At 62.5% G+C, this 55,674-nt stretch carries 59 protein-coding genes, 4 tRNA genes and 2 rRNA genes (1 of these 65 only partly in view); 4 read left to right on the top strand and 61 right to left on the bottom strand.

Going from position 1 to position 55,674, the window contains the following annotated elements; genetic code table 11:
• The 4 genes in view from CFB40_RS01735 to CFB40_RS01720 are tightly spaced (each overlapping or abutting the next) and all read right to left on the bottom strand, a layout consistent with a single transcriptional unit that may run on beyond the window.
• Positions 1-856 carry the 5' portion of a type IV pilus secretin PilQ gene (locus tag CFB40_RS01735; protein ID WP_089430496.1) on the bottom strand. Its footprint begins 776 nt before the window's first position, so the window shows 856 of its 1,632 coding nt (coding positions 1-856); its start codon is at positions 854-856; its stop codon lies off the left edge, out of view.
• Entirely contained in the window at positions 853-1,722 is an 870-nt protein-coding gene (locus CFB40_RS01730; RefSeq protein ID WP_089430495.1) for a pilus assembly protein, read from the bottom strand. The genes CFB40_RS01735 and CFB40_RS01730 overlap by 4 nt, the downstream gene beginning before the upstream one ends.
• Positions 1,719-2,327 (bottom strand): fimbrial protein, encoded by a 609-nt coding sequence (locus CFB40_RS01725; RefSeq protein WP_089430494.1) that lies wholly within the window; start codon positions 2,325-2,327, stop codon positions 1,719-1,721. Before CFB40_RS01725 ends, CFB40_RS01730 begins: the two co-directional genes overlap by 4 nt.
• Positions 2,324-3,250: a competence protein ComA gene (locus CFB40_RS01720; RefSeq protein WP_089430493.1), complete on the bottom strand. Its 927-nt coding sequence runs from the start codon at positions 3,248-3,250 to the stop codon at positions 2,324-2,326. The genes CFB40_RS01725 and CFB40_RS01720 overlap by 4 nt, the downstream gene beginning before the upstream one ends.
• Before the next feature lie 226 nt (positions 3,251-3,476).
• On the opposite strand from CFB40_RS01720, the gene CFB40_RS01715 reads away from it, so the two are divergent.
• Positions 3,477-5,861: a penicillin-binding protein 1A gene (locus CFB40_RS01715; RefSeq protein ID WP_089424308.1), complete on the top strand. Its 2,385-nt coding sequence runs from the start codon at positions 3,477-3,479 to the stop codon at positions 5,859-5,861.
• A gap of 92 nt (positions 5,862-5,953) precedes the next feature.
• Here the strand turns inward: CFB40_RS01715 and cyaY are convergent, their stop codons facing one another.
• Positions 5,954-6,283 carry an iron donor protein CyaY gene (gene cyaY, locus CFB40_RS01710; protein WP_069246934.1) on the bottom strand — a complete coding sequence of 110 codons (330 nt, stop codon included), beginning with the start codon at positions 6,281-6,283 and terminating at the stop codon, positions 5,954-5,956.
• A 36-nt stretch (positions 6,284-6,319) separates the two neighbouring features.
• Between cyaY and lptM the strand changes: the two genes are divergently transcribed.
• The gene (lptM, locus tag CFB40_RS01705) at positions 6,320-6,598 is read left to right on the top strand and encodes an LPS translocon maturation chaperone LptM (protein WP_081421163.1); all 279 of its coding nucleotides are present in this window, start codon (positions 6,320-6,322) and stop codon (positions 6,596-6,598) included.
• A gap of 77 nt (positions 6,599-6,675) precedes the next feature.
• Here lptM and msrQ read toward each other — a convergent pair whose 3' ends face one another.
• From msrQ to CFB40_RS01680, 5 genes are all read right to left on the bottom strand, one after another.
• The gene (gene msrQ / locus CFB40_RS01700; protein ID WP_089430492.1) at positions 6,676-7,362 is read right to left on the bottom strand and encodes a protein-methionine-sulfoxide reductase heme-binding subunit MsrQ; all 687 of its coding nucleotides are present in this window, start codon (positions 7,360-7,362) and stop codon (positions 6,676-6,678) included.
• A gap of 20 nt (positions 7,363-7,382) precedes the next feature.
• Positions 7,383-8,378, bottom strand: coding sequence for a protein-methionine-sulfoxide reductase catalytic subunit MsrP (gene msrP / locus CFB40_RS01695; protein ID WP_089424306.1), 996 nt, complete (start codon positions 8,376-8,378; stop codon positions 7,383-7,385).
• A gap of 159 nt (positions 8,379-8,537) precedes the next feature.
• On the bottom strand, positions 8,538-9,728 hold the full coding sequence (gene ccsB, locus CFB40_RS01690) for a c-type cytochrome biogenesis protein CcsB (RefSeq protein ID WP_071335435.1): 1,191 nt from the start codon (positions 9,726-9,728) through the stop codon (positions 8,538-8,540).
• Positions 9,729-9,732: 4 nt separating this feature from the next.
• Positions 9,733-11,949 (bottom strand): cytochrome c biogenesis protein ResB, encoded by a 2,217-nt coding sequence (locus CFB40_RS01685; RefSeq protein ID WP_089424305.1) that lies wholly within the window; start codon positions 11,947-11,949, stop codon positions 9,733-9,735.
• 204 nt (positions 11,950-12,153) lie between these two features.
• The gene (locus CFB40_RS01680; protein WP_089424304.1) at positions 12,154-12,807 is read right to left on the bottom strand and encodes a c-type cytochrome; all 654 of its coding nucleotides are present in this window, start codon (positions 12,805-12,807) and stop codon (positions 12,154-12,156) included.
• Between the two features lie 214 nt (positions 12,808-13,021).
• Here CFB40_RS01680 and yihA point away from each other — a divergent pair, with 214 nt between their 5' ends.
• Together yihA and hemB are read left to right on the top strand one after the other, a co-directional pair.
• The gene (gene yihA, locus CFB40_RS01675) at positions 13,022-13,681 is read left to right on the top strand and encodes a ribosome biogenesis GTP-binding protein YihA/YsxC (protein ID WP_089424303.1); all 660 of its coding nucleotides are present in this window, start codon (positions 13,022-13,024) and stop codon (positions 13,679-13,681) included.
• Between the two features lie 252 nt (positions 13,682-13,933).
• Positions 13,934-14,932: a porphobilinogen synthase gene (gene hemB, locus CFB40_RS01670; protein WP_089424302.1), complete on the top strand. Its 999-nt coding sequence runs from the start codon at positions 13,934-13,936 to the stop codon at positions 14,930-14,932.
• A 154-nt stretch (positions 14,933-15,086) separates the two neighbouring features.
• On the opposite strand, the gene dsbD is transcribed toward hemB, so the two are convergent.
• The 51 genes from dsbD to CFB40_RS01410 form a co-directional block, all read right to left on the bottom strand.
• The gene (dsbD, locus tag CFB40_RS01665; RefSeq protein WP_089430491.1) at positions 15,087-16,943 is read right to left on the bottom strand and encodes a protein-disulfide reductase DsbD; all 1,857 of its coding nucleotides are present in this window, start codon (positions 16,941-16,943) and stop codon (positions 15,087-15,089) included.
• Positions 16,936-17,262: a divalent-cation tolerance protein CutA gene (cutA, locus tag CFB40_RS01660; protein ID WP_089430490.1), complete on the bottom strand. Its 327-nt coding sequence runs from the start codon at positions 17,260-17,262 to the stop codon at positions 16,936-16,938. The genes dsbD and cutA overlap by 8 nt, the downstream gene beginning before the upstream one ends.
• 202 nt (positions 17,263-17,464) lie before the next feature.
• Positions 17,465-17,860, bottom strand: a complete 396-nt coding sequence (gene rplQ / locus CFB40_RS01655; RefSeq protein WP_006477175.1) for a 50S ribosomal protein L17 — start codon at positions 17,858-17,860, stop codon at positions 17,465-17,467.
• A 137-nt stretch (positions 17,861-17,997) separates the two neighbouring features.
• A complete protein-coding gene (locus tag CFB40_RS01650) occupies positions 17,998-18,975 on the bottom strand; it encodes a DNA-directed RNA polymerase subunit alpha (protein ID WP_006477176.1) in 978 nt (325 codons plus the stop codon).
• 124 nt (positions 18,976-19,099) lie between these two features.
• The gene (gene rpsD / locus CFB40_RS01645; protein ID WP_021161733.1) at positions 19,100-19,723 is read right to left on the bottom strand and encodes a 30S ribosomal protein S4; all 624 of its coding nucleotides are present in this window, start codon (positions 19,721-19,723) and stop codon (positions 19,100-19,102) included.
• Between the two features lie 154 nt (positions 19,724-19,877).
• Positions 19,878-20,279, bottom strand: coding sequence for a 30S ribosomal protein S11 (rpsK, locus tag CFB40_RS01640; RefSeq protein ID WP_004197937.1), 402 nt, complete (start codon positions 20,277-20,279; stop codon positions 19,878-19,880).
• A gap of 28 nt (positions 20,280-20,307) precedes the next feature.
• Entirely contained in the window at positions 20,308-20,673 is a 366-nt protein-coding gene (gene rpsM, locus CFB40_RS01635) for a 30S ribosomal protein S13 (protein ID WP_006477178.1), read from the bottom strand.
• Between the two features lie 38 nt (positions 20,674-20,711).
• Positions 20,712-20,828, bottom strand: a complete 117-nt coding sequence (gene rpmJ / locus CFB40_RS01630) for a 50S ribosomal protein L36 (RefSeq protein WP_004199844.1) — start codon at positions 20,826-20,828, stop codon at positions 20,712-20,714.
• A 20-nt stretch (positions 20,829-20,848) separates the two neighbouring features.
• Positions 20,849-21,067, bottom strand: a complete 219-nt coding sequence (gene infA, locus CFB40_RS01625; RefSeq protein WP_004521905.1) for a translation initiation factor IF-1 — start codon at positions 21,065-21,067, stop codon at positions 20,849-20,851.
• Positions 21,068-21,074: 7 nt separating this feature from the next.
• Positions 21,075-22,424, bottom strand: a complete 1,350-nt coding sequence (gene secY, locus CFB40_RS01620) for a preprotein translocase subunit SecY (protein WP_006482915.1) — start codon at positions 22,422-22,424, stop codon at positions 21,075-21,077.
• A 42-nt stretch (positions 22,425-22,466) separates the two neighbouring features.
• Positions 22,467-22,901 carry a 50S ribosomal protein L15 gene (rplO, locus tag CFB40_RS01615; protein ID WP_006477180.1) on the bottom strand — a complete coding sequence of 145 codons (435 nt, stop codon included), beginning with the start codon at positions 22,899-22,901 and terminating at the stop codon, positions 22,467-22,469.
• A gap of 26 nt (positions 22,902-22,927) precedes the next feature.
• Positions 22,928-23,110, bottom strand: a complete 183-nt coding sequence (rpmD, locus tag CFB40_RS01610; protein WP_006400644.1) for a 50S ribosomal protein L30 — start codon at positions 23,108-23,110, stop codon at positions 22,928-22,930.
• 15 nt (positions 23,111-23,125) lie between these two features.
• Positions 23,126-23,644, bottom strand: coding sequence for a 30S ribosomal protein S5 (rpsE, locus tag CFB40_RS01605; RefSeq protein ID WP_006482895.1), 519 nt, complete (start codon positions 23,642-23,644; stop codon positions 23,126-23,128).
• 14 nt (positions 23,645-23,658) lie between these two features.
• Positions 23,659-24,024 (bottom strand): 50S ribosomal protein L18, encoded by a 366-nt coding sequence (rplR, locus tag CFB40_RS01600; protein ID WP_006477183.1) that lies wholly within the window; start codon positions 24,022-24,024, stop codon positions 23,659-23,661.
• A 12-nt stretch (positions 24,025-24,036) separates the two neighbouring features.
• Positions 24,037-24,567, bottom strand: a complete 531-nt coding sequence (gene rplF, locus CFB40_RS01595) for a 50S ribosomal protein L6 (protein WP_006758786.1) — start codon at positions 24,565-24,567, stop codon at positions 24,037-24,039.
• Between the two features lie 18 nt (positions 24,568-24,585).
• Positions 24,586-24,981, bottom strand: coding sequence for a 30S ribosomal protein S8 (gene rpsH / locus CFB40_RS01590; protein ID WP_011350677.1), 396 nt, complete (start codon positions 24,979-24,981; stop codon positions 24,586-24,588).
• 14 nt (positions 24,982-24,995) lie between these two features.
• A complete protein-coding gene (gene rpsN, locus CFB40_RS01585; RefSeq protein WP_011350676.1) occupies positions 24,996-25,301 on the bottom strand; it encodes a 30S ribosomal protein S14 in 306 nt (101 codons plus the stop codon).
• A 7-nt stretch (positions 25,302-25,308) separates the two neighbouring features.
• On the bottom strand, positions 25,309-25,848 hold the full coding sequence (rplE, locus tag CFB40_RS01580; RefSeq protein ID WP_006477186.1) for a 50S ribosomal protein L5: 540 nt from the start codon (positions 25,846-25,848) through the stop codon (positions 25,309-25,311).
• A 16-nt stretch (positions 25,849-25,864) separates the two neighbouring features.
• Positions 25,865-26,173 (bottom strand): 50S ribosomal protein L24, encoded by a 309-nt coding sequence (rplX, locus tag CFB40_RS01575; protein WP_006477187.1) that lies wholly within the window; start codon positions 26,171-26,173, stop codon positions 25,865-25,867.
• Positions 26,174-26,182: 9 nt separating this feature from the next.
• A complete protein-coding gene (gene rplN, locus CFB40_RS01570; RefSeq protein ID WP_006482918.1) occupies positions 26,183-26,551 on the bottom strand; it encodes a 50S ribosomal protein L14 in 369 nt (122 codons plus the stop codon).
• A gap of 309 nt (positions 26,552-26,860) precedes the next feature.
• A complete protein-coding gene (rpsQ, locus tag CFB40_RS01565; RefSeq protein WP_006477189.1) occupies positions 26,861-27,133 on the bottom strand; it encodes a 30S ribosomal protein S17 in 273 nt (90 codons plus the stop codon).
• On the bottom strand, positions 27,130-27,324 hold the full coding sequence (gene rpmC, locus CFB40_RS01560) for a 50S ribosomal protein L29 (RefSeq protein WP_006400652.1): 195 nt from the start codon (positions 27,322-27,324) through the stop codon (positions 27,130-27,132). The genes rpsQ and rpmC overlap by 4 nt, the downstream gene beginning before the upstream one ends.
• Positions 27,325-27,333: 9 nt before the next feature.
• Positions 27,334-27,750 carry a 50S ribosomal protein L16 gene (gene rplP / locus CFB40_RS01555; RefSeq protein WP_006482873.1) on the bottom strand — a complete coding sequence of 139 codons (417 nt, stop codon included), beginning with the start codon at positions 27,748-27,750 and terminating at the stop codon, positions 27,334-27,336.
• Between the two features lie 2 nt (positions 27,751-27,752).
• Entirely contained in the window at positions 27,753-28,553 is an 801-nt protein-coding gene (gene rpsC / locus CFB40_RS01550; protein ID WP_006482899.1) for a 30S ribosomal protein S3, read from the bottom strand.
• Between the two features lie 11 nt (positions 28,554-28,564).
• Positions 28,565-28,894, bottom strand: coding sequence for a 50S ribosomal protein L22 (rplV, locus tag CFB40_RS01545; RefSeq protein WP_004199272.1), 330 nt, complete (start codon positions 28,892-28,894; stop codon positions 28,565-28,567).
• Between the two features lie 12 nt (positions 28,895-28,906).
• Positions 28,907-29,182, bottom strand: coding sequence for a 30S ribosomal protein S19 (rpsS, locus tag CFB40_RS01540; protein WP_004199273.1), 276 nt, complete (start codon positions 29,180-29,182; stop codon positions 28,907-28,909).
• Between the two features lie 10 nt (positions 29,183-29,192).
• On the bottom strand, positions 29,193-30,020 hold the full coding sequence (gene rplB / locus CFB40_RS01535; RefSeq protein WP_006482900.1) for a 50S ribosomal protein L2: 828 nt from the start codon (positions 30,018-30,020) through the stop codon (positions 29,193-29,195).
• A 2-nt stretch (positions 30,021-30,022) separates the two neighbouring features.
• A complete protein-coding gene (rplW, locus tag CFB40_RS01530; RefSeq protein ID WP_004199275.1) occupies positions 30,023-30,337 on the bottom strand; it encodes a 50S ribosomal protein L23 in 315 nt (104 codons plus the stop codon).
• The gene (gene rplD, locus CFB40_RS01525) at positions 30,334-30,954 is read right to left on the bottom strand and encodes a 50S ribosomal protein L4 (RefSeq protein ID WP_011350675.1); all 621 of its coding nucleotides are present in this window, start codon (positions 30,952-30,954) and stop codon (positions 30,334-30,336) included. The genes rplW and rplD overlap by 4 nt, the downstream gene beginning before the upstream one ends.
• Complete coding sequence (gene rplC / locus CFB40_RS01520) at positions 30,954-31,604, bottom strand: 50S ribosomal protein L3 (RefSeq protein ID WP_006482922.1); 651 nt, start codon at positions 31,602-31,604, stop codon at positions 30,954-30,956. The genes rplD and rplC overlap by 1 nt, the downstream gene beginning before the upstream one ends.
• A gap of 177 nt (positions 31,605-31,781) precedes the next feature.
• Positions 31,782-32,093, bottom strand: coding sequence for a 30S ribosomal protein S10 (gene rpsJ / locus CFB40_RS01515; protein WP_004199280.1), 312 nt, complete (start codon positions 32,091-32,093; stop codon positions 31,782-31,784).
• Positions 32,094-32,380: 287 nt separating this feature from the next.
• A complete protein-coding gene (gene tuf, locus CFB40_RS01510) occupies positions 32,381-33,571 on the bottom strand; it encodes an elongation factor Tu (RefSeq protein WP_011350666.1) in 1,191 nt (396 codons plus the stop codon).
• A 39-nt stretch (positions 33,572-33,610) separates the two neighbouring features.
• On the bottom strand, positions 33,611-35,713 hold the full coding sequence (fusA, locus tag CFB40_RS01505; protein ID WP_089430489.1) for an elongation factor G: 2,103 nt from the start codon (positions 35,711-35,713) through the stop codon (positions 33,611-33,613).
• Between the two features lie 122 nt (positions 35,714-35,835).
• The gene (gene rpsG / locus CFB40_RS01500; RefSeq protein ID WP_006477195.1) at positions 35,836-36,306 is read right to left on the bottom strand and encodes a 30S ribosomal protein S7; all 471 of its coding nucleotides are present in this window, start codon (positions 36,304-36,306) and stop codon (positions 35,836-35,838) included.
• A gap of 172 nt (positions 36,307-36,478) precedes the next feature.
• Positions 36,479-36,859 carry a 30S ribosomal protein S12 gene (rpsL, locus tag CFB40_RS01495; RefSeq protein WP_006400662.1) on the bottom strand — a complete coding sequence of 127 codons (381 nt, stop codon included), beginning with the start codon at positions 36,857-36,859 and terminating at the stop codon, positions 36,479-36,481.
• Positions 36,860-37,086: 227 nt separating this feature from the next.
• Complete coding sequence (recQ, locus tag CFB40_RS01485; RefSeq protein WP_089424299.1) at positions 37,087-38,934, bottom strand: DNA helicase RecQ; 1,848 nt, start codon at positions 38,932-38,934, stop codon at positions 37,087-37,089.
• Positions 38,935-39,173: 239 nt separating this feature from the next.
• A complete protein-coding gene (gene rpoC / locus CFB40_RS01480) occupies positions 39,174-43,418 on the bottom strand; it encodes a DNA-directed RNA polymerase subunit beta' (protein WP_046544763.1) in 4,245 nt (1,414 codons plus the stop codon).
• Between the two features lie 21 nt (positions 43,419-43,439).
• Positions 43,440-47,546: a DNA-directed RNA polymerase subunit beta gene (rpoB, locus tag CFB40_RS01475; protein ID WP_039339224.1), complete on the bottom strand. Its 4,107-nt coding sequence runs from the start codon at positions 47,544-47,546 to the stop codon at positions 43,440-43,442.
• A 377-nt stretch (positions 47,547-47,923) separates the two neighbouring features.
• Entirely contained in the window at positions 47,924-48,298 is a 375-nt protein-coding gene (gene rplL, locus CFB40_RS01470; RefSeq protein ID WP_021161757.1) for a 50S ribosomal protein L7/L12, read from the bottom strand.
• Between the two features lie 63 nt (positions 48,299-48,361).
• Positions 48,362-48,859: a 50S ribosomal protein L10 gene (gene rplJ, locus CFB40_RS01465; RefSeq protein WP_021161756.1), complete on the bottom strand. Its 498-nt coding sequence runs from the start codon at positions 48,857-48,859 to the stop codon at positions 48,362-48,364.
• Between the two features lie 308 nt (positions 48,860-49,167).
• A complete protein-coding gene (rplA, locus tag CFB40_RS01460) occupies positions 49,168-49,866 on the bottom strand; it encodes a 50S ribosomal protein L1 (RefSeq protein WP_006482906.1) in 699 nt (232 codons plus the stop codon).
• Positions 49,867-50,298, bottom strand: coding sequence for a 50S ribosomal protein L11 (gene rplK / locus CFB40_RS01455; protein WP_006477201.1), 432 nt, complete (start codon positions 50,296-50,298; stop codon positions 49,867-49,869). It abuts the gene before it with no gap.
• A gap of 142 nt (positions 50,299-50,440) precedes the next feature.
• Positions 50,441-50,998 (bottom strand): transcription termination/antitermination protein NusG, encoded by a 558-nt coding sequence (gene nusG / locus CFB40_RS01450; RefSeq protein ID WP_006400672.1) that lies wholly within the window; start codon positions 50,996-50,998, stop codon positions 50,441-50,443.
• A 1-nt stretch (position 50,999) separates the two neighbouring features.
• On the bottom strand, positions 51,000-51,380 hold the full coding sequence (gene secE / locus CFB40_RS01445) for a preprotein translocase subunit SecE (RefSeq protein WP_006482892.1): 381 nt from the start codon (positions 51,378-51,380) through the stop codon (positions 51,000-51,002).
• A 43-nt stretch (positions 51,381-51,423) separates the two neighbouring features.
• Positions 51,424-51,499: transfer RNA gene (locus CFB40_RS01440), tRNA-Trp, on the bottom strand.
• Positions 51,500-51,558: 59 nt separating this feature from the next.
• Positions 51,559-52,749, bottom strand: coding sequence for an elongation factor Tu (gene tuf, locus CFB40_RS01435; protein WP_011350666.1), 1,191 nt, complete (start codon positions 52,747-52,749; stop codon positions 51,559-51,561).
• Between the two features lie 66 nt (positions 52,750-52,815).
• Positions 52,816-52,890: transfer RNA gene (locus CFB40_RS01430), tRNA-Thr, on the bottom strand.
• 24 nt (positions 52,891-52,914) lie between these two features.
• Positions 52,915-52,988, bottom strand: a tRNA-Gly gene (locus tag CFB40_RS01425).
• A gap of 44 nt (positions 52,989-53,032) precedes the next feature.
• A tRNA-Tyr gene (locus tag CFB40_RS01420) sits at positions 53,033-53,118 on the bottom strand.
• Between the two features lie 2,196 nt (positions 53,119-55,314).
• Positions 55,315-55,427, bottom strand: a 5S ribosomal RNA gene (gene rrf, locus CFB40_RS01415).
• 132 nt (positions 55,428-55,559) lie between these two features.
• A 23S ribosomal RNA gene (locus CFB40_RS01410) occupies positions 55,560-55,674 on the bottom strand; the annotation flags it as partial.

Here is a 55,674-nt window from a genome sequence, read left to right as displayed (position 1 = left end):
CCTCGACGATGCGGGCCTCGATCCGGACCTGCCGCGACGGCCGGTCGATCGCCTCGATCAGGCTCGCGACCTGGTCGAGACGCGGCGCGAGATCGGTGACGAACAGCAGGTTCGTGCGCGGATCGGCCGCCGCTGCGCCACGCTTCGACAGCAGGCGCTGGCCGGTCGCGCCGGCCAGCAGTCGCTGCACGTCCTGCGCGCGCGGGTAGTGCAGCGCGAACGTCCGGCTCGCAAGCGGCTCCAGATCGGCGGCCCGCGCGTGCATTTCGAAGCGCTCGCGTTCGCGGGCGGCCAGTTCGACCGCCGGCGTGACCCATATCACGTTGCCCCGCCGGGTCATCGCGAGCGCGTGTGTGTCGAGTAGCGTGTCGAAGGCATCGCGCCAAGGGACATTATTCAGACGTAACGTGACGGTGCCGCGCACCTGCTCGCTGACGACGATATTGAGCCCCGTGAACCGCGCGAACGCGTCGAACGCGGCCGCAAGCCCTGCGCCCTGCAGATTCAGCGAGATCCGCCGTGTGTCGTCCGCATCGCCTGGTTGCCGGGCCGCCGCGTCACCCATCCGGGCCGGCGGCGCCAACGGGATCGGCGGCCCTTCCAGCCCGGGTGCCGGGGTGGCGGCCTCAGCCTGAAGCGCCGCGCGCGCCGCCTGATCGAACGGCGGCGGGCCGACCTCCGTCGATACGGTGTGATCCGCACCGTCCACCCCGCCTTGTGGCAACGGCAGGCCCGGCACCTGCGTATCCAACGATGCGGCAGGCCAGACGGCCGGCAGCGGCGGCAATGACGCGCTTGCACTGGCCGCGGTCAATCCGGCCCAAACGGCGAGCACCCGGCATCCGTGCTTGATCATGGCCGCCTCCCGTCGTCCAGCGTGACCCGGTACGCGCCGTCCGCCGTTGCGAGTGTCACGGCGACGGGATCGATTCGCACCACCCGCGCGGCCCCGAGGGTGTCGCCGGGAACCACGGCCGTGAACGCGCCGTCACCATCGTCGAACAGCGCGAGACCTGCATGACCGTCGCGAATCGTGCCGGCCAGGCGGACAGCCGCCCCCTGCGCTTCGGACGAACCGGCCTCGCCGAACGGATTGGCGCCGGGTGCGCCGGCCAGAACCGACGTCTCCCCGCCCGTGGACGTTGGCGCCGGCAACGCCGGAAACACGTCGACGGACATTTCCACGCGCGCGGCCTCCTTTCCCCGTTCGACACGCAGCGCGGACGGCACTGCCAGCACCGGGAAGCGGGCCAGCCCGCCGACCATCTGCAGCAACGCGTGAAAATGGCCCTCCGCGACGATGCGCACCGTGCGCCTGCCGTCCGGCACTGCGCCATCGGCGCGCAACGGTTCGATCGATACGTCGCGCAGCCCGCTCGACGCGGCGCGATCCGCCAGTTCCAGCATCAACGCAGCCCATTCCGGCGTACCCGGCGAGCGATCGCCGTGTGCCGCCGCCGGCTGCACGCCGCGTTGCCGTGCAGCGGCAGCCAGGACACGCCGCGCATCGGCCTCCCGCGTCTGCGCCGCGGCGAGCAACGCGCGGCCATGTGCGAGCCCGCTCCAGTCGGCGGCATTCGCCAGATGAATGCCGCCCGCCAGCACGGCCGCGAATGCGAGCCCGCAGCCTGCGATGTGCGCAGCCGCCGGCGACACACGCCGCATGCCGTCTCGCCATCCGTCGCTGCGCAGTGCGGACCGATGCGCGAGCACCGCCGTCATGCGCCACCTCCCGACGCATTCCGGGATGCCATCTTGTCGTGCCAGCGCAGCTGGACCGAGAACCGGAACGGCATCCCGCCTGTCACGACCGGAACACCGGAAGCAGGCTTCAACACATCGATATCGATCCGCCAGCCACGTTGCTCGCGTGCCATCCCCGCGAGCCATCGCGCGGCCGCCCGGTAGCTCGCGGCGCGCGCATCGATCACGGCACCGGCCGACGTCGTGCGCAGCGCGTCGAGCCGGACGGTGCCGTCGCGCACCTGTGCCAGTGTGGCCAGCAGCCCTGCGACGTGCCGATAAGGCGCGGCGAGCGCGGCCGCCTGCGCGTCGCGTTGCGCGGCAACGGCCGCAGCCTTGGCAGCGCGTGTCGCGGCCCCCACCTGCGGCTGCAACTGCCGCAGCCGCGCCTCCACACTCGCGCGCTCGGCATCCACGCGCCACCGCGCCCCGGTGGCGGCGCCCGTCCACAGGCCGGCGCCGAGCACACCGAGCAGAATCGCCGCACCGCACTGCGCCGCCCGGCGACGTCGCAACGCCTGCGCCAGCCGCTCGCGGTACGGCAGCAGGTTGAAGCCGCCCGGCTCCGCACGACGGGCCGTCATTCCCACACCCCGCGCAAGGCCAGCCCGAATGCGACAGCCCATTCCGGGCCGCCCGGCATGCCGGCGGCCGGACACGGTTGCCCACTCCAGCCGGTGCAGTCGAACGACACCGCAACCGCGCCGAGCACGTCGCCAATCTCGGCGACGGATGTGTCGAAGCGGGCGATACACCGCTCGTCCCCAGCCACGAGTACGCAACACACGGCCCCGAGCGCGCGCTGGCGCAATGCATCGGAAAACGCCCCCGGCACGGCGCCGGACAGCGTCAGCACCGGTACGGCCAACGGGCCGTCGATTCGCCAGCCGTGCACGCCCGAGTCATGAAACCAGAGCGCCGCGTAGGGGCCCGCCTGCGCGTCGGGTTCGAATTGCGCGGCATAGCGCAACGCACGCAGCGCCGCGGCCGACTCGCCGTCGACCACCGTCAGGTCGACACCGGCCTGGGCGGCCACGTCGATCCGGCGTTCGAGCAGCGCCAGCGGGGCCACGGCAATCTCGATCTCGCCGGCTCCCGCGCCGCCCTCCTGCCGCCAGTCGAACGCGAGACTGTCCGGCGCCAGCCCCGAGATGCGCTCAGCCGCCTGCCGCGCGGCGTCCTCGACGTCGGCCCGCCCGGCCAGATCGAGCGTTGCGGTACGCATCTCGTCATCGTGCAACGCCATCACGCCGCGCGCGTCGCACCGCACCCCGGCCGCCGACAGCCTCGACACGGCGGCGGCCAGCGCACGCGCAACCGCCGCCCAGCGCGCATCCTCCGGCCCGCCCGCCAACCCGACCGGCTCCCGCTCCAGCCCCTCGACGCACACCTCCGCGCCCCGGCCGCGCCGGCTCAGCACGGCCACCCTCACCTCGTCCGCACCGACGTCGATTCCCGTCGACCGTTGCCCACCCTGCGCAAACCGCGCTCGCCATCGTCCCGCCATCCCAGCCTCCCGAAATCGTCGCGGCCCATGCCGCGTTTCCGAGACCTGATTCTGCAAATCGGCGCGTGCGGCCGACAGTCGGCCTAACGGCCAGCATCCGCTCGCGACGGCCATGCACGGGCTATGCTGGAAGCACGCCGGACCGCGTCTTCGCGGCGGGCGCCCCCCGCGTCAGGACCGGTCTTACCGGGCAGCTATAATCGCGGGACTGTTTTCCGGTATGCCTATGCAATCCACGACTCCTACGTCCCCGCCTCCCGCCCCGGAGCCGAAGAAGCGGCCCTGGTGGCAAAAAGTCCTGCTCGGATTCGCCACGATGTGCGTCGCGCTCGTCGTGGCCGGCGGCCTCGTGCTCGGCTACGCGCTCGTCGTTGCGTGGCCGAACATGCCGTCGCTCGACGCGCTGACCGACTATCGGCCGAAGGTGCCGCTGCGCATCTATACGTCCGATCACGTGCTGATCGGCGAATTCGGCGAAGAGCGCCGCGACGTCGTCCATTTCAAGGACGTGCCCGACTCGCTGAAGAAGGCGATCCTCGCGATCGAAGACGCGCGCTTCTACGATCACGGCGGCGTCGATCTCACCGGCATCGTCCGCGCCGGCATCGTCGCGCTGACGAACGGCCATGCGTCGCAGGGTGCGAGCACGATCACGATGCAGGTCGCGCGCAACTTCTTCCTGTCGAGCGAGAAGACCTACACGCGCAAGATCTACGAGATGCTGCTCGCGTACCGGATCGAGCGTGCGCTGACGAAGGATCAGATTCTCGAGGTCTACATGAATCAGATCTATCTCGGCCAGCGCGCGTACGGCTTCGCGAGCGCCGCGCGGGTCTACTTCGGCAAGGACCTGAAGGACATCTCGCTCGCCGAAGCCGCGATGCTTGCCGGGCTGCCGAAGGCGCCGTCCGCGTACAACCCGGTCGTGAACCCGAAGCGCGCGAAGGTGCGCCAGGAATACATCCTGCAACGGATGCTCGAGCTGAACTTCATCTCGCGCGAGCAGTACGACGAGGCCGTCGCACAGCCGCTCGTCGTCAAGGGCCCGGGCCGCGATTTCAGCGTGCACGCCGAGTACGTCGCGGAAATGGTCCGACAAATGATGTACGCGCAGTACCGTGAGGAAACCTACACGCGCGGCTTCAACGTCGTCACGACGATCGACTCCGCGGATCAGCAGGTCGCGTACACCGCGCTGCGCAAGGGCATCATGGATTACGAACGCCGGCACGGCTATCGCGGGCCGGAAGGCTTCATCGAGCTGCCGGCCGGGGCCGACGACCGCGAACAGGCGATCGACGATGCACTGCTCGAACACCCCGACAACGGCGAACTGATCGCCGCGGTCGTCACGGCCGCCAGCCCGCGCCAGATCACGGTCGCATTCATCGACGGCAGCAATGCGACGATCGAAGGCGACAACCTGCGCTTCGCGTCGGGCGCGCTGTCGGCCAATGCGCAGCCGAATCGCCGCATCCGCCCGGGCGCGATCGTCCGCGTCGTGAAGAACGACGCCGGCAAATGGTCGATCACGCAGTTGCCGCAGGTCGAGGGGGCATTCCTGTCGATCGTCCCGCAGGACGGCGCGATCCGCTCGCTCGTCGGCGGCTTCGACTACAACAAGAACAAGTTCAACCACGTCACGCAGGCGTGGCGGCAGCCGGGTTCGTCGTTCAAGCCGTTCATCTATTCGGCGTCGCTCGACAAGGGCCTCGGGCCGGCCACCGTGATCAACGACGGCCCGCTGTATTTCAGCGCCGCCGAAACGGGCGGCCAGCCGTGGGAGCCGAAGAACTACGGCGGCGGCTTCGAAGGCCCGATGTCGATGCGCACCGCGCTGCAGCGCTCGCGCAACCTCGTGTCGATCCGGATCCTGAACCACATCGGCACGAAGTACGCGCAGCAGTACATCACCCGCTTCGGCTTCGACGCCGAACGCCATCCGGCCTACCTGCCGATGGCACTCGGCGCGGGCCAGGTCACGCCGCTGCAGATGGCGGGCGCGTACTCGGTCTTCGCGAACGGCGGCTACCGCGTCAATCCGTACCTGATCGCCGAAGTCACCGATCCGAACGGCGCGATCGTCGTGCGTGCGCAGCCGCTCGTCGCCGAGCAGAATGCGCCGCGCGCGATCGACCCGCGCAACGCGTACGTGATGAACAGCCTGCTGCAGAGCGTCGCGCAGCGCGGCACGGGCGCACGGACCAACGTACTGAAGCGCACCGACCTCGCGGGCAAGACCGGCACGACGAACGACTCGCACGACGCGTGGTTCGCCGGCTACCAGCACACGCTCGCCGCGATCGCGTGGATCGGCTACGACAATCCGCGCAGCCTCGGCGATCGCGAAACGGGGGGCGGCCTGTCGCTGCCGGTCTGGATCGACTACATGGGCGCCGCGCTGAAGGGCGTGCCCGAGTTCAAGCCGACGGTGCCGGACGGCGTCGAATCGCTCGGCGGCGAGCTGTACTTCACCGAGTTCGCGCCGGGCCACGGCTTCGTGTCGACGGTCGGCGTACCGCAGGCACCGGCCGCGCAGAACGTCGACGCCACCGTGCCGCACGTCGACGAGCAGGAAAAGCAGGACATCATGAACCTGTTCGCGCACTGACCACCGGCCCGGACATGAAAAAAGCGCCCCGCGGGGCGCTTTTTCTTTGGCACGACGCGTCGACGCGCAGCCCCCGGCTGCGGCCTGGGCGGTTACGGCGCGCTGAACGTGATCGGCAGGCCGGCCTGCTGCGTCGCGTATTCGGTGAGCGCCGAGAAAAACTCGGTGCCCGTGCGCGTATCGCGCCATTCGCCGTCGATGAAACGGTAGTGGAAACCGCCCGCCCTCGCGGCGATCCACACTTCCTTCATCGGCGGCTGCAGGTTGACGATGATCTTCGAGCCGTTCTCGAACGTCAGCGTCAGGACGCTGCCGTTGCGCTCCAGATCGATGTCGTGATCGCCGTCGTTGGCGTCGTCGACGGTACGCTCGACGGCCGCCAGCACGGCCTCGGCACGGGTCAGGTATTCGGTATCGGACATGCTAAACTCTATCGGTTCAATTGTTCAGGGACGATCATGCGAGTCGTTTTCCGGATGAGCGCGATTGTAGCGGCTTTGGCGATTCTTGCCGGCTGCGGTCAAAGCGGCGCGCTCTATCTGCCCACCGTGCCTCCGATGCCCAAGCCGCTCCAGCAGCAGGACACCCCGCCGTCGGACGTGAAGCCGACCGATGAAAACGCGTCGTCCGACAGTGTGCCCGATTCGTCCGGCACGCCGCTCACGCTGTCACCCGAATTGTCGAGCAGCGCATCGTCCATGCCTGCACCGGCGTCGAGCCCGGCTGTCGCGAAGTAACGACGCGCCACCTGCACGGCTCACGAAACAAGGCGATGACTTCCCGGTCATCGCCTTTTGTTTTTCAGGCTGCGCCGTCACGCGCGCACGCGCCGCCATCCCCATGCAATGAGCCGCCAGCCGAGCAGCACGGCGACGATTCCCGCATACAGCTTCGGCTGCGCCAGATTGTGCTTGCCGGCTCGCATCCACCAGAAGTGCAGCACGGCGAACAGCGCGATCGCGTAGATCGCGCTGTGCAGCGTCGCCCAGTGGCGGCCCAGGCGGCGCACCATCGCGCGCGGCGACGTTGCCGCGAGCGGAATCAGCAGCACGAACGCGGCAAAACCGACCGTGATGAACGGGCGCTTGCCGACGTCCTTCAGGATCGCGACGACGTCGAACCACTTGTCGAACCACAGGTAGGTCGTGAAGTGCAGCGTCGCGTAGAAGAACGCGAACAGCCCAATCATCCGGCGAAAGCGCAGCAGCGCCGCGAACCCCGTCATGCGTCGAAGCGGCGTGACGGCGAGCGTGATGCACAGGATCACGAGCGTCCAGAGACCCGTCGAGCGCGTGATGAACTCGATCGGATTCGCGCCGAGCCGGTCGGTCAGCCCGAACAGCACGAGACGGGCGAGCGGATAAAGACCGGCCGCGAAAACCAGCACCTTGGCCGGCGCGAGCCAGCGCGGTGCGGCGGGACGGACCGCGCCGCGCCGTGCGGCACGTGCAGCCTGGCCGGCGCCGGCTGTGGGCGCGGCCGTCAGCGTCGAAGGGGGCATGTCGTTTCTCACCGTCGCCCTCAGAAATTCTTCTTCAGGTCCATGCCCTGATACATCGACGCGACCAGGTCGCCGTAGCCGTTGAACATCAGCGTCTTGCGCTTCGGCGTGAAAAAGCCATCCTCGCCGATGCGCCGCTCGGTCGCCTGGCTCCAGCGCGGATGATCGACGTTCGGGTTCACGTTCGAGTAAAAGCCGTACTCGTTCGACGCGTACGTGTTCCAGCTCGTCTTCGGCTGCTTGTCGACGAAGCGGATCTTCACGAGCGACTTCGCGCTCTTGAAGCCGTACTTCCACGGCACGACGATCCGCACCGGCGCGCCGTTCTGGTTCGGCAGCACCTGCCCGTAGACGCCCATCGTCAGCAGCGTCAGCGGATTCATCGCCTCGTCCATCCGCAGTCCTTCCGAGTACGGCCAGTCGAGCACGGGCGTCGAGAGGCCGGGCATCTGCGACGGATCGGCCAGCGTGATGAACTGCACGTATTTCGCGTTGCCGGTCGGCTGCACGCGCTTGATCAGCTCGGACAGCGGCACGCCGATCCACGGGATCACCATCGACCAGCCCTCGACGCAGCGCAGCCGGTACACGCGCTCCTCGAGCGGCGCGAGCTTCAGCAGTTCGTCGAGATCGAACACCTTCGGATGCAGCACCTCGCCCTCGACGCTCACCCGCCACGGGCGCGGCCGCAGCGTGCCGGCGTTCTGCGCGGGGTCGCTCTTGTCGGTGCCGAATTCGTAGAAGTTGTTGTAGGTGGTGATGTCCTTGAACGGCGTCACCTTGTCGGCCGCGACGAACTTCGGATTCGTCTTCGCCGCAAGCTTCGCGGCCCGCGCATCGGGCGACGCATAGGCGGCCAAGGCTGCGCCGCTGCCACCGAGCAACCCGCCCGCCGCCGCGAGGCCGGCCGCCTGCAATACGCGCCGCCGGTTCTCGAACACCGCACGCGGCGTGATGTCGCCGGGAGCAATATCGCCGCCGGTCAGTACGTTCCGCAAAGGGCGTTTGATCCACATCGTGCTGCTCCTCCTGCCTGCGCCGCGCGCAGTTTCATAAGCGTTCGACCCGGCCCCGTCTTGCGCCGTTCGACGCCCGGACCGCCCGCCCGTTACAAAAGAAAACCGCCGGGCACGCAGTGCACCGGCGGTCTCATAGTCGGACGAACAGCGGAAATCTTACAGCTTGCCGTAGCTGTGCAGCCCGGACAGGAACATGTTGACGCCGAGGAACGCGAAGGTCGTCACGAGCAGGCCCGTGAGCGCCCACCATGCGGCTACCGTGCCGCGCAGGCCCTTCATCAGGCGCATGTGCAGCCACGCCGCGTAGTTGAGCCACACGATCAGCGCCCAGGTTTCCTTCGGGTCCCAACTCCAGTAGCCGCCCCATGCTTCGGCGGCCCACAGCGCGCCGAGGATCGTCGCGATCGTGAAGAACGCGAAACCGACCGCGATCGACTTGTACATCACGTCGTCGAGCACGTCGAGCGTCGGCAGGCGATCGGCGAGCACGCCGCGCTCCTTCATCAGGTACGCGACCGACACCATCGCCGACAGCGCGAAGCTGCCGTAGCCGATGAAGTTCGCCGGCACGTGGATCTTCATCCACCAGCTCTGCAGCGCCGGCACGAGCGGCTGGATCTGCTGCGCATCGCGCGCGACCGAGTACCACATCAGGAAGCCGACGGCCGCGCTGATCACCAGCAGCACGAACGCGCCGAGCGCGCGCGTGCCGTAGTGGCCTTCGTAATACAGATAGAGCAGCGCAGTGATCAGGCTGAACAGCACGAACACTTCATACAGGTTCGATACCGGAATGTGCCCGACGTCCGCCCCGATCAGGTAGGACTCGTACCAGCGCACCATCAGGCCGGTGAAGCCCATCAGCACGGCGACCCACGTGAGCTTCTGGCCGATCGCGGAGCCCGACGCCGAGCGCGCGAGCAAGCCGATCCAGTAGAAGATCGTCGCGAGCACGAACAGCGCGCTCATCCACAGGATCGCGGACTGGCTCGACAGGAAGTACTTGAGGAAGAACGCCGAATCGGCGCGCGCGAGATCGCCCTGGTAGATCTGGATCGACAGCAGCGCCAGCACGGCGATCGACGCCATCATCAGCCGCGCGGGCTTCCAGCGCCAGCCGAGCGCGATGAGCGCCGGCACGGTGCCGATCATCACCGCCTTGTCGTAGTAATCCATGTGCGCGTTGTAGTGCACGAGCGCATAGCCCGCGCCCACCACGAGCGCCAGTGCGAACAGCCAGTCGAGCAGCGACAGGCGCGCGAGGAACGGACGGTCGTCGAACAGCGGCGCCGTCACCGGAGCCTGGGCCGACGCCCGATGGGAAGAGGAGACTTGCGTGAGATCCATGATGTTACCGGGTGGAATTCTCGGAATCGGAACCGCCGCCGGCAGGCGGACGGGCCGTCGATGCCGCACCGGCCGGCGCGGCGTCGCGAGGTGCGGCGTGCAAGGCGGCACCGGCCGCGTCGCGCGTCTGCACGAACTCTTTCTCGAAATCGAAGGTCTTGCGGGCCGTGGACATTGCCATCACCACATCGACGCCCGAACCGGCGTCCTTCAACCAGAACCAGAGGCGCCGCTCGCGCACGTAGAACATCGAGAAGATGCCGGCGACCAGCAGCAGGCTGCCAAGATACACCAGATTCTTGCCGGGTGCGCGCGTCAACTGAAATACCGAAGCTTGCACCTGCTTGAATGAGTCAAGCTGCAAATAGACCGGGGATCCATACAAAAAGCTGTCGGATAGCGCATTGATCGCGTTCTGCACGAAGCGGATCGTGTCGGTGCCCTGCTGCGCCGCCGGCTCGCCCGCACGCTCGCGCGCGATCTGCCAGACCTCCCACATCGAGCCTTCGAGCATGCGCAGCAGCAGGCTTGCAGCCTTCTCCTGCTCGGCCTTCGGCACCGAGCGGTCGATGAACGTCGCCACGGCCTGGAAGCCGCCGATCGGCTGGCCGTCGGCGCCACGGCCGACGCTGTCGTCGCTCGCTGCAAAAAGGGTCAGCACCTTCAACGCGCTGTCCTGCAAACGGCTGCGCAGCGATGCATCCGTGCCCGGCAGCGAACGCTGCGCGAAGCGCGCAGCGGCCTCGGCGCGCGCGGACGGATCCTCGAGCGCGGCACGCAGGTGCATCCATTCGCCGATCGAATCCTGGCTGTCGGCCGGAATCCGCATGTAGCGGAACGGGTCGTTCGGGCTCGCACGCACGCCGGCGAGGAACACGCGCTCGCCGTTCATGTCGACGGGCAGCATGTAGTTGTTGAATTCGCGCGCCTGGCCGTCCTTGCCGCGGATCTTGTACTGCACGGACGGGCCGATGTTGTGGAGCTGCGTCGGCTTCGACGTCTTCGCGCCGGAGCCGAGGCGTTCGTCGAACGCTTCTTTCAGCGAGCTCGTCGTCGCGACACCGCGCACGTCCGGCTTGCCGTTCGCGTCGGCCATGTTCTCGACGTTGATCGCACGGAAATCGGAGAACTCGATCGTGTCGCCGTCGTTGCCCGGCATCTGCAGCGGCGCCGAACTGCCGATCGTCCCCTTCACGGGGAAGGTCTTCGCGTTGCCGCCCGTCATCGGATAGGCCGTCATCTGCATCTGCGAGCCGCCGTCCTGGAAGCTCGACTGGTAGATCGACACGCCCTTGTACGTGAACGGCTTGTTGACCTCGACGCGCGCCGGGATCTTCTGGCCGGTCTCGCGATCGATCACGACGATGTCGCTCGCGAACAGCTTCGGCATGCCCGTCGTGTAGTAGTCGACGATGAACTTGTTGAGCTGGATCGAGAACGGCAAGTCCTGGATCAGCGAGCCGCTCGGCTGGTTCAGGATCGCGGTCGACACGAACTGCCCCTCGGGCACCCATGCATAGCCGCGGAACGTCGGGTTCGACGCGGACAGGCGATGGTCGGGCGAGATCTCGCTGATCGTCGCGCTCGTGTTGACCGGGCTCTTGCCGAACATCCACATCTGGAATTTGATCGGCAGGTTGCTGTCGAGCAGGCCGCCGATACAGATCACGACGATCGCGAGGTGCGCGGAGATGTAGCCCCACTTGGTCATTGCACCGCGTTTCGCGGAGATCAGCGTCGCGCCGTCGTTCTCACGCACGATGTGCTTGTAGCCGGCCTTGGTGACGAACGTGGCGAGCGTCGCCGTGACCGTCGCGCGCGTGCCGGACGTCGTGTATTCGGCCTTGTGGTGGAAGGCCCGCAGGCTGCCTTCGCGAACCTTGTCCTTCCAGCTCTTCGCATCGGCGAGCATCTTCGGCGCGTTGCGGATCACGCACAGCGAGATCGACACGACGAGGAAGATCAGGATCAGCATGAACCACCACGCGCTGTACACGTTGTACAGGCCGAGCGAGCGGAAGATGTCCGCCCAGAACGGCCCGAACTGGTTCACATAGTTCGGATACGGATCGTCCTGGGTCAGGACCGTGCCGATGATGCTCGCAATCGACAGCACCACCAGCAGCGCAATCGCGAAGCGCATCGAGCTCAGCAGCTCGACCGCGCGCTTGGACGCACCCTGACCCGACTTCGACTGCAACCCCGACGTGGTAACGCTCATTCAAACTCCGACTCAGGGGAAACAGCCCCCAACGCTCACTTTGATTATTGCCCCCGAAGGGGCGGCCAGCACGCGCGTGACGGCCGGCGCGCGCTGACAAAAAAGAAGGGCGAGGCAACCGCAACGACGCGGCGCCCCACCCTTTTCTTGTTCTGACTCCGGCCGCCCTTCGGGCGCCCGGTCATTCCATTCGCGGCTGACCGCTCAACGCAGGCCCGCGATGTAATCCGCGACGGCCTTGATCTCGTTGTCCGACAGCCGCGTGGCGATCTGATGCATCGCCTCGTTGTTGTTGCGCGCGCCGGCACCCTGCTGGAACGCGGTCAACTGCGCGGCCGTGTAATCGGCCCATTGCCCCGACAGACGCGGGTACTGGACCGGGAGCCCTTGCCCTGTCGGCCCGTGGCAGCTCGCGCAGGCGGGTACGCCCTTCTCCGCGATGCCGCCGCGGTAGATCTTCTGGCCGATCGGCACGGTTGCCGCATCGCGTGCGGTGCCGAGCTTCGTCGTCTGCGACCCGTAGTACGCGGCGACGTTGCGCATGTCGTCCGCGCTCAGCGCGCTCGCGAATCCGACCATCACCGCGTTGGTGCGCACCGGCCCCTTCGCGCCCGGCTGCGTCTTGAAGTCGTTCAACTGCTTGACCAGATATTCGGGATGCTGGCCGGCGAGCTTCGGGAAACTGCCCGACGCGCTATTGCCGTCGGCGCCGTGACACGACGCGCAGACTTGCCCGGCAATCGCCTTGCCACGGTCGAGATCCGGCTTTGCCGCATCCGCCGCGTTTGCCTCCGCTACGAAACCTACGAACCCTGCTGCAACCTGAAGCACCATCAGAGACTTGCACAGTCGATTCATTCGCACACCCTGTTTCGTCTTGTGGGAATTTGAGGTTCTGCAAAAAACGACGGCGTTCAGTCTACCGCAGAAGCTACATAAAAGCGCGAGGCAGGCGCCCGGTAGCCTTCGGTAAAACCGCCGTATTGTACAATATCGTGTTGAAAGCTCCGGCGCCTATCGGGGCTACCCCGCCTCCACCAAGCGGCTCGCGCCGCCCGTCCTTCCGGTTCCCATGGCCTTTCTGCTCCATCAAGCCCGCTTCTACACGACCGTCAACCATCTGCGCGACCTGCCGCCGACGGTCCAGCCGGAAATCGCGTTCGCGGGCCGCTCAAATGCCGGCAAGTCGACGGCGATCAACGTGCTGTGCAACCAGAAGCGGCTCGCCTTCGCGTCGAAGACGCCCGGCCGCACGCAGCATATCAACTACTTCTCCGTCGGCCCGGCCGCCGAGCCCGTCGCGAACCTCGTCGACCTGCCCGGCTACGGCTACGCGGAAGTGCCCGGCGCCGCCAAGGCGCATTGGGAAATGCTCCTGTCGTCCTACCTCGCGACCCGCTCGCAGCTCTGCGGCCTGATCCTGATGATGGATTCGCGCCGTCCGCTGACCGATCTCGACCGCCGCATGATCGAGTGGTTCGTGCCGACCGGCAAGCCGATCCACACGCTGCTGACGAAGTGCGACAAATTGACGCGGCAGGAAAGCATCAACGCGCTGCGAACCACGCAAAAGGGGCTCGATGCGTATCGTGACCAGGGCGTTCAGGGCAAGCTGACGGTCCAGCTGTTCTCGGCGATGAAGCGCGTTGGGCTCGACGAAGCGCACGAATTGATCGAAAGCTGGGTGCGGCCGTCCGTCGCCGACGAAAAAAGCGAGCCTGTAGCACAATGATCGGGCAACGCGCGGCCGGGATCGGCGGCGCGCACCTGACGGCGCCTGCGGTTTCGGCCGGCTCATAAAAAAACCCGCCGTTGAACGGCGGGTCAAACAGCCTAATCGAAAAACGACAGGCACCCGCTCAGGGAGGAGAAGCGGGGAGCTGCACGCGACGCGTGCCGCTCGATCGCTATCATATACCAACGCTCCCGAAAATGACCTAAGGGTTCCGTAAGGTCTTACTGCCCTGATTTCTACCCAATCGCCATGAGCTTCCATCCGCTTCATCGTCCGCGCCGGATGCGCCGCGACGACTTCTCCCGGCGCCTGATGCGCGAAAACCGCCTGACCACCGACGACCTGATCTATCCGGTGTTCGTCGTCGAAGGCACCAACGAACGGCAGCCGGTGCCGTCGATGCCCGGCGTCGAACGCGTGTCCGTCGATCTGCTGATGCAGGTCGCCGAGCAGTGCGTCGAACTCGGCGTGCCCGTGCTGTCGCTGTTCCCGGCCATCGAGCCGTCGGTGAAAACGCCTGACGGTCGCGAGGCAGCCAATCCGGAAGGCCTGATCCCGCGCGCGGTGCGCGAGCTGAAGAAGCGCTTCCCCGAACTCGGCGTGCTGACCGACGTCGCACTCGATCCGTACACGAGCCACGGCCAGGACGGCGTGCTCGACGAAAACGGCTACGTGATCAACGACGACACGATCGAGATCCTGATCGATCAGGCGCGCGCGCAGGCGGAAGCCGGCGTCGACATCGTCGCGCCGTCGGACATGATGGACGGCCGCATCGGCGCGATCCGCGAAATGCTGGAAAGCGACGGCCATATCCACACGCGGATCATGGCCTATTCGGCCAAGTTCGCGTCGGCGTTCTACGGCCCGTTCCGCGACGCGGTCGGCTCGGCGTCCAACCTGGGCAAGGGCAACAAGATGACCTACCAGATGGATCCGGCGAACAGCGACGAAGCGCTGCGCGAAGTGCGCCTGGACATCGACGAAGGCGCCGACATGGTGATGGTCAAGCCCGGCATGCCGTACCTCGACATCGTGCGCCGCGTGAAGGACGAGTTCCGCTTCCCGACCTACGTGTACCAGGTGAGCGGTGAATACGCGATGCTGAAGGCCGCCGCGATGAACGGCTGGCTCGATCACGACAAGGTCGTGCTGGAATCGCTGCTCGCGTTCAAGCGCGCGGGCGCCGACGGCGTGCTCACGTACTTCGCGCTCGACGCCGCGCGTCTGCTGAAAGCGCAACGCTAAGCGCCTGCCGGCAGGCGGAAAGAAAAACGGCGGGACACTTCGGTGTCCCGCCGTTTTTTGTTTGCTGTCGATCGCGGCCGTATGCGTTGTCGATCGTCAATTCATGCCACGCAAGCGCGCCGGTTGGCCACCAGCGCGCCCGCGACGCGCATGGTCATACCGTCGGGACCGCAGCCCGGTCGAGGCTGCGCAGGAACGTCTCGGCCGCCTGATAGCCGACCACGCGCCCGATCTCGTTGCCGCTTCGATCGAAGAAGATGATGCCCGGCGGGCCGAACAGGTTGAAGCGCTTCAGCAGCGCCTGGTCGTCCGGGTTGTTCGCGGTAACGTCCGCACGCACGAGGTGAAGTTGCGCGAGTCGCGCCTGCACGCGCGCGTCGGTAAACGTCAGATGCTCCATCTCCTTGCAGCTCACGCACCAGTCGGCGTAGAAGTCGAGCATCACGGGCTGGGCCGCCGTCTTCAGCAGCGTGTCGAGTTCGCCGCTCGAGCGCACCGATGCGAACGCGGGCCCGTCCTGAGCAGCGGCCGCGCCTGCTGCCGCCGTACCGCCCGACGCAACCGTGCGTGCCGCCAGCACCGCCAGCGGCTTGACCGGATCAGTCGAGCCCGCGGCCAGGCCGACGAGCAGCGTAGCCGCCCAGATCGCGAGCGCGGCACCCACGCCACGGCCAAGGCGACGCCAGATCGACGTGGCGCCGGCATTCGGCGTGAACAGCCCGAGCGCCGCGGCCGCGATCAGCAGCCACAACGCAGCGAGCACCATCTTCAGGCCACCGGCCAGCACCGGCCACACGATCCACAGCGCGGCTGCGAGCAGCACGATGCCGAAGAACACCTTCACGCCGTCCATCCATGCGCCGGCGCGCGGCAGTACCGTCCCGGCCCCGACGCCGACGACCAGCAGCGGCACGCCCAGCCCCAGCCCCATCGCGAACAGTGCAGCGCCGCCGAGCAGCGCATTGCCCGTGTGCGCGATGAAGGCGAGCACCGCGAACAGCGGCGCCGTCATGCATGCGCCGACGACCAGTGCGGACAGCGCGCCCATCGCCGCGACCGCGACGAAATGGCCGCCCTGGCGCGCGCTCGATGCCTCGGCCGCGCCGTTCTGCCAGCGCGCGGGCAGTGCGAGGTCCTTGCCCGAGATCAGCGAGACGGCAAACGCGGTCAACAGCACGCCGAACGCGCCGAGCACCCACGGGTTCTGCAGCCACGCGCCGAGGCTCTGGCCCACCAGCGCCGCGGCGATGCCGAGTACCGTGTAGACCAGCGCCATGCCGACCACATAGGTCAGCGACAGCGCGAAGCCGCGCGCATGCGTCGCGCGCGTGCCTTGGCCGATGATGATCGCCGACACGATCGGAATCATCGGATACGAACACGGCAGGAGGCTCAGCACGACGCCCGCGACGAAATACAGTGCGACGATCGTGAAGAAGCCATGCCCTTCGAGCAGCGACTGCGCGAAATCGGCGCTCGTGACCTTGTCGAACCAGCTGCCCGCGGCAACCGCATCGGCGGACGACTGCGACGACGAGGCGGCGCCCAGCGCGGCGCCATCGACCTTCACGACGTGCTCGGCCGGCGGATAGCAGATGCCCTCGTCCGCGCACCCCTGCGACGTCACCGCGAGCTCGAACGGACCTGACGCCTGCTTGACGGGCACATGCACGACGACTTCGTCACGGTAGGTCTCGACGTCCTTCTGGAACGTCTGGTCGAACTTCACGTGGCCGGCCGGGAATTGCGGATCGCCGAGCGTCGCCTGCCCGCTCTTCACCGCGAACGCGAACCGCTCACGGTACAGGTAATAGCCGTTGGCGACCTTGAAGTGGACGTCCACCTGTCCCGGCGATTCGCTCGCACTGAACTTGAACGCAACCGACGGATCGAGGAAATCGTCGGCCGCGCGCGCGACCGACAGGCCGCCGAGCACGAGCATGAACGACAACAGGACTGCGAGGAATCGCAGCGCGCGCACGCGCACGGGAAGCGCCATACCGTTAAACATGAAATAGACGTTGAGTTTCGCTGGTCACCCACTGGCCGTACGCGGCCGATGCCGTCGTCTGCCACGAGACGATTTCGGGCGTCTCGTAAGGATGATGCGCGAGAATAAATCGCTCCAGTTCGAGCGCCCGCACCGGGCTCGTCTTGAACAGCAACTGGATCTCGTCGGCCGTTTCGACCTTGCCCTGCCAGTGATAGCGCGACTTGATCGCGCCGAGCTCCGACACGCACGCGGCAAGCCGCGCATCGAGCGCACCGTCGGAAAGCGTGTTGGCGGTCTCGGCATCGGGCACCGTCGTCAGCATCAGCACCACTATCATCCGCGCCCTCCTGGCTGGTCTATCGGCTCCCGCCGACGCGAATTGCCCACCTGGGGCGCGCGCCGGCTGCCCCGTATCGTAGCGCAGCCCGCGCAATGCTGCCGGCACCGCCCTGCGACAATCGATCGCAGCCTGCGCCGGAAAAACAAAAAGGGCCAAGCAATTGCTCGGCCCCTTTCAGATACTGCTGCGTACCGGAAGCTTACTCAGCTTCTTGCACGTTTTCCGTTTCGTCGACTTCCGGACGATCGAGCAGCTCGACCAGTGCCATCGGTGCGTTGTCGCCCACGCGGAAGCCGAACTTCAGCACGCGCAGGTAGCCGCCCGGACGGTTCGCGAAACGCGGACCGAGCACGTCGAACAGCTTCGCCACCGAGTCACGATCGCGCAGGCGGTTGAACGCCAGGCGACGGTTTGCCAGCGACGGCTTCTTGCCGAGCGTGATCAGCGGCTCGACGACTTTACGGAGTTCCTTCGCCTTCGGCAGCGTCGTCTTGATGACTTCGTGCTCGATCAGCGAGTTGGACATGTTACGGAGCATAGCCAGACGGTGGCTGCTCGTGCGGTTCAGTTTCCGCAGACCATGACGATGGCGCATTTCAGTTTCCTTGATTCAAAGTTTTGATCCAGCTCTTCTATCGCACCTCGATGGGTGCACGGGCCGGTAACGAAAAAAGCAAGATGCGGATTTTAAAGGAAAATCCGCATCTTTGCCAACTACAGTAACAACCAGGCTTACTTGTCGAGACCAGCCGGCGGCCAGTTTTCGAGCTTCATGCCCAGCGTGAGACCGCGCGAAGCGAGCACTTCCTTGATCTCGTTGAGCGACTTGCGACCGAGGTTCGGCGTCTTCAGCAGCTCGTTTTCCGTGCGCTGGATCAGGTCGCCGATGTAGTAGATGTTCTCGGCCTTCAGGCAGTTCGCCGAACGAACCGTCAGCTCGAGATCGTCCACCGGACGCAGCAGGATCGGGTCGATCTGCGGTGCACGCGACGGCGCTTCGGCTGCCGTTTCCGTGCCTTCCAGCGCCGCGAACACGGACAGCTGGTCGACCAGGATGCGGGCCGATTGACGGATCGCTTCTTCCGGCGTGATCACACCGCTCGTCTCGATGTTCATCACGAGCTTGTCGAGGTCGGTACGCTGCTCGACACGTGCGCTTTCGACAGCGTAGCTCACGCGGCGAACCGGCGAGAACGATGCGTCGAGGACGATGCGGCCGATGATCTTGGCCGTGTCTTCGCCATAGCGACGGACGTTGCCGGGCACATAGCCGCGACCCTTTTCGATCTTGATCTGAACGTCGAGCTTGCCACCCTTCGACAGGTGCGCAATCACGTGATTCGGGTTGATGACTTCGCAGTCGTGAGCCAGCTCGATATCGCCGGCCGTGACAACGCCTTCACCTTCCTTGCGCAGCGTAACCGTCACTTCGTCACGGTTATGCAGCTTGAACACCACGCCCTTCAGGTTCAGCAGCAGGTTGACGACGTCTTCCTGCACGCCATCCAGCGTCGAGTACTCGTGCACCACGCCCGCGATCGTCACTTCGGTCGGCGCGTAGCCAACCATCGACGACAGCAGCACGCGGCGAAGCGCATTGCCCAAGGTGTGGCCGTAACCGCGTTCGAACGGTTCCATGACCACCCTCGCGTGGTTCTCGCCCAGCGATTCCACGGCGATGATCTTGGGTTTCAGCAAACTGGTTTGCATGGGCTTTCCTTTTCAATACCCTCGGCTCGTTACACCGATAAGGCTGACCGGTAACAACCAGAAAATAAACAGCCGAGGCCCCTCCTTGCGCAACGCAATCGGGGTACCTCGGCCGTCAATCGGATTAACGCGAATACAATTCGACGATCAGGCTTTCGTTGATGTCGCCTGCGATTTCAGCGCGTTCCGGCATTTGCTTGAACGTGCCTTCGAACTTCTTCGCATCGACTGCAACCCAGCTCGGCATGCCGCCTTGCTCGGCCAGCGACAGCGCTTCGACGATACGCGCCTGCTTCTTCGCCTTTTCGCGGATCGCGACGATGTCACCTGCCTTCACTTGCTGCGACGGGACGTTCGCGACGACGCCGTTCACGGTGATCGACTTGTGGCTCACCAGCTGACGCGCTTCAGCGCGGGTCGAGCCGAAGCCCATGCGATACACGACGTTGTCGAGACGCGACTCGAGCAGTTGCAGCAGGTTTTCACCCGTGTTGCCCTTGCGGCGGTCGGCTTCAGCGAAGTAGCGGCGGAACTGACGCTCCAGCACGCCGTAGATACGCTTGACCTTCTGCTTTTCGCGCAGCTGCGTACCGTAGTCGGACGTACGTGCGCCCGAGGTACGGCCGTGCTGACCCGGCTTGCTGTCGAGCTTGCACTTGTCGGCGAGCGAGCGGCGTGCGCTCTTCAGGAACAGGTCGGTGCCTTCACGGCGGGACAGCTTGGCCTTCGGGCCGATATAACGTGCCACTTTGCATTCCTCTATCAATCAGTCACGCAGATCTGAATCCGCGCTAGTTCGCGCCCTTTGGGGCGAACGGTGGGCTTAGTCAATCAAAAAAGCAACGCCCGTCGACGCTGAGCGGCGACAGGCAATGTGCTAGCACGAACGTGCCAGCACACCTTTAGATACGACGACGCTTCGGCGGACGGCAGCCGTTGTGCGGAATCGGGGTGACATCCGAAATCGCGGTGATCTTGATGCCGAGGCCGTGCAGTGCGCGCACTGCCGACTCACGACCCGGGCCCGGGCCCTTGATCCGCACTTCCAGATTCTTCACGCCGTATTCCATCGCGACGCGGCCAGCCGACTCGGCTGCGACCTGGGCAGCGAACGGCGTCGATTTGCGCGAGCCCTTGAAGCCCTGACCGCCCGACGTCGCCCATGCCAGTGCGTTGCCTTGGCGATCGGTGATCGTGATGATCGTGTTGTTGAACGACGCGTGAACGTGAACCACGCCTTCAGCGACGTTCTTCTTAACCTTCTTGCGAACGCGTTGCGCCGCGGTGTTCGAAGCCTTAGCCATTACGTTTTCCTGTAACTGTCAGTTCCGCTTACTTCTTCAGCGCTTGCGCTGCACGACGCGGACCCTTGCGAGTACGTGCGTTCGTACGCGTACGCTGACCGCGCATCGGCAGGCCCTTGCGATGACGAACACCACGGTAGCAACCGAGGTCCATCAGGCGCTTGATGTTCATCGTCACTTCACGGCGCAGATCGCCTTCGACGACAAACTTGCCCACTTCTTCACGCAGCTTTTCCAAGTCTGCGTCGGTCAAGTCCTTGACCTTCTTCGAAAAATCGACGCCAGCTGCCACGCAGATGCTGCGCGAACGGGTGCGGCCGACACCAAAGATTGCCGTCAGGCCGATCTCGGTGTGCTGGTGATTCGGGATGTTAACCCCTGCGATACGAGCCATTGTTTTTCCTCAAACAAAAAGCGCAAACAAACGCGCGGTCAGCCTTGGCGCTGCTTGTGGCGCGGATCCGAGCTGCAGATCACGCGAACGACGCCTTTGCGCTTGATGATCTTGCAATTGCGGCAAATGCGCTTAACCGATGCCATCACTTTCATGATAATACCCTTTTTTCAAATCACTTCGCCCGGAACACGATCCGCGCACGAGACAGATCGTAAGGCGTCAATTCAACCGTCACCTTGTCGCCAGGCAGGATGCGGATGTAGTGCATCCGCATCTTCCCGGAAATATGCCCCAACACGACATGGCCGTTTTCCAGCTTCACGCGGAAGGTCGCATTCGGGAGGTTTTCAATCACCTCACCCTGCATCTGGATTACATCGTCTTTGGCCATAGTCCTTTCAACGCATCGGGATGTTGCCGCCCTTGAAGTTCGCCTTCTTGAGCAGTGACTCATACTGTTGCGACATAACGTACGACTGCACCTGCGCCATAAAGTCCATCGTGACGACGACAATGATCAGCAGCGACGTTCCACCAAAATAAAACGGCACGTTCCAGCGGAGCACCAGAAACTCCGGCAGCAGACACACGAAGACGATGTAGATCGCACCGGCCAGCGTCAGACGCGTGAGGATGCGGTCGATATATCGTGCGGTCTGATCGCCCGGGCGGATACCCGGAACAAACGCGCCGCTCTTCTTCAGGTTGTCTGCGGTTTCCCTGCTGTTGAACACCAGTGCGGTGTAGAAGAAGCAGAAAAACACGATCGCCAGCGTGTACAGCAGCACATAGACCGGCTGGCCCGGCTTCAGCGCTTCCGCAACGTTATGCAACGTATTGGAAATCCAGCTTCCCGTCGGCTGACCGGTACTGAACCAGCCGAGAATCGTTGCCGGGAACAGAATGATCGACGATGCAAAGATCGGCGGAATCACACCCGACATGTTCAGCTTCAGCGGCAGATGCGACGACTGCCCACCGTAGATCTTGTTGCCGACCTGGCGCTTCGCGTAGTTCACGAGGATCTTGCGCTGACCGCGTTCGATGAACACGACCAGGTAAGTCACCGCGGCAATCAGGACGACGATGATGATCGCCGAAATGATGCTCATCGAACCCGTACGCACCAGCTCGAACAACCCACCGACGGCATTCGGGAACCCTGCTGCGATCCCGCCGAAGATGATGATCGAGATACCGTTGCCCAGACCACGCTCGGTAATCTGCTCGCCGAGCCACATCAGGAACATCGTACCGGTAACCAGCGTCACGACCGTCGTCAGACGGAACAGCATGCCGGGGTCAGTAACGAGGCCCGGCTGGTTTTCCAGCGCAGCCGCGATACCGAACGCCTGGAAGGTCGCGAGCACCACGGTGAAATACCGCGTGTACTGCGTGATCTTCCGTTGCCCTGCCTGCCCTTCCTTCTTCAGCGCCTCGAGCTGCGGCGAGACAATCGCCAGCAACTGCATGATGATCGACGCCGAGATGTACGGCATGATCCCCAGCGCAAAGATCGTGAAGCGGGAAAGCGCGCCACCCGAGAACATGTTGAACATGCCCAGGATGCCGCCCGCCTGGCTCTGGAACAGCTTCGCCAGTTGATCCGGATCGATGCCCGGCACGGGAATGTGCGCGCCGATGCGATAGACGATCAGCGCCAGGAGCAAGAACATTGCTCGCCGGCGCAGATCGCCGAATTTCGCCGTGCTTCGACCGGGTTTTGCAAGACTCGGGCTGTTAGCCAAGTACCTTCTCCGATGAATGCAAGTGACGACGCGCTACGCGTGTCACTCGGCGAACGAACCGCCAGCCGCTTCGATCGCAGCGCGCGCACCCTTGGTGGCACCGAGACCCTTCACGACGATCTTGCGCTTCAGTTCGCCCGTCGCGATGATCTTTGCGCTCTTCGTCAGCTCGCCGACCAGGCCGGCTTGCTTCAGTGCGAGCAGATCGATCTCATCGACCGGCAGCTTCTCGAGGTCGCTCAGGCGCACTTCACCGACGAATTCCTTCGTCAGCGACGTGAAGCCGCGCTTCGGCAGACGACGTTGCAGCGGCATCTGACCGCCTTCGAAACCGACTTTGTGGAAGCCGCCCGAACGCGATTTCTGACCCTTGTGACCACGGCCAGCCGTCTTGCCGAGGCCCGAACCGATGCCACGGCCGACGCGACGCTTGGCGTGCTTGGCGCCAGCTGCCGGCTTCAGGTTATTCAATTCCATATCAACTCCTTGATCCGTAGGGCCGCTTACGCGATGACCTTAACGAGGTACGAGACCTTGTTGATCATGCCGCGGACCGCCGGCGTGTCCTGAAGCTCGCTGACCGAGTTGAGTCGGCGCAGGCCCAGGCCACGCACGGTCGCGCGGTGCGATTCGCGGGTCCCGATCAGGCTCTTAACGAGCTGAACCTTGACAGTTTTTTCAGACATGGTGACCACCCGGGCTTAGCCCAAAATTTCTTCGACGGACTTGCCGCGCTTCGCCGCGATGTCTGCCGGGGTGGACTGCTTGCGCAGACCGTCCAGCGTGGCGCGAACGAGGTTGTACGGGTTCGTCGAACCGTGGCTCTTTGCCACGACGTTCTGAACGCCCATCACGTCGAACACTGCGCGCATCGGGCCGCCGGCGATCACGCCCGTACCTGCCTTCGCCGGAGCGAGGAGGACAGCGGATGCGCCATGCTTGCCGTGCACTTCGTGTTGCAGCGTGCCGTTCTTGAGCGGCACCTTGAACATGTTGCGGCGAGCTTGTTCCATTGCCTTCTGGACAGCGACCGGCACTTCCTTCGCCTTGCCCTTGCCCATACCGATGCGGCCATCACCGTCGCCAACCACGGTCAGTGCGGCGAAGCCGAGAATACGGCCACCCTTCACGACCTTGGTCACGCGATTGACCGAAATCATCTTTTCGCGAAGGCCGTCGTCGCGCTCGTCAGCCTGAACTTTCGCTTGCATCTTTGCCATGACGAATTCCTTCCTTAGAACTTGAGCCCAGCTTCGCGAGCTGCCTCAGCCAGCGCCTTGACGCGGCCGTGGTAGCGGAAGCCCGAGCGGTCGAAGGCGACGGATTCGATGCCGGCAGCCTTTGCCTTTTCGGCAATACGCTTGCCGATCAGCGTCGCGGCATTGACGTTGCCGCCCTTGCCCGACTTGTCGGCCAGTTCTGCGCGCACTTCTGCTTCGAGCGTCGACGCGCTGGCGAGCACCTTGGTGCCGCACGGCGAGAACACTTGAGCGTAGATGTGCGTGTTCGTGCGATGCACGGCGAGACGCGCGACCTGCAGCTCAGCGATCTTGATACGCGTCTGGCGAGCGCGGCGCAGGCGAGATTGAGTCTTATCCATGATTGCGCACCCTTACTTCTTCTTCGTTTCTTTGAGGATCACAACCTCGTCGGAATAGCGCACGCCCTTGCCCTTGTAGGGCTCCGGCGGACGGTAACCGCGGACTTCCGCAGCTACTTGACCGACTTGTTGCTTGTTGATCCCCTTGATCACGATTTCGGTTTGCGTCGGGGTTTCTGCCTTGACGCCTTCCGGCATCTGGTGCACCACCGGGTGCGAGAAACCCAGCGACAGGTTCAGCTTGTCGCCTTGCGCTTGCGCACGATAACCGACGCCAACCAGCGTCAGCTTGCGCTCGAAACCCTTGGTCACGCCGTGCACGGCATTCGCGATAATCGCGCGCATCGTGCCCGACAGTGCATTTGCTTCGCGGCTTTCGTCCACCGGCGACAGGTTCAGCGTGCCGTCGTTGTTCGCCACGTTCACGAGCGGATTGATCGCTTGCGTGATGGTGCCCAGCGGGCCCTTGACGGTGATCGCACCGTCGGCCAGCTTGACTTCCGCGCCTTGCAGCGCGATCGGGCTCTTACCTACTCGAGACATGTTTCTCTCTCCTCGGCTTTAAGCGACGTAGCAGATGACTTCGCCGCCGACGCCGGTAGCGCGCGCCTTGCGGTCGGTCATCACGCCCTTCGGCGTCGACACGATTGCGACACCGAGGCCATTCATGACCTGCGGGATGTCGTTACGGCCGCGGTACACGCGCAGGCCAGGCTTCGACACGCGTTCGATGCGTTCGATGACCGGACGGCCAGCGTAGTACTTCAGCGCGATATTCAGTTCGGACTTCGCACCTTCCGCCTTCACGGCGAAATCGTCGATATAGCCTTCGTCTTTCAGGACTTGCGCGATTGCAACCTTGACTTTCGACGAGGGCATCGACACCGATACCTTCTCGACCATCTGCCCGTTGCGGATGCGAGTCAGCATATCGGCGATAGGATCACTCATGCTCATTTACGTTTCTCCTATTACCAGCTCGCCTTGGTCAGGCCAGGAATCTCGCCACGGAATGCGATTTCACGAATCTTGTTACGCGCGAGGCCGAATTTACGGAACGTGCCACGCGGACGGCCCGTGATCGCGCAGCGGTTACGCTGGCGGGTCGGGTTTGCGTTGCGGGGCAGTTGCTGCAGCTCAAGGCGTGCTTCGTAGCGCTCTTCTTCCGACTTGCTTTGGTCTTCGACGATCGCCTTCAGCGCATCGCGCTTTGCTGCGAACTTCGCGACCAGGCGGGCGCGCTTCTTTTCACGTTCGATCAGTGCCAGTTTAGCCACGGTAACCTCAGTTTCTGAACGGGAACTTGAAGCTGGCGAGCAGAGCCTTTGCTTCGTCGTCGGTCTTCGCAGTCGTCGTGATGCTGATGTTCAGCCCACGCAGTGCGTCGATCTTGTCGTAGTCGATTTCGGGGAAAATGATCTGCTCTTTCACACCGATGTTGTAGTTGCCACGGCCATCGAAAGCACGACCCGACACGCCGCGGAAGTCACGCACGCGGGGCAGGGCAACCGTCACGAAACGGTCGAGGAATTCGTACATCGCTTGGCCACGCAGCGTCACCATCGCGCCGATCGGGTAGCCCTGGCGGATCTTGAAGCCTGCGATTGCCTTGCGTGCCTTGGTCACGACCGGCTTCTGACCAGCGATCTTCGTGAGGTCGCCAACGGCGTTCTCGATGATCTTCTTGTCAGCGATCGCTTCGCCAAGACCCATGTTCAGCGTGATCTTGGTGATGCGCGGCACTTCCATGACCGACTTGTAACCGAACTTCTCGATCAGGCCGGGCACAACCTTTTCTTTGTAAAACTCTTGAAAACGAGCCATTTTTTACTCCGCTGCGTCAGGCGCTCAGTACAGCACCGGTCGTCTTCAGGAAGCGAACCTTCTTGCCTTCCTCGACCTTGATGCCAACACGCGACGCCTTGCCATTCGCGTCGACCAGTGCGACGTTCGAAATATGCAGGGGCATCGTCTTCGCTTCCACGCCGCCCGTCGTACCCTTCATCGGGTTCGGCTTCACATGCTTCTTGACGAGGTTGATACCTTCAACCGTCACATGCTCTGCACCGACAGCCAGCACGACGCCGCGCTTGCCCTTGTCCTTGCCAGTGACGACGATGACTTCGTCACCTTTGCGAATCTTGTTCATCGCGACTCCTTACAGCACTTCCGGCGCCAGCGAAACGATCTTCATGAATCGTTCGCTACGCAGCTCACGCGTGACCGGCCCGAAAATACGGGTGCCGATCGGCTCGAGCTTGTTATTCAAAAGCACAGCGGCGTTGCCGTCGAACTTGATCAGCGAGCCGTCTTGACGGCGCACGCCCTTGGCGGTGCGGACCACCACGGCGTTGTAAATTTCGCCTTTCTTCACGCGCCCGCGCGGCGTTGCCTCTTTGACGCTCACCTTGATGATGTCGCCAATGCCGGCATAACGACGCTTCGAGCCGCCGAGCACCTTGATGCACAGGACTTCACGTGCACCCGTGTTGTCGGCTACTTCGAGCCGAGATTCGGTCTGGATCATGGTTTGTCTTTCCCAACTTAATCCGGATGCACCACCATGATGCATTCGGTCAGTCTTGGTCCCGTCAGCCAATCGGCTGCTTGGGTTGGAACAGCAGCGACGGCAAACGAAACCCGCCATCGCAATTCGGTGAATCTTTCGGACAGGCAGGCGCCAGTCCGCTTCCCCCACCAACTTCGCCCGCGACGGGGCTCCCATAAAGAGGGAAGACCAGGATTATAACAAATAATCCTGGTCACGCAAGCAAATACTTTGCGATTTCAAGCACTTCGCGGAGAAGTGCCTGTTACTGCCTACTGCGCTGCCCGCTTAGATGACGCGAGCGGCTTCGACGAGGCGCGACACCGTCCAGGCCTTCGTCTTCGAAACAGGACGAGTTTCCTGGATTTCGACGAGATCGCCTTCGTTGTAGGTGTTCGCTTCATCGTGCGCGTGGTACTTCTTCGAACGCACGACATACTTGCCGTAGATCGGGTGCTTGACGCGGTGCTCGATCAGCACGGTGACGGTCTTGTCCATCTTGTTGCTGACGACCCGACCGACCAGCGTCCGCTTCAGCGAGGTTTTCACGCTATCGTTCATTTCTGGTTCGCCTTCTGAGTCATGACGGTCCGCACACGTGCGATGTCGCGACGAACCTTCTTCAGCTGGCTCGTGTTCGTGAGCTGCTGGGTCGCGAGTTGCATGCGCAGGCCGAATTGCGCCTTCAGCAGGTCCGCCAGCTCCTTGTTGAGCGCGGCCTGGTCTTTCTGGAGAAGTTCGGAAGCCTTCATATTTTCTCCTTAGGCGCCGAGCTGGCGCACGATGAACGCCGTCTTCAGCGGCAGCTTGGCTGCAGCCAGACGGAACGCTTCGCGTGCCAGTTCTTCGGTTACGCCGTCCATTTCATAGAGCATCTTGCCCGGCTGAATCTCGGCGACGTAGTACTCCGGGTTACCCTTACCGTTACCCATACGCACTTCGGCCGGCTTCTGCGAAATCGGCTTGTCCGGGAAGATCCGGATCCAGATGCGGCCGCCACGCTTGATGTGACGCGTCATTGCACGACGCGCCGCTTCAATCTGGCGTGCGGTCAGACGACCGCGACCGATAGCCTTCAGGCCGAATTCACCGAACGACACTGCGTTGCCGCGCGTCGCCTTGCCGGTGTTACGACCCTTCTGCTCTTTACGATACTTTCTGCGTTTCGGTTGCAGCATCGTTATTCTCCAGTCTTGCCGTCTTCGGGCTTGCCGGCGCCGCGGCGCGGTGCGCCACGACGAGCACCCGGAGCGCCGCCTTCGCCGTCACGGCGCGGACGACGGTCGCCCGGACGCGCATTGCGACGCGGACGCTTGTCTTCGGCTACTTCTTCCACCACCGGTGCGTCGTTGCGGCCGAGCGTATCGCCCTTGTAAACCCACACCTTGACGCCGATGATCCCGTAGGTCGTCTTCGCTTCCGAGGTCGCGTAGTCGATATCAGCACGCAGCGTGTGAAGGGGCACGCGACCTTCGCGATACCACTCCGTACGAGCGATTTCGATACCGTTCAGACGGCCCGCGCTCATGATCTTGATGCCTTGGGCACCCAGACGCATCGCGTTCTGCATCGCACGCTTCATCGCGCGACGGAACATGATCCGGCGCTCGAGCTGTTGCGTGATCGAGTCAGCGATCAGCTGAGCATCGGTTTCCGGCTTGCGGATTTCTTCGATGTTGACGTGAACCGGAACGCCCATGCGGCGTTGCAGTTCCGTCTTCAGCTGCTCGATATCCTCGCCCTTCTTGCCGATGACCACACCCGGACGCGAGCTGTAAATCGTGATGCGCGCGTTCTTCGCCGGACGCTCGATGACGACCCGACCGACCGAAGCGTTCTTCAGCTTCTTCTTCAGGTATTCACGAACACCGATGTCTTCCTGCAGCATCGCCGCGAAATTGTTGTTGTTCGCGTACCAACGCGAAGCCCAATTGCGGCTGACAGCCAGGCGGAAGCCAGTCGGATGAATTTTCTGTCCCATCGTATGGCTCCTTAATTCCCGACCGTCACAGTGATGTGACAGGATTGCTTCTCGATGCGGTTACCGCGGCCCTTGGCGCGCGCGGTGAAACGCTTGAGCGATGCAGCCTTGTCGACGTAGATGCTCTTGATCTTGAGCTCGTCGATATCAGCGCCTTCGTTGTGCTCCGCATTCGCGATTGCCGACAGCACAACCTTCTTCACGATGCCAGCCGCCTTCTTCGGCGAGAACGTCAGAACGTTCAGCGCCTTGTCGACCGGCAAACCGCGGATCTGGTCAGCCACAAGGCGCGTTTTCTGCGCCGAGATGCGGGCACCGCGATGAATTGCTTTCACTTCCATCTTGATTGCCCCTTATTTCTTGGCCTTCTTGTCGGCTGCGTGACCCTTGAACGTACGGGTCAGTGCGAACTCGCCAAGCTTGTGGCCGACCATGTTTTCCGAGATGTACACCGGAACGTGTTGACGGCCGTTGTGAACAGCGATCGTCAGGCCGATGAAATCCGGCAGAATCGTCGAACGACGCGACCAGGTCTTGATCGGCTTTTTGTCGCGCGAAGCTGCAGCCGCCTCAACTTTCTTCAGCAAATGGGCGTCGCAGAACGGACCTTTTTTAACAGAACGTGCCATTGCCTACTCCTTAACGCTTGTGACGGCGCTGGACGATCATCGTCGTCGTGCGCTTGTTGCTACGGGTGCGATAACCCTTAGCCGGCGTACCCCACGGGCTAACCGGATCGCGACCTGCAGCCGTCTTGCCCTCACCACCACCGTGCGGGTGATCAACCGGGTTCATCGCAACGCCACGCACCGTCGGGCGGATACCGCGCCAGCGGTTCGCGCCAGCCTTGCCGATCTGGCGCAGGCTATGCTCTTCGTTGCCGACTTCACCGATCGTTGCACGGCACTCGATGTGCACGCGGCGGATTTCGCCCGAACGCAGACGAACCTGCGCGTAGACGCCTTCACGGGCGAGCAGCATGGCCGACGTACCAGCCGAACGCGCCATTTGCGCGCCCTTGCCCGGCAGCATCTCGATGCAGTGGATCGTCGTACCGACCGGAATGTTGCGGATCGGCAGCGTGTTGCCTGCACGGATCGGCGCTTCCGAACCCGACATCAGCTGTTGGCCGACGGTCAGGCCCTTCGGGGCGATGATGTAGCGACGTTCGCCGTCTGCGTAGAGCACCAGCGCGATGTTCGCGCTACGGTTCGGGTCGTACTCGAGACGCTCGACCTTTGCCGGAATGCCATCCTTCGTGCGACGGAAATCGACGATACGGTAGTGCTGCTTGTGACCACCACCCTTGTGACGCGTGGTGATACGACCGTTGTTGTTACGGCCGGCGGTCGAGCTCTGCGAGTCGAGCAGTGCCGCGAACGGCTTGCCCTGGTGCAGGTTCTTGTTGACCACCTTGACCATCGCGCGGCGACCCGGCGATGTCGGCTTAACTTTAACGATTGCCATGATTACTTGGCCTCCGCTTCAAAGTTGATTTCCTGGCCGGGCTTCAGGCAAACGTACGCCTTCTTCACGTCCTTGCGACGGCCCATCGAACGGCCGAAGCGCTTTTGCTTGCCCTTCTGAACCAGCACGTTGACCGAATCAACTTCAACCTTGAACAGCAGCTCGACAGCCGCCTTCACTTCCTGCTTCGTGGCATCCGGTGCGACTTCGAACACGACTTGCTCGTTCTTGTCGGCAACCAGCGTCGCCTTTTCCGAGATCACCGGCGCGAGCAGGACCTGCATCAAACGATGATCGTTCTTGCGAATCTCGCTCATGACAGCAACTCCTCGATCTGGGCGACCGCAGCCTTCGTGACCAGCACTTTCTTGAAGTAGATCAGCGACAGCGGGTCAGCGTAGCGCGGCTCGACAATCGCCACGTGCGGCAGGTTGCGCGAAGCCAGGTACAGGTTCTCGTCGACCGTATCCGTAATGATCAGCACGGAGTCGAGACCCATGGTCTTGAATTTTTCGGCCAGCAGCTTGGTCTTCGGCGCTTCGAGGATGATGTCCTCGACGACCGACAGACGGCCTTCACGGGCCAGCTGCGAGAAGATCGAGCAGAGACCTGCGCGATGCATCTTCTTGTTGACCTTGTGCGAGAAGTTTTCTTCCGGCGAATTCGGGAAGATACGACCACCGCCACGCCACAACGGGCTCGACGACATACCGGCACGAGCGCGGCCCGTACCCTTCTGGCGCCACGGCTTCTTCGTCGTGTGCTTGACTTGCTCACGGTCCTTCTGTGCGCGGTTACCCTGGCGAGCATTCGCCTGGTAAGCGACGACGACCTGGTGGATCAGCGCTTCGTTGTAGTCACGACCGAACACGACGTCCGATGCGTTGACCACTGCACCTTCCTGACCATTTTCGTTCAGGAGCTTGAGTTCCATTATTTCGCCCCCTTGGTCTTGACGGCCGGCGTCACGAAGACCTTGCCGCCCTTCGCGCCCGGAATCGCACCCTTCACGAGCAGCAGCTTGCGCTCTGCGTCGATACGGGCGATTTCGAGGTTCTGCACCGTCACCGTCACGTCACCCATGTGACCCGTCATGCGTTTACCCGGGAAAACACGACCCGGATCCTGCGCCATACCGATCGAGCCCGGCACGTTGTGCGAGCGCGAGTTACCGTGCGTGGCACGGCCGGAGGAGAAGTTGTAACGCTTGATCGTACCGGCGTAGCCCTTACCGATCGACACGCCTTGCACGTCGACCTTCTGGCCCACTTCGAAAAGATCGGCACCGACCACGGCACCATTCGACAGCTCAGCTGCCTTGGCCGCGTCAATGCGGAATTCCTTGAGGATTTCACCGGCTTCGACACCGGCTTTGGCGAGATGACCTGCCAGCGGCTTCGTCACGCGCGAGGCACGACGGGAGCCGAATGCAACCTGCACGGCCGTGTAGCCGTCGGTTTCAACAGTCTTGATCTGCGTCACGCGGTTGTCCGACACGTCCAGCACGGTGACGGGAATCGAATCCCCTTCCGCCGTGAAGATACGGGTCATGCCAACCTTGCGACCTACGAGTCCAAGGCTCATCATTTTCTCCATTCCCGACTGCGATTGGTCGGGGCTGATTTACAAAATGCCGGGCACGCAAGGCCCAACTTTTTTACGCGAATACGCGAAAAGCCAAGCATTATAGCCCGCCTTCGCGTTTTCCGCAAGCAATCAAAGACTTAGCGCCGCCCGGCAAGCCGATCGGCGCTGGAAGCCTTACTGCAGCTTGATTTCCACGTCGACGCCAGCCGGCAGGTCGAGCTTCATCAGCGCGTCAACCGTCTTGTCGGTCGGATCGACGATGTCCATCAGGCGCTGGTGGGTACGGATTTCGAGCTGATCGCGCGACGTCTTGTTGACGTGCGGCGAACGCAGGATGTCAAAACGCTGAATGCGCGTCGGCAGCGGCACCGGGCCACGGACGATTGCGCCAGTCCGCTTCGCGGTATCGACGATCTCGGCAGCCGATTGATCGATCAGACGATAGTCGAATGCCTTCAGGCGAATGCGGATTTTCTGTTGCTGCATGACGATTCCTTGGAAAGAGCGAGGCGATGTTGCATCGCCGGACACTAAAAGAACGTGAAACTCGACGCCTGCGGGGAGCGAGACATCAGGTTCCGGACGGTACTTCCACTGCTAAGCCCGCGATTCTACACGAAATTCTGGAGCGATGGTGCGAGTTTCTCGCCCCGCGCTTTCGCGTGACGGAAAAACAAAACCGGGTGCCAGCGCAAGCTGGACACCCGGTTTCGGCGGTACGGACTGCATACCGCGGAATCGCGGACCCCGTCGGGATCCGCGGATCGTCGATATTACTCGATGATCTTGGCGACGACGCCGGCGCCGACCGTACGGCCACCTTCGCGGATTGCGAAGCGCAGACCTTCTTCCATCGCGATCGGAGCAATCAGCTTCACCGTGATCGACACGTTGTCGCCCGGCATCACCATTTCCTTGTCCTTCGGCAGCTCGATCGAGCCCGTCACGTCCGTCGTACGGAAGTAGAACTGCGGACGGTAGTTGTTGAAGAACGGCGTGTGACGGCCGCCTTCGTCCTTGCTCAGCACGTACACTTCAGCCGTGAAGTGCGTGTGCGGCGTGATCGAACCCGGCTTCGCCAGAACCTGGCCACGCTCCACGTCTTCACGCTTCGTGCCGCGCAGCAGGATACCAACGTTGTCGCCTGCTTGACCTTGGTCCAGCAGCTTGCGGAACATTTCAACGCCCGTGCAGGTCGTCTTCACCGTCGGCTTGATACCGACGATTTCGATTTCTTCGCCGACCTTCACGATGCCGCGCTCAACGCGACCCGTCACAACCGTACCACGGCCCGAGATCGAGAACACGTCTTCCACCGGCATCAGGAACGCGCCGTCAACTGCACGCTCCGGCGTCGGGATGTACGTGTCCAGCGCGTCGGCCAGGCTCATGATCGCCACTTCGCCCAGCTCGCCCGTGTCGCCTTCCAGCGCCAGCTTGGCCGAACCCTTCACGATCGGCGTGTCGTCGCCCGGGAAGTCGTACTTCGACAGGAGTTCGCGAACTTCCATCTCGACCAGTTCGAGCAGTTCAGCGTCGTCCACCATGTCGCACTTGTTCAGGAACACGATGATGTACGGAACGCCAACCTGACGTGCCAGCAGGATGTGCTCACGCGTCTGCGGCATCGGGCCGTCAGCTGCCGAGCAAACCAGGATCGCGCCGTCCATCTGCGCTGCGCCCGTGATCATGTTCTTCACATAGTCAGCGTGGCCCGGGCAGTCGACGTGTGCGTAGTGGCGGTTAGCCGTTTCGTACTCGACGTGTGCCGTGTTGATCGTGATGCCGCGCGCCTTTTCTTCCGGTGCCGCGTCGATCTGGTCGTATGCCTTCGCTTCGCCGCCGAACTTCTTCGTCAGAACCGTCGTGATCGCTGCCGTCAGCGTCGTCTTGCCGTGGTCAACGTGACCAATCGTACCAACGTTCACGTGCGGCTTGGTCCGCTCGAATTTACCTTTTGCCATGATTCTCTTCTTTCAAAAATAATCGATTGTGATAGCGAATTACTTCGACTTCGCGCTGATGATCGCTTCAGCAACGTTGCGCGGAGCTTCGGCGTAGTGCTTGAACTCCATCGTGTACGTTGCGCGACCTTGCGTCAGCGAGCGCAGCGACGTCGAGTAGCCGAACATTTCCGACAGCGGCACTTCGGCGCGTACGATCTTGCCGCCGCCAACCATGTCTTCCATGCCCTGGACGATACCGCGACGGCCCGACAGGTCGCCCATCACGTTGCCCATGTAGTCTTCCGGCGTCTCGACTTCGACAGCCATCATCGGCTCGAGGACGACCGGGTTCGCCTTGCGCATCGCTTCCTTGAACGCCATCGAACCGGCCATGCGGAACGCGTTTTCGTTCGAGTCAACGTCGTGGTACGAACCGAACGTCAGGTGAACCTTCACGTCGACGACCGGGAAGCCAGCCAGCACGCCCGACTTCAGCGTGTCCTGGATACCCTTATCGACCGCCGGGATGTATTCACGCGGAATCACACCACCCTTGATCTCGTCGAAGAACTCGTAGCCCTTGCCTTGTTCGTTCGGCTCGAGCGTGATGACTGCGTGACCGTACTGGCCGCGACCACCCGACTGCTTGACGAACTTGCCGTCGACGTCCTTCGCCGTCGAACGGATCGTTTCGCGGTAGGCAACCTGCGGCTTGCCGACGGTTGCTTCCACGCCGAATTCACGCTTCATCCGGTCGACCAGAATTTCGAGGTGGAGCTCGCCCATGCCCGAAATGATGGTCTGGCCCGACTCTTCGTCGGTCTGCACGCGGAACGACGGATCTTCTTGCGCCAGACGGTTCAGCGCCAGGCCCATCTTTTCCTGGTCAGCCTTGGTCTTCGGCTCGACAGCCTGCGAAATCACCGGCTCCGGGAACACCATGCGCTCGAGCACGATCGGGTTTGCCGGATCGCACAGCGTATCGCCGGTGGTCGCTTCCTTCAGGCCGACCGCAGCAGCGATGTCGCCTGCACGGACTTCCTTGATTTCTTCACGCTGGTTCGCGTGCATCTGCAGAATACGGCCGAGGCGTTCCTTCTTGCCCTTGGTCGAGTTCAGCAGCGTGTCGCCCGAGTTGACGACGCCCGAGTACACACGGAAGAAGATCAGCTGGCCGACGAACGGGTCGGTCATGATCTTGAACGCGAGCGACGAGAACTTCTCGTCGTCCGACGCCTTGCGCTCTGCTTCTTCACCGTTTTCGAGCTCGCCCTTGACCGGCGGGATGTCGACCGGCGACGGCAGGAAGTCGATCACGGCGTCGAGCATACGCTGCACGCCCTTGTTCTTGAACGCGGTACCGCACAGCATCGGCTGGATTTCGCACGCGATCGTACGGTCGCGCAGCGCCTTGACGATGTCGGCTTCCGGCAGATCGCCTTCTTCCAGGTACTTGTTCATCAGGTCTTCGCTGGCTTCGGCAGCCACTTCGACCATCTTTTCGCGCCATTCCTTGCAGGTCTCTGCGAGCTCGGCCGGGATGTCGACGTAGTCGAACTTCGTGCCTTGCGACGCTTCGTCCCAAATGATCGCCTTCATCTTGATCAGGTCGACGACGCCCTTGAAGTTTTCTTCCGCGCCGATCGGCACCACGACCGGAACCGGGTTCGCCTTCAGGCGCAGACGGAGCTGGTCGTAGACCTTGAAGAAGTTCGCGCCGGTACGGTCCATCTTGTTGACGAACGCGAGACGCGGCACCTTGTACTTGTTAGCCTGGCGCCACACCGTTTCCGACTGCGGCTGCACGCCGCCCACTGCGCAGTACACCATGCACGCGCCGTCGAGCACGCGCATCGAGCGCTCGACTTCAATCGTGAAGTCGACGTGGCCCGGGGTGTCGATGATGTTGATGCGGTGTTCCGGATAGTTGCCGCCCATGCCCTTCCAGAAGGCCGTGGTAGCAGCGGACGTGATCGTGATGCCACGCTCCTGTTCCTGCTCCATCCAGTCCATCGTGGCTGCGCCGTCGTGGACTTCACCGATCTTGTGGTTCACACCGGTGTAAAACAGAATGCGCTCGGTCGTCGTCGTCTTGCCGGCGTCGATGTGAGCGCTAATACCGATATTGCGGTAGCGCTCGATAGGAGTCTTGCGAGCCACTTTGAATCCTTTACTGGGATGGCGCGACGCAGCGTGCTGCATCGCGCTTCAACACAAACGGGCGAGGCGCCTGAAAAGCGCACCCGCCCGGAATTATTTCCGCTAACAGCCCAGCCAGGCGCTTAGAAACGGAAATGCGAGAACGCGCGGTTGGCTTCTGCCATGCGGTGAACTTCGTCGCGCTTCTTCATCGCGCCGCCACGGCCTTCGGCCGCTTCGGAGAGTTCACCTGCCAGGCGCAGGGCCATCGACTTCTCGCTACGCTTCTTCGCAGCCTCACGCAGCCAGCGCATCGCCAATGCCATACGACGCGACGGGCGCACTTCGACCGGAACTTGATAGTTGGCACCACCAACGCGACGGCTCTTCACTTCGACCACCGGCTTGACGTTGTTGAGCGCAACCGTGAACACTTCCAGCGGGTCCTTGCCACCCTTGGTCTGGATCTGTTCGAATGCGCCATAAACGATGCGCTCTGCGACCGACTTCTTGCCGGACAGCATCAGCATGTTCATGAACTTGGCTACATCAACGTTACCGAACTTCGGATCCGGCAACACTTCCCGCTTGGGGACTTCGCGACGACGCGGCATGATTCTTCCTTTACTTGTTCAGTTGGAGCTGCATCCAGCTCCGCGGCCACCAACAAACCCGATCACATCTTCACGACTAACCAGCTTGGCCGGGTGACCACTTACTCGACAGCACCGGCAATCCGGCACTCCCGCCTTGACCGCCCTACGGCGATCCCTGATCAAAAACTGCTTACTTGGCAGCCTTTGCACGCTTCGCGCCGTACTTCGAGCGCGCTTGCTTACGGTCCTTGACGCCCTGGGTATCCAGCGAGCCGCGAACCATGTGGTAACGCACACCCGGCAAGTCCTTCACACGGCCGCCGCGGATCAGCACAACCGAGTGTTCCTGCAGGTTGTGGCCTTCACCGCCGATGTACGAAATCACTTCGAAGCCGTTCGTCAGACGAACCTTGGCGACCTTACGGAGTGCCGAGTTCGGCTTCTTCGGCGTCGTCGTGTACACACGGGTGCACACGCCGCGACGCTGGGGGCAGTCCTGCAGGGCCGGGCTCTTGCTCTTCGTCGTTTCCGACTGACGGCCTTTGCGAACCAGTTGGTTGATGGTTGGCATTGTTTATTCCTGAAATTGAACAAAATCTGCGCATCGATTTCGGGCAAAGCGAGAATCGGCGCACAGTTGACTTCCGAACCGGCGAAACGGGTGCGAACCTTGGAACGCGACTCGGCCCACCGAATACCGGAACCCAGCATGATATTCCGGAAATGCCAACTAAGTCAACGGCTTGCGTGATTCACCCGCCGGACGCGTGGTTTACCGGAGGGGTCGGAACAGCTGTGTCAGGCCGACTCGACGACGTCGATGATCTCGTCGCCGAAGCGTTCGAGCTTGCGCACGCCCATGCCGGGGATATGGCGCAGGTCGTCGATCGTCTCCGGCGCGTTGCGCGCGATCTCGGCGAGCGTTGCGTCGTGGAAGATCACGTAGGCCGGCACGCCGTCCGTTTTCGCCGTTTCCGCACGCCACGCGCGCAGCGCATCCCACCGTGCGCGCTCACGCGTGCCCATGCCGGCCGTCGGATCGACGCGCGTACCGCTGCGGCTCGACGACTGGCGCGTGCGCTGCGGCTTCACGTAGCGGCGCAGCGTGACCTTCTCCTCGTTCTTCAGCACGGGCTTCGCGGCCTCGGTCAGCACGAGCGCGCCGAAGCCGCCATGATCGACGGCCAGGTAGCCGTACGCGACGAGCTGCCGGAAAATCGCCCGCCATTCGGGCTCCGACAGCGATGCGCCGATTCCGAACGTCGTGAGCTGGTCGTGGCCGCGCTGCAACACCTTTTCGGTGCGCCCGCCGCGCAGGATCTCGATCAGGTGGCTCGAGCCGAAATTGAAGCCGCTCGCGCGCTGCGCGCGGAACACGCACGACAGCGCCATCTGCGCCTCACGCGTGGCGTCCCACGAAGCCGGCGGCTCGAGGCACGTGTCGCAGTTGCCGCACGGCTTGCTCTCCTCGCCGAAGTAGTTCAGCAGCCGCACGCGACGGCACGAGATCGTCTCGCACAGCCCGAGCAGCGCGTCGAGCTTCGACGTCTGGACGCGCTTGTGCGCGTCGTCCGCATCGGACTCGTCGATCATCTTGCGCTGCTGGACGACGTCGCCGAGGCCGTACGCCATCCACGCATTCGCGGGCATCCCGTCGCGGCCGGCGCGGCCCGTCTCCTGGTAGTAGCCTTCGACGCTCTTCGGCAGATCCAGGTGCGCGACGAAGCGCACGTCCGGCTTGTCGATGCCCATGCCGAACGCGATCGTCGCGCACATCACGATACCTTCCTCGCGCTGGAACATTTCCTGATGCTTCTGCCGCACCTCGAACTCCATCCCCGCGTGATACGGCAGCGCACGCACGCCCTGCGCCTTCAGCCATTCGGCCGTTTCCTCGACCTTGCGGCGCGACAGGCAATAGACAACGCCTGCATCGGTCGTACCATCGGCATTCGTGTGCTCGGCACGAATGAAATCGAGCAGTTGCGAACGCGCGTTGTCCTTTTCGACGATCCGGTAGCGGATGTTCGGGCGGTCGAAGCTCGACACGAACACGCGCGCATCGTCGAGCGCGAGACGGTGGATGATCTCATCGCGCGTGATCGCATCGGCCGTGGCGGTCAGCGCGATGCGCGGCACCGACGGGAAGCGCTCATGCAGCACCGACAGCTGGATGTATTCCGGGCGGAAATCGTGCCCCCATTGCGACACGCAGTGTGCTTCGTCGATCGCGAACAGGCCGATCTTCGCGCGCTCGAGCAGGTCGAGGAAGCGCCCCGTCATCAGCCGTTCCGGCGCGACGTACAGCAGGTCGATTTCGCCCTCGCGCAGCGCGCGCTCGGTCGCCGCAGCCTCGGCGCCCGACAGCGTCGAATTCAGGTACGCGGCGCGCACCCCCACTTCGCTCAGCGCGGCGACCTGGTCCTGCATCAGCGCGATCAACGGCGACACGACGATGCCGGCGCCCTGCCCGGCCTCGCGGCGCAGCAATGCGGGAATCTGATAGCACAGCGACTTGCCGCCGCCGGTTGGCATCAGCACGAGGCAATCGCCGCCGCCGGCGACGTGCTCGACGATCTCGCCCTGCTGGCCGCGAAATGCGGGGTAACCAAATACTTCGTCGAGGATTTCGAGGGCGCGGGACATGAATGAGGACAGGGACGGCTAAACGATGACCGCAATTTTAACAACCCGCTCGCGCGACGCGTGGCGAATCGTGCGGTTTGGCCGATCGGCCAGGGTTCGTTCGTGCGCATGACGGGCCTGCGGCGGCCGCGCGGCAGGCCCGTCATGCGCATGAACGACAGACGAAAAAAAACCGCCCGGCATAACCGGGCGGTCTCGGTGACAGCAAGGTAAGGCAAGGCGGCTCGCGCCGCCCCCGCTTACTCGGCTGCCGGGTGTTGCTGCGGCTCTTCTGCCGGCGCGCTCGGCGTGCCGAAGTCGAATGCCTCTTCCGCTGCGATCTGGTCGAAACGCTCGCGATCCGACGATTCCTTCGCCTTGCGTGCCTTGTGGAACGCGAGACCCGTACCGGCCGGAATCAGACGGCCGACGATCACGTTTTCCTTCAGGCCACGCAGATCGTCGCGCTTGCCCATGATCGCCGCTTCGGTCAGCACGCGGGTCGTTTCCTGGAACGATGCCGCGGAGATGAACGAGTCGGTCGACAGCGATGCCTTCGTGATACCGAGCAGCACGTTGTCGTACGAAGCCGGACGCTTGTCCTCGGCGATCATGCGATCGTTCTCGTCCAGCATGTCGGAACGCTCGACCTGTTCGCCCGGGATGAAGCGCGTATCACCGTTGTCGGTGATCTGCACACGACGCAGCATCTGGCGAACGATCACCTCGATGTGCTTGTCGTTGATCTTCACGCCCTGCAGACGATACACGTCCTGCACTTCGTCGACGATGTAGCGCGACAGCGCCTCGATACCCTGCAGACGCAGGATGTCGTGCGGATCCGCCGGACCGTCCACGATCATTTCGCCCTTGTTGACGACCTGGGCATCGTGAACCAGAACCTGCTTTTCCTTCGCGATCAGGAACTCGTGCTGATTGCCCTCGAGGTCCGTGATGACGAGACGCTGCTTGCCCTTCGTGTCCTTACCGAACGACGTCGTACCGGTGACTTCCGCGAGAATGCCGGCATCCTTCGGCGAACGCGCTTCGAACAGTTCCGCCACCCGCGGCAGACCGCCGGTAATGTCACGCGTCTTCTGCGCTTCCGTCGGGATACGTGCGAGCACTTCACCGACCTGCACCTGCTGGCCATCCTTCACGGTGATCAGTGCGCCGACCTGGAAGCCGATCTGCACTGCGTGCTCCGTGCCCGGAATCTTCACTTCGTCGCCGTTCGCGTCGAGCAGCTTGACCTGCGGACGCACGCTCTTCGAAGCTTGCGAGCCACGACGCTTCACGTCGATCACGACCAGCGTCGACAGGCCGGTCACGTCGTCGATCTGCTTCGCGACGGTCACGCCTTCCTCGACGTTCTCGAACTTCACCGTACCACCGTACTCGGTGATGATCGGACGCGTCAGCGGATCCCACGTGGCGAGCTGCGTGCCTGCCTTGATCGTCGCACCGTCGAGCTGCAGCAGCGTCGCGCCGTACGGCACTTTGTGACGCTCGCGCTCGCGACCGAAATCGTCGGTGATCATCGCTTCGCCCGAACGGGAAATGACGATCTGCTCGCCCTTCGCGTTCGTGACGTAGCGCATCGTCGCCGTGAAGCGCACGATACCGTTGCTCTTCGCTTCGACCGACGAAGCCACTGCCGCACGCGATGCCGCACCACCGATGTGGAACGTACGCATCGTCAGCTGCGTGCCCGGTTCACCGATCGACTGTGCCGCGATCACGCCGACTGCTTCGCCGACGTTCACGAGCGAGCCGCGGCCGAGGTCACGGCCGTAGCAGGCTGCGCACAGGCCGTAACGCGTTTCGCAGGTCAGCGGCGTGCGCACGCGCACTTCGTCGATGCCGAGGCGTTCGATTTCCTCGACCGCCGTTTCGTCGAGCAGCGTGCCCGACTCGTACACCGTTTCCTGCGTTTCCGGGTTCACGACGTCCGCCACCGCAACGCGGCCGAGGATACGGTCACGCAGCGCCTCGACGACTTCACCGCCTTCGACGAGTGCCTTCATCGCCACGCCGTTCGACGTGCCGCAATCGTCTTCCACCACGACCAGATCCTGCGTGACGTCGACGAGACGACGCGTCAGGTAACCCGAGTTCGCGGTCTTCAGTGCCGTATCAGCCAGACCCTTACGTGCACCGTGGGTCGAGATGAAGTACTGCAACACGTTCAGACCTTCGCGGAAGTTCGCGGTAATCGGCGTCTCGATAATCGAGCCGTCCGGCTTCGCCATCAGGCCTCGCATACCGGCCAGCTGACGAATCTGAACCGCCGAACCCCGGGCGCCCGAGTCGGCCATCATGTAGATCGAGTTGAACGATTCCTGGCGCGTTTCCTTGCCGTCGCGGTCCGTCACCGGCTCCGTCGACAACTGCTCCATCATCGCCTTGCCGACCGCTTCCGACGTTGCCGACCAGATGTCGACCACGTTGTTGTAGCGTTCCTGCGCGGTGACGAGACCCGACATGTACTGGCGGTCGTACTCCTTCACCTTCTTCGCGGCGTCGCCGACGATCGTTTCCTTCTGCGGCGGCACGAGCATGTCGTCCACGCAGATCGAAATACCGGCACGCGTCGCAAGACGGAAGCCCGACTGCATCAGCTGATCGGCAAACACCACCGTCGCGCGCAGACCGCACTTGCGGAACGCCGTGTTGATCAGGCGCGAGATTTCCTTCTTCTTCAGCGGCTTGTTCAGCACCGAGAACGGCAGGCCGTGCGGCAGGATCTCCGACAGGATCGCGCGGCCGACGGTCGTCGCGTACAGCGAGATCTTCGGCACGAACGGCGGTGCGCCTTCCGACGTGTCTTCGTTGTGGACCATTTCGGTGATCCGCACGTTGACGCGCGATGCCAGCTCGACTTCCTTGTTCTCGTACGCGCGGATCACTTCCGACACGCCCGTGAACGACAGGCCTTCGCCCTTGGCGTTAACCGCTTCGCGGGTCGCGTAGTACAGACCCAGCACGATATCCTGCGACGGCACGATCGACGGATCGCCGTTGGCCGGGAACAGCACGTTGTTCGACGCCAGCATCAGCGTACGCGCTTCCATCTGCGCTTCGAGCGACAGCGGCACGTGAACGGCCATCTGGTCACCGTCGAAGTCGGCGTTGAACGCCGCGCAGACGAGCGGGTGCAGCTGAATTGCCTTGCCTTCGATCAGCACCGGCTCGAACGCCTGGATACCGAGACGGTGCAGCGTCGGCGCACGGTTCAGCATCACCGGGTGCTCGCGGATCACCTCTTCGAGGATGTCCCACACCACCGGCGTCTGGTTCTCGACTTCCTTCTTCGCCGCCTTGATGGTCGTCGCGACGCCCATCACTTCCAGCTTGTTGAAGATGAACGGCTTGAACAGCTCGAGCGCCATCAGCTTCGGCAGGCCGCACTGGTGCAGCTTCAGCGTCGGGCCGACCACGATGACCGAACGGCCCGAGTAGTCGACGCGCTTGCCCAGCAGGTTCTGACGGAAACGACCGCCCTTACCCTTGATCATGTCGGCGAGCGACTTCAGCGGACGCTTGTTCGCGCCCGTCATCGCCTTGCCGCGACGACCGTTGTCGAGCAGCGAGTCGACGGCTTCCTGCAGCATCCGCTTTTCGTTGCGGACGATGATTTCAGGTGCCTTCAGCTCGAGCAGACGCTTCAACCGGTTGTTACGGTTGATCACGCGGCGATACAGGTCGTTCAGGTCCGACGTCGCGAAACGGCCGCCGTCCAGCGGCACGAGCGGACGCAGTTCCGGCGGCAGCACCGGCAGCACTTCGAGGATCATCCACTCGGGCTTGATGCCCGAGCGCTGGAATGCCTCGAGGACCTTCAGGCGCTTCGCGTACTTCTTGATCTTCGCTTCCGAGCCGGTGTTCTTCAGCTCGGTGCGCAGCGTCTCGACCTGCTCGTCGATGTTGATCGCGCGCAGCAGTTCACGCACGCCTTCCGCGCCCATTTCGGCACGGAATTCGTCGCCGTATTCCTCGACCTTGTTGTAGTAATCCTCTTCGGTCATGATCTGCCGCGCCTTCAGCGGCGTCATGCCCGGTTCGATCACCACATAGGCTTCGAAGTACAGCACGCGTTCGATGTCGCGCAGCGTCATGTCGAGCACCATGCCCAGACGCGACGGCAGCGACTTCAGGAACCAGATGTGAGCGACCGGCGAGGCCAGCTCGATGTGGCCCATCCGTTCGCGACGCACCTTCGCCAGCGTCACTTCGACGCCGCACTTCTCGCAGATCACGCCGCGGTGCTTCAGACGCTTGTACTTGCCGCACAGGCACTCGTAGTCCTTGATCGGCCCGAAGATCTTCGCGCAGAAGAGACCATCGCGTTCCGGCTTGAACGTACGGTAGTTGATGGTCTCCGGCTTCTTCACTTCGCCGAACGACCACGAACGGATCTTGTCCGGCGAGGCCAGACCGATCTTGATCGCGTCGAAAACTTCTTCCTGTTGGACTTGCTTGAATAGATCGAGCAGAGCTTTCATTGCTTTCTCTCCGTAGTCCGATTAATTGCGGTCGAGATCGATATCGATACCGAGCGAGCGGATTTCCTTCACGAGCACGTTGAAGGATTCCGGCATGCCTGCATCGATCACGTGGTCGCCCTTGACGAGGTTTTCGTACACCTTCGTCCGGCCGGTCACGTCGTCCGACTTCACCGTCAGCATTTCCTGCAGCACGTAGGACGCGCCGTACGCTTCGAGTGCCCACACTTCCATTTCACCGAAACGCTGGCCACCGAACTGCGCCTTACCACCCAGCGGCTGCTGCGTGACGAGCGAGTACGGGCCGGTCGAGCGCGCGTGCATCTTGTCGTCGACCAAGTGGTGCAGCTTCAGGTAGTGCATGTAGCCGAGCGTCACGCGACGTTCGAACATTTCACCCGTGCGGCCGTCGTACAGACGGACCTGGTTCTTCGACGGGTTCATGCCGAGCTGTTCAGCGATGTCGTCCGGGAACGCGAGGTCGAGCATCTTGCCCATTTCTTCCTCGGTCGCACCGTCGAACACCGGCGTTGCGAACGGCACGCCTTCGCGCAGGTTCTTCGCGAGTTCGAGGATCTCTTCGTCGGTGAAGCTTTCCAGGTCTTCCTGGCGGCCCGAGTCGTTGTAGATCTTCGTCAGGAACACGCGCAGTTCCTCGATCTTCGCCTGACGCTGCAGCATTTCGCCGATACGCCAGCCGAGGCCCTTCGCGGCCCAGCCGAGGTGCACTTCCAGAACCTGACCCACGTTCATCCGCGACGGAACGCCCAGCGGGTTCAGCACGACGTCTGCCGGACGGCCATCGGCCATGTACGGCATGTCTTCGATCGGGACGATCTTCGACACGACACCCTTGTTACCGTGACGACCTGCCATCTTGTCGCCAGGCTGCAGGCGACGCTTGACCGCGAGGTACACCTTGACCATCTTCAGCACGCCCGGCGGCAGTTCGTCGCCTTGCGTGAGCTTCTTGCGCTTCTCTTCGAACGCGAGGTCGAACTGGTGACGCTTTTCTTCGATCGAGTTCTTGATCGCTTCGAGCTGCGCCGCTGCTTCGTCGTCCGCGAGGCGGATGTCGAACCAGTGGTAGTGGTCGAGGTCTTCCAGGTAAGCCTGGTCGATCTTCGTGCCCTTCGCGAGCTTCTTCGGACCGCCGTTCGCGACCTTGCCCACCAGCATGCGTGCGAGACGCTGGAACGCGTCGCCTTCCACGATGCGCAGCTGGTCGTTCAGGTCGAGACGGTAACGCTTCAGTTCGTCGTCGATGATCTGTTGCGCACGCTTGTCGCGCTGGATGCCTTCACGCGTGAACACCTGGACGTCGATCACGGTGCCGCTCATGCCCGACGGCACGCGCAGCGACGTGTCCTTCACGTCCGAGGCCTTCTCGCCGAAGATCGCGCGCAGCAGCTTCTCTTCCGGCGTCAGCTGGGTCTCGCCCTTCGGCGTGACCTTGCCGACCAGCACGTCGCCTGCTTCGACTTCAGCACCGATGTACACGATGCCCGATTCGTCGAGACGGCCGAGCTGGACTTCCGCCAGGTTCGAGATGTCGCGCGTGATTTCTTCCGGCCCGAGCTTCGTGTCACGTGCAACGACGTTCAGCTCTTCGATGTGGATCGACGTGTAGCGATCGTCGGCCACGACCTTCTCCGAGATCAGGATCGAATCCTCGAAGTTGTAGCCGTTCCACGGCATGAACGCGATCAGCATGTTCTGGCCGAGCGCGAGCTCACCCAGGTCCGTCGAGGCGCCGTCGGCCAGCACGTCGCCGCGCGAGACCTTGTCGCCCATCTTCACGATCGGACGCTGGTTGATGTTCGTGTTCTGGTTCGAACGCGTGTACTTGATCAGGTTGTAGATGTCGACACCGACTTCACCTGCGACTGCTTCGTCGTCGTTCACGCGAATCACGATACGGCCTGCGTCGACATAGTCGACGACGCCGCCGCGGAACGCCTGAACCGTCGTACCCGAGTCGACCGCACAGGTGCGCTCGATGCCCGTACCGACGACCGGCTTTTCCGGACGCAGACACGGCACGGCCTGACGCTGCATGTTCGAACCCATCAGCGCACGGTTCGCGTCATCGTGCTCGAGGAACGGAATCAGCGAGGCTGCGACCGACACGATCTGCGACGGCGCGACGTCCATGTACTGGATACGGTCCGGCGTGACCATCATCGTTTCGCCGGCTTCACGCGACGACACGAGTTCGTCGATCAGTTGGCCGTTCTCGTCGATCGCGGCGTTTGCCTGCGCGATCATGTAGCGGCCTTCTTCGATCGCCGACAGGTAGTCGATCTGGTCGGTCACCTTGCTGTCCACGACCTTGCGGTACGGCGTCTCGAGGAAGCCATACTCGTTCAGGTGCGCATACAGTGCGAGCGAGTTGATCAGGCCGATGTTCGGACCTTCCGGCGTTTCGATCGGGCACACGCGGCCATAGTGGGTCGGGTGCACGTCGCGGACTTCAAAGCCTGCGCGTTCGCGCGTCAGACCGCCCGGGCCCAGTGCGGAAACACGACGCTTGTGCGTGATTTCCGACAGCGGGTTGGTCTGGTCCATGAACTGCGACAGCTGCGACGAACCGAAGAACTCGCGGATCGCCGACGAAATCGGCTTCGAGTTGATCAGGTCGTGCGGCATCAGGTTTTCGCTTTCGGCCTGGCCGAGGCGTTCCTTGACCGCGCGCTCGACACGCACGAGACCTGCGCGGAACTGGTTTTCCGCCAGTTCGCCGACGCAACGCACACGACGGTTGCCGAGGTGGTCGATGTCGTCCACTTCGCCCTTGCCGTTGCGCAGCTCGACGAGGATCTTGATCGTCGCGAGGATGTCGTCGTCCTGCAGCGTCATCGGGCCGGTGATCTCGTCACGGCTGACGCGGCGGTTGAACTTCATACGGCCGACCTTCGACAGGTCGTACGCTTCTTCGCTGTAGAACAGACGGTTGAACAGTGCCTCGACCGCTTCTTCGGTCGGCGGCTCGCCCGGACGCATCATGCGGTAGATCGCGATGCGCGCGGCCGTCTTGTCGGTCGTTTCGTCGACACGCAGCGTCGACGAGATGTACGGGCCCTGGTCCAGGTCGTTCGTGTAGAGCGTCTGGATGTCCTTGATGCCCGCTTCGCGCAGCTTCTCGAGCACGCTTTCCGTGACTTCGTCGTTCGCGCTCGCGATCACTTCGCCGGTGTCGCCGTCGACGACGTTCTTCGCCAGCACGCGGCCGAGCAGATAGTCTTCCGGCACCGAGATGAACTTGGTCTTCGCGGCTTCGAGGTCGCGAATGTGCTTCGCGTTGATCCGCTTGTCTTTCTGGACGATGACCTTGCCATCACGATCCGTGATGTCGAAGCGCGCGACTTCACCACGCAGGCGCTCGGGCACGAACTCGAGTTGCGCGCCTTCGTCCATCAGCGTGAAGTTGTCGAATACGAAGAAGTTCGCGAGGATCTGTTCCGGCGTGAGGCCGATGGCCTTCAGCAGGATCGTGACCGGCATCTTGCGGCGACGGTCGACGCGGAAGTACAGGATGTCCTTCGGATCGAATTCGAAGTCGAGCCACGAGCCGCGGTACGGAATGATCCGTGCCGAGAACAGCAGCTTGCCCGAGCTGTGCGTCTTGCCCTTGTCGTGTTCGAAGAACACGCCCGGCGAACGGTGCAGCTGCGAGACGATGACACGCTCGGTGCCGTTGATGACGAACGAGCCCGTCGGCGTCATGAGCGGAATTTCGCCCATGTACACTTCCTGCTCTTTCACTTCCTTGACGACCGGCTTGTTCGGCGATTCCTTGTCGAGGATGACAAGGCGGACCTTCGCGCGCAGCGCGGAGCAGTACGTCAGGCCGCGCTGCTGGCATTCCTTGATGTTGAATGCCGGCGCGGACAACGCATAGCTCACGAACTCGAGACGTGCGAAACCGTTGTGCGAAACAATGGGAAATACCGATGTGAACGCGGCCTGCAAACCTTCAGGCTTGCGTTGCGTGGCCGGCACATCGGCTTGCAGAAACGTGCTGAATGATTCAAGCTGGGTAGCCAGCAAGAAAGGAACTTGGTGAACGATGGGGCGCTTCGCGAAACTCTTGCGAATGCGCTTCTTCTCGGTGAAGGAATATTGCATACGATCTCCGAATCACGGCGGGTGCTATCGAGGCGGAATACCTGGACGTTTCAAACCCGAGTGTTCACCGACTGAGACCCGATGGCCGTCCGACGGCTTGAACGAGCCGAGAAGCTTGGTGGTTGGCCGCTACCAACCGCTGGCTGACGGCAGCGGATGCCTGTGTTGCCCGCTACCCGACCAAACTTGCCTTCTGCAGTCGCTTCAGAAGACAAAGAGAACCGCCATTCGTGACCAATGACAACGATCAGGCGGTTTTCTTTGGCTTCTGGGGCCGATTATTCGGGCTCCCGAATGAGTGCCAGAATAACGTCCCCACAAAGCACAAAAAGGCCGGCGGTGAAAATACCGCCAGCCTTCGCACAGCGCGCCGAAACTTACTTGACTTCGACCTTCGCGCCTGCTTCTTCCAGCTTCTTCTTGGCTTCTTCAGCAGCAGCCTTGTCGACGCCTTCCTTGACAGCCTTCGGTGCGCCGTCAACGACGTCCTTCGCTTCCTTCAGGCCCAGGCCCGTCAGTTCGCGAACTGCCTTGATGACTGCAACCTTGTTGCTGCCTGCTTCAGCCAGAACGACCGTGAATTCGGTCTTCTCTTCTGCTGCAGCAGCTGCGCCGCCGCCTGCCGGGCCAGCGACTGCCACTGCAGCTGCCGACACGCCAAACTTCTCTTCGAATGCCTTGACCAGTTCGTTCAGTTCCAGAACGGTCATCCCTTCGACTGCTGCCAGGATGTCTTCTTTTGCGATTGCCATTTGAAATACTCCTAAATTGAATTCGGATACAGCCAGCGATCAATGACGCTGATGCACGCTCGATTACGCAGCTTCCGCTTGCTTCTTCTCGGCCAGCGCGGCCAGAGCGCGCGCGAAGCCCGAAACAGGCGATTGCATAACGAACAGCAGCTTCGAGAGCAGTTCTTCGCGGCTCGGGATGCTTGCCAGCGCTTGCACGCCAGCCTTGTCCATCACCTTGCCATCGAACGAACCAGCCTTGATGACCAACTTGTCATTGCTCTTGCTGAAGTCGTTGACGACCTTAGCAGCAGCAATTGCATCTTCCGAGATGCCGTAGATCAACGGGCCAGTCATCTGCTCTGCCAGCGGAGCAAACGGCGTACCTTCAACAGCGCGACGCGCCAGCGTGTTCTTCAACACGCGCAGGTAAACCTGTTGCTCACGCGCTTTCGCGCGCAGCTTGGTCAGATCGCCAACCGCAATTCCACGATACTCAGCCAGCACAACGGTCTGGGCCTTCGCGACTTGCGCGGAAACCTCAGCGACGACGGCTTGCTTGTCTTCTCTATTAAGCGGCACGGTTAGCCTCCAGAAACGATACGTTCGGCGCGGCCGGCATGGCCGAAACCTCACGTACCTCGTTCAACAACGGCGTCCGACCTCGTTAGGAGTATTTCCACCTCACGCCGGGAATCACTTCGCGGCCTGCGGCTTCACCACTGCAAAACTTTTTCGGGTTCGCCATCTGCGTTGGCTTGAATTAAGGGATCACCTGACTGCTGCGCCCCACCAACGGTCTTTGATAACCGGTTGCCCGCCCTACCGCACGAACAACCGCCCAAAGCCCATGTAGGCCGCTTCGCGAACGAAGCGGCCCGAATACTTGCTTACTGTGCTGCCAGCGTAGCCTGGTCGACACGCACGCCGACGCCCATCGTGCTCGACAGTGCGATCTTGCGCAGGTAGACGCCCTTGCTCGTTGCCGGCTTTGCCTTCTGCAGCGCTTCGATCAGTGCCGACAGGTTCGAACGCAGTGCGGTCGGCTCGAACGATGCACGGCCGATGGTCGCGTGGATGATACCGGCCTTGTCGACACGGAATTGCACCTGACCAGCCTTCGCGTTCTTGACGGCGGTTGCGACGTCCGGCGTGACCGTACCGACCTTCGGGTTCGGCATCAGGCCGCGCGGGCCCAGGATCTGGCCGAGCGTACCGACGATACGCATCGTGTCCGGCGAAGCGATCACGATGTCGAAGTCCATCTGGCCAGCCTTGATCTGCTCTGCCAGGTCTTCCATACCGACGATTTCCGCGCCTGCTGCACGTGCTTGTTCAGCCTTCTCGCCTTGCGCGAACACAGCAACGCGAACCGACTTGCCCGTACCTGCCGGCAGAACGACCGAACCACGAACGACTTGATCCGACTTCTTCGCATCGATGCCGAGCTGGACTGCGACGTCGATCGACTCGTCGAACTTCGCGCTCGCGCATTCCTTCACGAGGCTCAGTGCGTCTTCGATCGCGTACAGCTTCTGACGATCAACCTTGGCGGCAAATGCCTGACGGCGCTTGGAGATCTTAGCCATTTACACGCCCTCCACAGTGATGCCCATCGAGCGTGCGCTACCAGCGATGGTGCGAACGGCTGCGTCCAGATCAGCTGCCGTAAGATCCGGCATCTTGGTCTTCGCGATTTCTTCGGCTTGAGCGCGCGTGATCGAACCGACCTTGTCGGTGTGCGGCTTGCTCGAGCCCTTGTCCACCTTCGCCGCCTTCTTGATCAGGACGGTCGCCGGCGGCGTCTTCATCACGAACGTGAAGCTCTTGTCAGCGAATGCCGTGATGACCACCGGCACCGGCAGACCCGGCTCCATGCCTTGAGTCTGCGCGTTGAACGCCTTGCAGAACTCCATGATGTTCAGGCCGCGCTGGCCCAGTGCCGGACCGACCGGCGGCGACGGGTTGGCTTTACCTGCAGGGATCTGCAGCTTGATAAAGCCGATAATCTTCTTTGCCATTTGTGAACCTCATTGGAACGCCAGAGAAGGCGTTCGGTGAGTAATAACGCGCTTTCGCCACGGGCTACTGACGCTCCTCAACGGCCATGACGCGGACCGTAAGCGCGAAGGTGGGCAGCCGAGGCTGCCCACCGAATCGGGATCAAACTTTTTCGACCTGACCGAACTCGAGTTCGACCGGAGTGGATCGGCCAAAGATGGTGACCGACACACGCACGCGCGATTTTTCGTAGTTGACTTCTTCGACGGTGCCATTGAAGTCCGTGAACGGGCCTTCCTTGACACGCACCATCTCGCCGACTTCGAACAGGGTCTTCGGGCGCGGCTTCTCAACGCCTTCCTGCATCTGCGACATGATCTTCTCGACTTCCTTCGGGGAAATCGGGGTCGGGCGGTTGCGCGCACCGCCGACGAAACCGGTGACCTTCGCGGTGTTCTTCACGAGGTGCCACGTTTCGTCCGTCATTTCCATCTCAACCAGCACGTAGCCGGGGAAGAAACGACGCTCAGTCACTGCCTTGTGGCCGCCTTTGACTTCGACCACTTCTTCGGTCGGGACCAGGATCTGACCGAATTTGTCCTGCATGCCAGCACGTTCGATGCGCTCCTGAAGCGCACGCTGCACGCTCTTCTCCATACCGGAGTAGGCGTGCACGACGTACCAACGCTTTCCGCTCGGGGATGCCGGAGTATCGCTCATATCATTTCCAACCCAGAATCGCCGAGAAAATCACCCACTCGATCGATTTGTCACTCAACCAGAGGAAAATCGCCATCACGAGCACGAAACCGAACACGACGAGTGTGGTTTGCGTTGCTTCCTTGCGGGTGGGCCAAACGACCTTCCGGACTTCCTTGTACGAATCCTTGGCAAAGGCGATGAGACTCTTGCCAGGTGCGGACATCAGACCGACGGCCACGCCGGCGATGATACCTACCGCCAACGCAGCACCGCGGACATACCACTGCTGATTGGCCAGCCAGAAGAAGCCTACGAATCCGGCCAAGACCAACAATACGCCCAGGGCCAGCATCAGCTTATCGCCGGAGGTATTTACAGTTTCGACGGATGGATTCGCCATAACACCTTAAAACAAATGCCACGTAGGACACGTGGCTATTTTTTGGCAGGGGCAGAGGGAATCGAACCCCCAACCTTCGGTTTTGGAGACCGACGCTCTGCCAGTTGAGCTATACCCCTAAACCATGCTGGGGCTGGCTGTTGCCAGCCCCAAAACTGTCGATCAACGAATAACTGGCTTACTCGATGATCTTGGCGACGACGCCGGCGCCGACCGTACGGCCGCCTTCGCGGATTGCGAAGCGCAGACCTTCTTCCATCGCGATCGGAGCGATCAGCTTCACCGTGATCGACACGTTGTCGCCCGGCATCACCATTTCCTTGTCCTTCGGCAGCTCGATCGAGCCCGTCACGTCCGTCGTACGGAAGTAGAACTGCGGACGGTAGTTGTTGAAGAACGGCGTGTGACGGCCGCCTTCGTCCTTGCTCAGCACGTACACTTCAGCCGTGAAGTGCGTGTGCGGCGTGATCGAACCCGGCTTCGCCAGAACCTGGCCACGCTCCACGTCTTCACGCTTCGTGCCGCGCAGCAGGATACCAACGTTGTCGCCTGCTTGACCTTGGTCCAGCAGCTTGCGGAACATTTCAACGCCCGTGCAGGTCGTCTTCACCGTCGGCTTGATACCGACGATTTCGATTTCTTCGCCGACCTTCACGATGCCGCGCTCAACGCGACCCGTCACAACCGTACCACGGCCCGAGATCGAGAACACGTCTTCCACCGGCATCAGGAACGCGCCGTCAACTGCACGCTCCGGCGTCGGGATGTACGTGTCCAGCGCGTCGGCCAGGCTCATGATCGCCACTTCGCCCAGCTCGCCCGTGTCGCCTTCCAGCGCCAGCTTGGCCGAACCCTTCACGATCGGCGTGTCGTCGCCCGGGAAGTCGTACTTCGACAGGAGTTCGCGAACTTCCATCTCGACCAGTTCGAGCAGTTCAGCGTCGTCCACCATGTCGCACTTGTTCAGGAACACGATGATGTACGGAACGCCAACCTGACGTGCCAGCAGGATGTGCTCACGCGTCTGCGGCATCGGGCCGTCAGCTGCCGAGCAAACCAGGATCGCGCCGTCCATCTGCGCTGCGCCCGTGATCATGTTCTTCACATAGTCAGCGTGGCCCGGGCAGTCGACGTGTGCGTAGTGGCGGTTAGCCGTTTCGTACTCGACGTGTGCCGTGTTGATCGTGATGCCGCGCGCCTTTTCTTCCGGTGCCGCGTCGATCTGGTCGTATGCCTTCGCTTCGCCGCCGAACTTCTTCGTCAGAACCGTCGTGATCGCTGCCGTCAGCGTCGTCTTGCCGTGGTCAACGTGACCAATCGTACCAACGTTCACGTGCGGCTTGGTCCGCTCAAATTTACCCTTGGCCATTTTCGACTCCCAGAAGGAATTTCACAGGTTGCGCCGCGCGCAAACAAGACACTGACTTTTTACTGCTGGTGCCCATGGGCAGGATCGAACTGCCGACCTCTCCCTTACCAAGGGAGTGCTCTACCACTGAGCCACATGGGCGCTTTACGCTTCAACTTCGCGGTCTGGAGCGGGTGAAGGGAATCGAACCCTCGTCGTAAGCTTGGAAGGCTTCTGCTCTACCATTGAGCTACACCCGCACGGGCCACAAACGATTCCTTACCGCTCACTGCGCTGATAATCTTGGTGGAGGAGGTTGGATTCGAACCAACGTAGGCGTAAGCCAACAGATTTACAGTCTGCCCCCTTTAGCCACTCGGGCACCCCTCCGTAGAGAACTGACGATTATGGGGGTGCATCGCACTTCTGTCAAGCGGATCCGGAAGATTATTTTCACTTCCTTCCCGACACCTGCTTGACCACCGATCTCCCGCCCTTGCCCGGCTAAGGCAAGCATGGGTGCTGCTGATCAGTGCCACATCTTCGTCAGACTCCGCCCTCAACGTCGATCTGCATCTACGCTGAAAACGAAAGACCGCCATCATACGACCTCTTCCGCACTCTGCCAAGCGGGTAAACGAAAAATTTCCGCAAATTTCGTGCCGAGTGGGCCCACCGATCCGCCCCCGATACTTTGGGGGATATTGCTTCCAATCTCACCGGCTGCCTGATCGGACCTGCGGGCGATATACGTGACGAGGCTTTCGGGCGTTTTCCAGCAACTGCATAGGATCCTGTGGCCACGGCTACCGACAGGAAGCGGTGCGCGCGACACCGACCCCAGCCGACTTCAGCCACAGCCGCGATACCATCGCAGACCAACTGCCCGCCTCCGGTTCTGATCCTCATGCGCCTGCTTGCCCGTGCGATGACCTGCATGGCTTTGACCGCGCATGCCGCCGGTCCGTCAGATGCCTGGTGTCGCTCGAGCACGATCACCAGGATCCGCCAGCAGGCACTGCCGACAGCCACGCCCCAGGACGCAGCGCGGCAGCTTCATTGCTCTCCGCATATGACCGACTGAAACCCGCGCTCGATGCCGGGCGCCTCGGTTCGGAACACGTCGGTTTCGTTGCCCCCCCCGCTTAGCGAAGATGCAATCGCCTATGCGTGGCTGCTCAACGATGCGTCCACGTACCTCGTCGGCGCTGGCGATAGTGTGCTAGAAGGTGAGTCCGGCGGCCCAGCCCGCATCGACGCATTGCAGCCACTACTCGGCGATGATATGCGGCGCCGCCTGGGCCTGCCCCGCAGGCTTGTCGACGCGATCTCGGCGAACATTCTGCAATATGCCGCCCACTGCCTTTCACCATCACGCAAGCCGGCCAACGTCAACATCTGGACGGCCTACCGCAGCGAATCCACGGCATACGCAAGACATCCCGCATGCCCGTACGATGCCCGCCTCGTGCAGCTGAACGCTAGTACCTGCACAGGATTCGACGCCGGCGCGTTCTCCGCTCCGCATCCATCCGACGACGACGGAAAGCTGGCGTGCGACATCCAGTCTTCGACATCGACTGCTCGCTGCCCGGCGTTGGTCGTGCTAACCCGAAATCAACGCAGGAACACGGCCCACCGGTTTCCGCCGGGCGATGGCTCCGCACTCCGGGATCCGAGTACCGCATGCGTCGTGCGATCGACCGGCATCGACGCCGGCGGCAAGCACTTCGCGTTAATGGGTGAAGGGCGAAACTGCTTTGGCGGCACGGCGTATTCACTCATCGAAGAAATCGATGCGTTGCGAGATGGACAGCCCGTGCTTGTCAAAAGGACAGCGCGGATTTCTGATGCTATCGGGTCGACGAACTCGCGGACGCAGGTTCGCGCTAGCAGCGCCCCTGTCCATCCGGTGGGTTACACGCACCCGTTCCTTTGCTCAAGCCGACTTGAGCGAAGATGCAACGAATTGAGTCACAAACCACCCTGGATGGCTACACAATGCGATTCACGGCACGATTCGACTTCGTACGCTCGATGGGCATCAGCCACTCAGCGCGCGCAGCGAGAACGCGCCAAACGTCCATAGCGGCGACCCGTTGCCCGGTATGCTTGACGGCTCGTGTGGTGACGGAGGCCGTGAAACATGCTCGGTAGGCACGAAATTGCATTAGTGATTTTTGGCCGAGGATGAGCTCGATACGCCGATGAGCGACGCCCGAGAATCGGCAATCGAGGAGTTGGCAATGCCCCACCGGGCCGCAGCCCGGCGACGCTCAAATCTGCCCCGAGCGGTAGTCAGATACGCGAAATGGAGTCGCTACTCGACCTGGCCGCCGTCCTCGTGAACAGAGGGAAGATGGATGTTTGAATTTGGGTTTCAGCCAACGCCAGCTACCAGTGCGGAACCAGCTCGATCCGTTTGATCAGTAGCGCAACGCTGCGAGTTCTCGAGAACGGCAGGTGGCTGAATCGATGTATTCGGCGCCTGGATATGGCCAGGCCGTCCACTCCGCGTGCCCATGCATTTCCGCCGCTCAAATGCAAAAACCCCCGCCTTTCGGGCGGGGGTTTCTGGCTTAGGGAGCCTGACGATTACCTACTTTCACACGGGAATCCGCACTATCATCGGCGTAGAGTCGTTTCACGGTCCTGTTCGGGATGGGAAGGGGTGGGACCGACTCGCTATGGTCATCAGGCAAAGAGGGTTGTTGTGCTGGCTTCGCAGCACAACCAATCTGGGAAGAAGCAGTAATCTTGAGTTGTGTGTATCACACACGAGAATCCAACCAGTCCGACGCGCTGTTATCAGCGCGAGACAGACTTGTTATAGGATCAAGCCTTACGGGCAATTAGTATCAGTTAGCTGAACGCATTACTGCGCTTACACACCTGACCTATCAACGTCCTGGTCTCGAACGACCCTTCAAGGGGATCTAGTCCCCA

Origin of the sequence: Burkholderia sp. AU31652, from assembly GCF_002223155.1 — a bacterium.
Taxonomy (GTDB): domain Bacteria; phylum Pseudomonadota; class Gammaproteobacteria; order Burkholderiales; family Burkholderiaceae; genus Burkholderia.
Note: the sequence above shows the minus strand (reverse complement) of the source record. Positions and strands in the feature narration are given on the sequence as shown.

Excerpts from the sequence above, each read along its gene's own strand:
- rplX (WP_006477187.1), bottom strand. The coding sequence starts at position 26,173 with ATGAACAAGATTCGCAAAGGTGACGAAGTCATCGTCGTCACTGGCAAG.
- lptM (WP_081421163.1), top strand. The coding sequence starts at position 6,320 with ATGCGAGTCGTTTTCCGGATGAGCGCGATTGTAGCGGCTTTGGCGATT.
- CFB40_RS01730 (WP_089430495.1), bottom strand. The coding sequence starts at position 1,722 with ATGACGGCGGTGCTCGCGCATCGGTCCGCACTGCGCAGCGACGGATGG.
- rpsL (WP_006400662.1), bottom strand. The coding sequence starts at position 36,859 with ATGCCAACCATCAACCAACTGGTTCGCAAAGGCCGTCAGTCGGAAACG.
- CFB40_RS01725 (WP_089430494.1), bottom strand. The coding sequence starts at position 2,327 with ATGACGGCCCGTCGTGCGGAGCCGGGCGGCTTCAACCTGCTGCCGTAC.
- rplQ (WP_006477175.1), bottom strand. The coding sequence starts at position 17,860 with ATGCGCCATCGTCATGGTCTGCGGAAACTGAACCGCACGAGCAGCCAC.
- CFB40_RS01685 (WP_089424305.1), bottom strand. The coding sequence starts at position 11,949 with ATGAGCGTTACCACGTCGGGGTTGCAGTCGAAGTCGGGTCAGGGTGCG.
- rplK (WP_006477201.1), bottom strand. The coding sequence starts at position 50,298 with ATGGCAAAGAAGATTATCGGCTTTATCAAGCTGCAGATCCCTGCAGGT.
- tuf (WP_011350666.1), bottom strand. The coding sequence starts at position 33,571 with ATGGCAAAAGGTAAATTCGAGCGGACCAAGCCGCACGTGAACGTTGGT.
- infA (WP_004521905.1), bottom strand. The coding sequence starts at position 21,067 with ATGGCCAAAGACGATGTAATCCAGATGCAGGGTGAGGTGATTGAAAAC.
- cyaY (WP_069246934.1), bottom strand. The coding sequence starts at position 6,283 with ATGTCCGATACCGAATACCTGACCCGTGCCGAGGCCGTGCTGGCGGCC.
- recQ (WP_089424299.1), bottom strand. The coding sequence starts at position 38,934 with ATGTCCCGCGCCCTCGAAATCCTCGACGAAGTATTTGGTTACCCCGCA.
- rplB (WP_006482900.1), bottom strand. The coding sequence starts at position 30,020 with ATGGCAATCGTTAAAGTTAAGCCGACATCGCCGGGTCGCCGCGCGATG.
- rplE (WP_006477186.1), bottom strand. The coding sequence starts at position 25,848 with ATGGCTCGTTTTCAAGAGTTTTACAAAGAAAAGGTTGTGCCCGGCCTG.
- rplO (WP_006477180.1), bottom strand. The coding sequence starts at position 22,901 with ATGGAATTGAATAACCTGAAGCCGGCAGCTGGCGCCAAGCACGCCAAG.
- rpsM (WP_006477178.1), bottom strand. The coding sequence starts at position 20,673 with ATGGCTCGTATCGCAGGGGTTAACATCCCGAATCACCAGCACACCGAG.
- rpsC (WP_006482899.1), bottom strand. The coding sequence starts at position 28,553 with ATGGGACAGAAAATTCATCCGACTGGCTTCCGCCTGGCTGTCAGCCGC.
- hemB (WP_089424302.1), top strand. The coding sequence starts at position 13,934 with ATGAGCTTCCATCCGCTTCATCGTCCGCGCCGGATGCGCCGCGACGAC.
- rplW (WP_004199275.1), bottom strand. The coding sequence starts at position 30,337 with ATGAGCGAGATTCGCAAGAACGATCATCGTTTGATGCAGGTCCTGCTC.
- msrQ (WP_089430492.1), bottom strand. The coding sequence starts at position 7,362 with ATGCCCCCTTCGACGCTGACGGCCGCGCCCACAGCCGGCGCCGGCCAG.
- rpmD (WP_006400644.1), bottom strand. The coding sequence starts at position 23,110 with ATGTCTGAAAAAACTGTCAAGGTTCAGCTCGTTAAGAGCCTGATCGGG.
- rpsE (WP_006482895.1), bottom strand. The coding sequence starts at position 23,644 with ATGGCAAAGATGCAAGCGAAAGTTCAGGCTGACGAGCGCGACGACGGC.
- CFB40_RS01720 (WP_089430493.1), bottom strand. The coding sequence starts at position 3,250 with ATGGCGGGACGATGGCGAGCGCGGTTTGCGCAGGGTGGGCAACGGTCG.
- rplF (WP_006758786.1), bottom strand. The coding sequence starts at position 24,567 with ATGTCTCGAGTAGGTAAGAGCCCGATCGCGCTGCAAGGCGCGGAAGTC.
- CFB40_RS01650 (WP_006477176.1), bottom strand. The coding sequence starts at position 18,975 with ATGCAAACCAGTTTGCTGAAACCCAAGATCATCGCCGTGGAATCGCTG.
- rpsG (WP_006477195.1), bottom strand. The coding sequence starts at position 36,306 with ATGCCGCGTCGTCGCGAAGTCCCCAAGCGGGAAGTGTTGCCGGATCCG.
- msrP (WP_089424306.1), bottom strand. The coding sequence starts at position 8,378 with ATGTGGATCAAACGCCCTTTGCGGAACGTACTGACCGGCGGCGATATT.
- tuf (WP_011350666.1), bottom strand. The coding sequence starts at position 52,749 with ATGGCCAAGGGTAAATTTGAGCGGACCAAGCCGCACGTGAACGTTGGT.
- rpsS (WP_004199273.1), bottom strand. The coding sequence starts at position 29,182 with ATGGCACGTTCTGTTAAAAAAGGTCCGTTCTGCGACGCCCATTTGCTG.
- dsbD (WP_089430491.1), bottom strand. The coding sequence starts at position 16,943 with ATGTTTAACGGTATGGCGCTTCCCGTGCGCGTGCGCGCGCTGCGATTC.
- rpsJ (WP_004199280.1), bottom strand. The coding sequence starts at position 32,093 with ATGCAGCAACAGAAAATCCGCATTCGCCTGAAGGCATTCGACTATCGT.
- cutA (WP_089430490.1), bottom strand. The coding sequence starts at position 17,262 with ATGATAGTGGTGCTGATGCTGACGACGGTGCCCGATGCCGAGACCGCC.
- yihA (WP_089424303.1), top strand. The coding sequence starts at position 13,022 with ATGGCCTTTCTGCTCCATCAAGCCCGCTTCTACACGACCGTCAACCAT.
- rplL (WP_021161757.1), bottom strand. The coding sequence starts at position 48,298 with ATGGCAATCGCAAAAGAAGACATCCTGGCAGCAGTCGAAGGGATGACC.
- rplR (WP_006477183.1), bottom strand. The coding sequence starts at position 24,024 with ATGGATAAGACTCAATCTCGCCTGCGCCGCGCTCGCCAGACGCGTATC.
- rpmC (WP_006400652.1), bottom strand. The coding sequence starts at position 27,324 with ATGAAGGCTTCCGAACTTCTCCAGAAAGACCAGGCCGCGCTCAACAAG.
- rplN (WP_006482918.1), bottom strand. The coding sequence starts at position 26,551 with ATGATCCAGACCGAATCTCGGCTCGAAGTAGCCGACAACACGGGTGCA.
- rpsK (WP_004197937.1), bottom strand. The coding sequence starts at position 20,279 with ATGGCTAAGGCTTCGAACACCGCGGCGCAACGCGTTCGCAAGAAGGTT.
- ccsB (WP_071335435.1), bottom strand. The coding sequence starts at position 9,728 with ATGGATCTCACGCAAGTCTCCTCTTCCCATCGGGCGTCGGCCCAGGCT.
- rpsH (WP_011350677.1), bottom strand. The coding sequence starts at position 24,981 with ATGAGCATGAGTGATCCTATCGCCGATATGCTGACTCGCATCCGCAAC.
- rpsQ (WP_006477189.1), bottom strand. The coding sequence starts at position 27,133 with ATGAACGATAGCGTGAAAACCTCGCTGAAGCGGACGCTGGTCGGTCGG.
- rpmJ (WP_004199844.1), bottom strand. The coding sequence starts at position 20,828 with ATGAAAGTGATGGCATCGGTTAAGCGCATTTGCCGCAATTGCAAGATC.
- CFB40_RS01715 (WP_089424308.1), top strand. The coding sequence starts at position 3,477 with ATGCAATCCACGACTCCTACGTCCCCGCCTCCCGCCCCGGAGCCGAAG.
- rplA (WP_006482906.1), bottom strand. The coding sequence starts at position 49,866 with ATGGCTAAGATCTCCAAGCGCCGTCAGGCATTTGCCGCCAAGGTTGAT.
- rplD (WP_011350675.1), bottom strand. The coding sequence starts at position 30,954 with ATGGAACTCAAGCTCCTGAACGAAAATGGTCAGGAAGGTGCAGTGGTC.
- nusG (WP_006400672.1), bottom strand. The coding sequence starts at position 50,998 with ATGAGCGATACTCCGGCATCCCCGAGCGGAAAGCGTTGGTACGTCGTG.
- rpoC (WP_046544763.1), bottom strand. The coding sequence starts at position 43,418 with ATGAAAGCTCTGCTCGATCTATTCAAGCAAGTCCAACAGGAAGAAGTT.
- rplV (WP_004199272.1), bottom strand. The coding sequence starts at position 28,894 with ATGGAAGTGAAAGCAATTCATCGCGGTGCCCGCATCTCGGCGCAGAAA.
- rplC (WP_006482922.1), bottom strand. The coding sequence starts at position 31,604 with ATGAGCCTTGGACTCGTAGGTCGCAAGGTTGGCATGACCCGTATCTTC.
- rpoB (WP_039339224.1), bottom strand. The coding sequence starts at position 47,546 with ATGCAATATTCCTTCACCGAGAAGAAGCGCATTCGCAAGAGTTTCGCG.
- rplP (WP_006482873.1), bottom strand. The coding sequence starts at position 27,750 with ATGCTGCAACCGAAACGCAGAAAGTATCGTAAAGAGCAGAAGGGTCGT.
- secE (WP_006482892.1), bottom strand. The coding sequence starts at position 51,380 with ATGGCGAATCCATCCGTCGAAACTGTAAATACCTCCGGCGATAAGCTG.
- CFB40_RS01680 (WP_089424304.1), bottom strand. The coding sequence starts at position 12,807 with ATGAATCGACTGTGCAAGTCTCTGATGGTGCTTCAGGTTGCAGCAGGG.